The organism is Betaproteobacteria bacterium, from assembly GCA_016194905.1.
Lineage (GTDB): Bacteria > Pseudomonadota > Gammaproteobacteria > Burkholderiales > JACQAP01 > JACQAP01.
Map to the genome: position 1 here is coordinate 115,344 of JACQAP010000034.1, position 56,207 is coordinate 171,550.

Annotated in this window: 60 protein-coding genes and 2 pseudogenes (2 of these 62 cut by a window edge); 14 read left to right on the plus strand and 48 right to left on the minus strand. The window is 60.4% G+C overall.

The window, feature by feature from the left end:
- The 5 genes from HY067_22205 to HY067_22225 form a co-directional block, all read right to left on the minus strand.
- A protein-coding gene (locus HY067_22205; GenBank protein MBI3530669.1) for an urea carboxylase-associated family protein crosses the window boundary here: on the minus strand, positions 1-583 show its 5' portion. Its footprint begins 68 nt before the window's first position; only the first 583 of its 651 coding nucleotides appear in the window; the start codon lies at positions 581-583; its stop codon lies off the left edge, out of view.
- Positions 584-597: 14 nt separating this feature from the next.
- Positions 598-1,335 (minus strand): urea carboxylase-associated family protein, encoded by a 738-nt coding sequence (locus tag HY067_22210; protein ID MBI3530670.1) that lies wholly within the window; start codon positions 1,333-1,335, stop codon positions 598-600.
- A 228-nt stretch (positions 1,336-1,563) separates the two neighbouring features.
- Positions 1,564-2,439, minus strand: a complete 876-nt coding sequence (locus HY067_22215) for an ABC transporter ATP-binding protein (protein MBI3530671.1) — start codon at positions 2,437-2,439, stop codon at positions 1,564-1,566.
- Complete coding sequence (locus HY067_22220) at positions 2,418-3,230, minus strand: ABC transporter permease (GenBank protein MBI3530672.1); 813 nt, start codon at positions 3,228-3,230, stop codon at positions 2,418-2,420. The genes HY067_22215 and HY067_22220 overlap by 22 nt, the downstream gene beginning before the upstream one ends.
- 447 nt (positions 3,231-3,677) lie before the next feature.
- Complete coding sequence (locus HY067_22225) at positions 3,678-4,691, minus strand: hypothetical protein (protein ID MBI3530673.1); 1,014 nt, start codon at positions 4,689-4,691, stop codon at positions 3,678-3,680.
- On the opposite strand from HY067_22225, the gene HY067_22230 reads away from it, so the two are divergent.
- Together HY067_22230 and HY067_22235 are read left to right on the plus strand one after the other, a co-directional pair.
- Positions 4,685-4,849 carry a hypothetical protein gene (locus HY067_22230; GenBank protein ID MBI3530674.1) on the plus strand — a complete coding sequence of 55 codons (165 nt, stop codon included), beginning with the start codon at positions 4,685-4,687 and terminating at the stop codon, positions 4,847-4,849. The two genes, HY067_22225 and HY067_22230, sit on opposite strands and share 7 nt — an antisense overlap.
- 560 nt (positions 4,850-5,409) lie before the next feature.
- Positions 5,410-6,591 (plus strand): metallophosphoesterase, encoded by a 1,182-nt coding sequence (locus tag HY067_22235; protein ID MBI3530675.1) that lies wholly within the window; start codon positions 5,410-5,412, stop codon positions 6,589-6,591.
- Positions 6,592-6,857: 266 nt separating this feature from the next.
- Here HY067_22235 and HY067_22240 read toward each other — a convergent pair whose 3' ends face one another.
- The 5 genes from HY067_22240 to HY067_22260 all read right to left on the minus strand — a co-directional run bounded on the left by HY067_22240 (position 6,858) and on the right by HY067_22260 (position 9,776).
- Positions 6,858-7,646 carry a transferase gene (locus HY067_22240; GenBank protein MBI3530676.1) on the minus strand — a complete coding sequence of 263 codons (789 nt, stop codon included), beginning with the start codon at positions 7,644-7,646 and terminating at the stop codon, positions 6,858-6,860.
- A gap of 249 nt (positions 7,647-7,895) precedes the next feature.
- Positions 7,896-8,729, minus strand: a complete 834-nt coding sequence (locus HY067_22245; GenBank protein MBI3530677.1) for a phospholipase A — start codon at positions 8,727-8,729, stop codon at positions 7,896-7,898.
- A gap of 282 nt (positions 8,730-9,011) precedes the next feature.
- Positions 9,012-9,209, minus strand: a complete 198-nt coding sequence (locus tag HY067_22250) for a hypothetical protein (protein MBI3530678.1) — start codon at positions 9,207-9,209, stop codon at positions 9,012-9,014.
- A 58-nt stretch (positions 9,210-9,267) separates the two neighbouring features.
- Entirely contained in the window at positions 9,268-9,468 is a 201-nt protein-coding gene (locus HY067_22255) for a hypothetical protein (GenBank protein MBI3530679.1), read from the minus strand.
- Between the two features lie 101 nt (positions 9,469-9,569).
- Positions 9,570-9,776, minus strand: a complete 207-nt coding sequence (locus HY067_22260; protein MBI3530680.1) for a VOC family protein — start codon at positions 9,774-9,776, stop codon at positions 9,570-9,572.
- Between the two features lie 55 nt (positions 9,777-9,831).
- Here HY067_22260 and HY067_22265 point away from each other — a divergent pair, with 55 nt between their 5' ends.
- Positions 9,832-10,755 (plus strand): FecR domain-containing protein, encoded by a 924-nt coding sequence (locus tag HY067_22265; GenBank protein ID MBI3530681.1) that lies wholly within the window; start codon positions 9,832-9,834, stop codon positions 10,753-10,755.
- A 42-nt stretch (positions 10,756-10,797) separates the two neighbouring features.
- Here HY067_22265 and HY067_22270 read toward each other — a convergent pair whose 3' ends face one another.
- A complete protein-coding gene (locus HY067_22270; protein MBI3530682.1) occupies positions 10,798-10,989 on the minus strand; it encodes a hypothetical protein in 192 nt (63 codons plus the stop codon).
- 465 nt (positions 10,990-11,454) lie between these two features.
- Here HY067_22270 and HY067_22275 point away from each other — a divergent pair, with 465 nt between their 5' ends.
- A complete protein-coding gene (locus HY067_22275; GenBank protein ID MBI3530683.1) occupies positions 11,455-12,327 on the plus strand; it encodes a hypothetical protein in 873 nt (290 codons plus the stop codon).
- A gap of 12 nt (positions 12,328-12,339) precedes the next feature.
- Here the strand turns inward: HY067_22275 and HY067_22280 are convergent, their stop codons facing one another.
- The 4 genes from HY067_22280 to HY067_22295 form a co-directional block, all read right to left on the minus strand.
- Complete coding sequence (locus HY067_22280; GenBank protein MBI3530684.1) at positions 12,340-13,224, minus strand: alpha/beta hydrolase; 885 nt, start codon at positions 13,222-13,224, stop codon at positions 12,340-12,342.
- An 84-nt stretch (positions 13,225-13,308) separates the two neighbouring features.
- A complete protein-coding gene (locus tag HY067_22285; protein ID MBI3530685.1) occupies positions 13,309-13,719 on the minus strand; it encodes a hypothetical protein in 411 nt (136 codons plus the stop codon).
- Positions 13,720-14,025: 306 nt separating this feature from the next.
- Entirely contained in the window at positions 14,026-14,388 is a 363-nt protein-coding gene (locus HY067_22290) for a VOC family protein (protein ID MBI3530686.1), read from the minus strand.
- A gap of 30 nt (positions 14,389-14,418) precedes the next feature.
- Positions 14,419-15,264: a helix-turn-helix transcriptional regulator gene (locus tag HY067_22295; GenBank protein MBI3530687.1), complete on the minus strand. Its 846-nt coding sequence runs from the start codon at positions 15,262-15,264 to the stop codon at positions 14,419-14,421.
- A gap of 211 nt (positions 15,265-15,475) precedes the next feature.
- On the opposite strand from HY067_22295, the gene HY067_22300 reads away from it, so the two are divergent.
- A complete protein-coding gene (locus HY067_22300) occupies positions 15,476-15,994 on the plus strand; it encodes a hypothetical protein (GenBank protein ID MBI3530688.1) in 519 nt (172 codons plus the stop codon).
- A 207-nt stretch (positions 15,995-16,201) separates the two neighbouring features.
- Here the strand turns inward: HY067_22300 and HY067_22305 are convergent, their stop codons facing one another.
- Positions 16,202-17,389 carry a methylated-DNA--[protein]-cysteine S-methyltransferase gene (locus tag HY067_22305; protein MBI3530689.1) on the minus strand — a complete coding sequence of 396 codons (1,188 nt, stop codon included), beginning with the start codon at positions 17,387-17,389 and terminating at the stop codon, positions 16,202-16,204.
- 147 nt (positions 17,390-17,536) lie between these two features.
- On the opposite strand from HY067_22305, the gene HY067_22310 reads away from it, so the two are divergent.
- Entirely contained in the window at positions 17,537-18,694 is a 1,158-nt protein-coding gene (locus HY067_22310; protein ID MBI3530690.1) for an alpha/beta hydrolase, read from the plus strand.
- On the opposite strand, the gene HY067_22315 is transcribed toward HY067_22310, so the two are convergent.
- From HY067_22315 to HY067_22350, 8 genes are all read right to left on the minus strand, one after another.
- The gene (locus HY067_22315) at positions 18,687-19,163 is read right to left on the minus strand and encodes an NUDIX domain-containing protein (protein MBI3530691.1); all 477 of its coding nucleotides are present in this window, start codon (positions 19,161-19,163) and stop codon (positions 18,687-18,689) included. The two genes, HY067_22310 and HY067_22315, sit on opposite strands and share 8 nt — an antisense overlap.
- Positions 19,164-19,376: 213 nt before the next feature.
- Positions 19,377-21,269 carry a potassium transporter Kup gene (locus HY067_22320; GenBank protein MBI3530692.1) on the minus strand — a complete coding sequence of 631 codons (1,893 nt, stop codon included), beginning with the start codon at positions 21,267-21,269 and terminating at the stop codon, positions 19,377-19,379.
- A 328-nt stretch (positions 21,270-21,597) separates the two neighbouring features.
- Positions 21,598-21,810 (minus strand): DUF433 domain-containing protein, encoded by a 213-nt coding sequence (locus HY067_22325; protein ID MBI3530693.1) that lies wholly within the window; start codon positions 21,808-21,810, stop codon positions 21,598-21,600.
- Positions 21,811-22,068: 258 nt separating this feature from the next.
- Positions 22,069-22,392: a hypothetical protein gene (locus HY067_22330; protein MBI3530694.1), complete on the minus strand. Its 324-nt coding sequence runs from the start codon at positions 22,390-22,392 to the stop codon at positions 22,069-22,071.
- Between the two features lie 15 nt (positions 22,393-22,407).
- Entirely contained in the window at positions 22,408-22,758 is a 351-nt protein-coding gene (locus HY067_22335; GenBank protein MBI3530695.1) for a hypothetical protein, read from the minus strand.
- Between the two features lie 206 nt (positions 22,759-22,964).
- A complete protein-coding gene (locus HY067_22340; GenBank protein MBI3530696.1) occupies positions 22,965-23,891 on the minus strand; it encodes a Tim44 domain-containing protein in 927 nt (308 codons plus the stop codon).
- A 194-nt stretch (positions 23,892-24,085) separates the two neighbouring features.
- Positions 24,086-24,469 (minus strand): VOC family protein, encoded by a 384-nt coding sequence (locus tag HY067_22345; GenBank protein ID MBI3530697.1) that lies wholly within the window; start codon positions 24,467-24,469, stop codon positions 24,086-24,088.
- 107 nt (positions 24,470-24,576) lie between these two features.
- Entirely contained in the window at positions 24,577-25,614 is a 1,038-nt protein-coding gene (locus HY067_22350) for a nitronate monooxygenase (protein MBI3530698.1), read from the minus strand.
- A gap of 112 nt (positions 25,615-25,726) precedes the next feature.
- Between HY067_22350 and HY067_22355 the strand changes: the two genes are divergently transcribed.
- The 3 genes from HY067_22355 to HY067_22365 are packed head-to-tail and all read left to right on the plus strand — an operon-like array spanning position 25,727 to position 28,504.
- On the plus strand, positions 25,727-26,287 hold the full coding sequence (locus tag HY067_22355; GenBank protein ID MBI3530699.1) for a helix-turn-helix transcriptional regulator: 561 nt from the start codon (positions 25,727-25,729) through the stop codon (positions 26,285-26,287).
- Positions 26,206-27,717, plus strand: coding sequence for an MATE family efflux transporter (locus tag HY067_22360; protein MBI3530700.1), 1,512 nt, complete (start codon positions 26,206-26,208; stop codon positions 27,715-27,717). Before HY067_22355 ends, HY067_22360 begins: the two co-directional genes overlap by 82 nt.
- Positions 27,718-27,763: 46 nt before the next feature.
- Entirely contained in the window at positions 27,764-28,504 is a 741-nt protein-coding gene (locus HY067_22365) for an SDR family NAD(P)-dependent oxidoreductase (protein ID MBI3530701.1), read from the plus strand.
- 25 nt (positions 28,505-28,529) lie between these two features.
- On the opposite strand, the gene HY067_22370 is transcribed toward HY067_22365, so the two are convergent.
- A complete protein-coding gene (locus HY067_22370; protein ID MBI3530702.1) occupies positions 28,530-29,564 on the minus strand; it encodes an LLM class flavin-dependent oxidoreductase in 1,035 nt (344 codons plus the stop codon).
- Positions 29,565-29,868: 304 nt separating this feature from the next.
- On the opposite strand from HY067_22370, the pseudogene HY067_22375 reads away from it, so the two are divergent.
- Positions 29,869-31,077, plus strand: a pseudogene (locus tag HY067_22375) (mandelate racemase/muconate lactonizing enzyme family protein).
- Positions 31,078-31,703: 626 nt separating this feature from the next.
- Here HY067_22375 and HY067_22380 read toward each other — a convergent pair.
- From HY067_22380 to HY067_22405, 6 genes and pseudogenes are all read right to left on the minus strand, one after another.
- Positions 31,704-32,126 (minus strand): annotated as a pseudogene (locus tag HY067_22380) (VOC family protein).
- A gap of 108 nt (positions 32,127-32,234) precedes the next feature.
- A complete protein-coding gene (locus tag HY067_22385) occupies positions 32,235-32,615 on the minus strand; it encodes a nuclear transport factor 2 family protein (protein ID MBI3530703.1) in 381 nt (126 codons plus the stop codon).
- 303 nt (positions 32,616-32,918) lie between these two features.
- A complete protein-coding gene (locus HY067_22390) occupies positions 32,919-33,134 on the minus strand; it encodes a hypothetical protein (GenBank protein MBI3530704.1) in 216 nt (71 codons plus the stop codon).
- Between the two features lie 105 nt (positions 33,135-33,239).
- On the minus strand, positions 33,240-33,515 hold the full coding sequence (locus tag HY067_22395) for a DUF2277 domain-containing protein (GenBank protein MBI3530705.1): 276 nt from the start codon (positions 33,513-33,515) through the stop codon (positions 33,240-33,242).
- A 111-nt stretch (positions 33,516-33,626) separates the two neighbouring features.
- On the minus strand, positions 33,627-34,019 hold the full coding sequence (locus tag HY067_22400) for a DUF1801 domain-containing protein (protein ID MBI3530706.1): 393 nt from the start codon (positions 34,017-34,019) through the stop codon (positions 33,627-33,629).
- 113 nt (positions 34,020-34,132) lie between these two features.
- Complete coding sequence (locus tag HY067_22405) at positions 34,133-34,717, minus strand: hypothetical protein (protein ID MBI3530707.1); 585 nt, start codon at positions 34,715-34,717, stop codon at positions 34,133-34,135.
- Between the two features lie 471 nt (positions 34,718-35,188).
- On the opposite strand from HY067_22405, the gene HY067_22410 reads away from it, so the two are divergent.
- Positions 35,189-35,734, plus strand: a complete 546-nt coding sequence (locus tag HY067_22410; protein ID MBI3530708.1) for a thioredoxin domain-containing protein — start codon at positions 35,189-35,191, stop codon at positions 35,732-35,734.
- A gap of 68 nt (positions 35,735-35,802) precedes the next feature.
- On the opposite strand, the gene HY067_22415 is transcribed toward HY067_22410, so the two are convergent.
- Positions 35,803-36,189 (minus strand): cupin domain-containing protein, encoded by a 387-nt coding sequence (locus tag HY067_22415; GenBank protein ID MBI3530709.1) that lies wholly within the window; start codon positions 36,187-36,189, stop codon positions 35,803-35,805.
- Between the two features lie 233 nt (positions 36,190-36,422).
- On the opposite strand from HY067_22415, the gene HY067_22420 reads away from it, so the two are divergent.
- Entirely contained in the window at positions 36,423-37,874 is a 1,452-nt protein-coding gene (locus HY067_22420) for an amidase (protein ID MBI3530710.1), read from the plus strand.
- A 39-nt stretch (positions 37,875-37,913) separates the two neighbouring features.
- Here the strand turns inward: HY067_22420 and HY067_22425 are convergent, their stop codons facing one another.
- The 15 genes from HY067_22425 to urtA form a co-directional block, all read right to left on the minus strand.
- Positions 37,914-38,408, minus strand: a complete 495-nt coding sequence (locus tag HY067_22425; GenBank protein ID MBI3530711.1) for a LapA family protein — start codon at positions 38,406-38,408, stop codon at positions 37,914-37,916.
- 220 nt (positions 38,409-38,628) lie between these two features.
- A complete protein-coding gene (locus HY067_22430) occupies positions 38,629-40,932 on the minus strand; it encodes a VWA domain-containing protein (GenBank protein ID MBI3530712.1) in 2,304 nt (767 codons plus the stop codon).
- A gap of 239 nt (positions 40,933-41,171) precedes the next feature.
- Entirely contained in the window at positions 41,172-42,008 is an 837-nt protein-coding gene (locus HY067_22435; GenBank protein ID MBI3530713.1) for a CbbQ/NirQ/NorQ/GpvN family protein, read from the minus strand.
- Between the two features lie 4 nt (positions 42,009-42,012).
- A complete protein-coding gene (locus HY067_22440) occupies positions 42,013-42,882 on the minus strand; it encodes an urease accessory protein UreD (protein ID MBI3530714.1) in 870 nt (289 codons plus the stop codon).
- A complete protein-coding gene (gene ureG / locus HY067_22445; GenBank protein ID MBI3530715.1) occupies positions 42,879-43,538 on the minus strand; it encodes an urease accessory protein UreG in 660 nt (219 codons plus the stop codon). Before ureG ends, HY067_22440 begins: the two co-directional genes overlap by 4 nt.
- A gap of 79 nt (positions 43,539-43,617) precedes the next feature.
- Positions 43,618-45,330, minus strand: coding sequence for an urease subunit alpha (gene ureC / locus HY067_22450; protein ID MBI3530716.1), 1,713 nt, complete (start codon positions 45,328-45,330; stop codon positions 43,618-43,620).
- 316 nt (positions 45,331-45,646) lie between these two features.
- Positions 45,647-46,345: an urease subunit beta gene (gene ureB / locus HY067_22455; GenBank protein ID MBI3530717.1), complete on the minus strand. Its 699-nt coding sequence runs from the start codon at positions 46,343-46,345 to the stop codon at positions 45,647-45,649.
- A gap of 32 nt (positions 46,346-46,377) precedes the next feature.
- Entirely contained in the window at positions 46,378-47,058 is a 681-nt protein-coding gene (locus tag HY067_22460) for an urease accessory protein UreF (protein MBI3530718.1), read from the minus strand.
- A complete protein-coding gene (ureE, locus tag HY067_22465) occupies positions 47,051-47,500 on the minus strand; it encodes an urease accessory protein UreE (protein ID MBI3530719.1) in 450 nt (149 codons plus the stop codon). The genes HY067_22460 and ureE overlap by 8 nt, the downstream gene beginning before the upstream one ends.
- Before the next feature lie 61 nt (positions 47,501-47,561).
- Positions 47,562-48,602 carry an aliphatic amidase gene (locus tag HY067_22470; protein ID MBI3530720.1) on the minus strand — a complete coding sequence of 347 codons (1,041 nt, stop codon included), beginning with the start codon at positions 48,600-48,602 and terminating at the stop codon, positions 47,562-47,564.
- Between the two features lie 122 nt (positions 48,603-48,724).
- Entirely contained in the window at positions 48,725-49,414 is a 690-nt protein-coding gene (gene urtE, locus HY067_22475) for an urea ABC transporter ATP-binding subunit UrtE (GenBank protein MBI3530721.1), read from the minus strand.
- Between the two features lie 39 nt (positions 49,415-49,453).
- A complete protein-coding gene (gene urtD, locus HY067_22480) occupies positions 49,454-50,191 on the minus strand; it encodes an urea ABC transporter ATP-binding protein UrtD (protein MBI3530722.1) in 738 nt (245 codons plus the stop codon).
- The gene (urtC, locus tag HY067_22485; protein ID MBI3530723.1) at positions 50,188-51,210 is read right to left on the minus strand and encodes an urea ABC transporter permease subunit UrtC; all 1,023 of its coding nucleotides are present in this window, start codon (positions 51,208-51,210) and stop codon (positions 50,188-50,190) included. Before urtC ends, urtD begins: the two co-directional genes overlap by 4 nt.
- Positions 51,211-51,329: 119 nt before the next feature.
- Positions 51,330-52,238: an urea ABC transporter permease subunit UrtB gene (gene urtB / locus HY067_22490; GenBank protein MBI3530724.1), complete on the minus strand. Its 909-nt coding sequence runs from the start codon at positions 52,236-52,238 to the stop codon at positions 51,330-51,332.
- A 125-nt stretch (positions 52,239-52,363) separates the two neighbouring features.
- Positions 52,364-53,548, minus strand: coding sequence for an urea ABC transporter substrate-binding protein (gene urtA, locus HY067_22495; GenBank protein MBI3530725.1), 1,185 nt, complete (start codon positions 53,546-53,548; stop codon positions 52,364-52,366).
- 833 nt (positions 53,549-54,381) lie between these two features.
- Between urtA and HY067_22500 the strand changes: the two genes are divergently transcribed.
- Together HY067_22500 and HY067_22505 are read left to right on the plus strand one after the other, a co-directional pair.
- The gene (locus HY067_22500) at positions 54,382-55,539 is read left to right on the plus strand and encodes a transporter substrate-binding domain-containing protein (GenBank protein MBI3530726.1); all 1,158 of its coding nucleotides are present in this window, start codon (positions 54,382-54,384) and stop codon (positions 55,537-55,539) included.
- A gap of 9 nt (positions 55,540-55,548) precedes the next feature.
- On the plus strand, positions 55,549-56,160 hold the full coding sequence (locus HY067_22505; protein MBI3530727.1) for an ANTAR domain-containing protein: 612 nt from the start codon (positions 55,549-55,551) through the stop codon (positions 56,158-56,160).
- A gap of 30 nt (positions 56,161-56,190) precedes the next feature.
- Here the strand turns inward: HY067_22505 and HY067_22510 are convergent, their stop codons facing one another.
- Positions 56,191-56,207, minus strand: partial view of a patatin-like phospholipase family protein gene (locus tag HY067_22510; GenBank protein ID MBI3530728.1) — the 3' end only. Its footprint extends 1,168 nt past the window's final position; 17 of the gene's 1,185 nt are visible here — the last part of the coding sequence; its start codon lies beyond the right edge, outside the window — the gene reads right to left on this strand; it ends in the stop codon at positions 56,191-56,193.

Consider the following 56,207-nt stretch of genomic DNA (forward strand, 5'->3'; position numbering starts at 1 on the left):
TCAACTGCGGACAGTTGGAGATCAGGCAGATCACGTCCATTTCCGCGCGCATTTCGACATACTTGCCCGGGGCCGAGATGCCGTCTTCGAACGTGAGTCCGCCTTCCGGCGTAACCGGCGCATTCATGAAGAAGTTGATGTTGTGCGTGATGTCGCGCTTGCTCATGCCGTGCGTGTGGTCGTGCTGGATCGCGGAGATGAAGTTGTCGCGGCAGGCGTGCATGAAGCGCTTGTCATGCGCGTAACGTATGGTGTTGCTCTCCTGCGCGCAGGCGCCGCCGAGCGTGTCGTGCCGGCCGCAGTTGTCGGCGACGATAGTCAGCATCGCGTTGCCTTCGGTGGAAATCAGTTTGGTGCCGACGCCGAGGTAGAGGTTGCGCTGACGCTGGATGGTGTCGATCGCGCTGTAACGCTCTTCGGGGTCGTGCGCGTTGTAGAACAGCGTATCCACGGCCTGGTTGCCTTCGAGATCGAGGATGCGGAAGACCTGGCCTTTACGGATCTCCCTCATCCAGGGCTCCCCCGCCGCGCAGATTTCGCTGACGACGGCGGTTTTTGGATCCAGCCTGCTTTCGACCAGCATCGGTGCGTTTTCCTTCAATCGGCAAAATAGCGGGCGGTGTTCTCGAACGCCCTCTGGTTTTCGCCACGGAAATTTCGGCAGTAGTCGTCGGCTGGCGCAATGCCCGCGCGCCACGCGGACAGACGCACCGGCTTCGGCTCGTAGGCGGAGTTCGGATCGAGTGGATGCGGACAGGTGGAAATGGCAAGCAGTACGTCCATGTCGAAGCGCAGGTCCGTAAAAGTGCCGGCCGGCTTGCCCGCAACAAAAACCAGATTGCCCTCGATGTCGGCGATCACTTTGCTGAAGAGATTGACGTTGGCGTGCAGGTCGCGTTTTTCCAGACCCCAGCGTCCCATTTCCTTGAGCAGCCCTTCCTTGCCGCTGCGCTGCATGGCGTTGCGATGCTCCTGGAAGCGCTTCGTGCCGAAATGCTGGTTCATGAGGACATCGTCCATGACGCCGCACACCGTGTCGTGCCAGCCCGCCGTATCCTCGACGATGGAAAACAGGACGCGGCCCATATCGGAAAAACCGCAATGCCCGCGCGTGAGGAACGCCGTGCGCTGCGCCTTGAGCGTATCGGGCATGTTGTAGCGCTCGTTCTTTTCTTCGAAGTTCCAGAACAGCGCCGCGACATTCGCTCCGCCTTCCAGGTCGGTGAAGCGCAATGCGGTGCCACGGCGCATGACGCCGGACCAGTGCGCCCCTCCTGGCACAATCTCCTCCCACAGCACCGGTCCCGCTGGCGCACTATTCGAAACTTTCTGCATCAAGTCCCTCTGAAGGAAAACCTTAGATCCTGAACCACGGAGAGCACGGAGGACACGGAGAACACAGAGGAAAACAGGAAAGAGGGAGAAATGAGTTTGTTCCCCGGTAGGTGGCAGTAGCAATCGAAAGGTCCGGTATCGAGAGGCAACCAGATGCATAGACATTTATCGTTCATCGACATGGTCTTCTCCGTGTCCTCCGTGCTCTCCGTGATTCAGGACTTAAATTCAGGTTTTCAGTTGCCCGCAGAGTTTTTCCAGCAGATCCAGGTCGGTCTTCATGCCGGATGTTTCGCGAATGCGCTCGACGATTTCCCGCTTCAGGCGGATGAACTCGGGCGAAAGCTTCATGTCCTGGAAGCGTTGCGCCGGGAGCGGCACGTCGTAGATGCTGTCGATGCGGCCTGGGCGCGGCGCCATGACGACGACGCGCTGACCGAGGTAGATCGCCTCCTCGACGTCATGCGTGACGAAAACGATCGTGGTCTTTTCCAGGTGGAAGACATACTGGATCAGGTCGTGCATGACTTCGCGCGTCTGCGCGTCGAGCGCACCGAACGGCTCGTCCATCAGCAGGATCGGCGGCCGCGGCATCAGTGCGCGCGCGATGGCGACGCGCTGCTGCATGCCGCCGGACAGTTGGTTTGGAAACGAATCCACCGCCGCTTGCAGGCCCATCAGATTCAGCAACGTGTCGGCTCTCCCGGAGGCAGCCTCGACTTCCGCCGAGGTGAAGTCGCCGCGGTTCGCGGCGAGCTTGCGGCTGAAGCGGATGTTTTCCGTCACCGTGAGCCAGGGAAACAGCGAGTACTGCTGGAACACCATGGCGCGGTCCGCGCCCGGCCCGGTCACCGGTCTGTCGTTGGCGATGACCTCGCCTGCGGTGTGAAACTCGAGACCGGCGACGATGCGCAACAACGTGGACTTGCCGCAGCCCGACGCGCCGACCAGCGTGACGAAACTGTGTTCCCCGATGTCGAGATCGATGTTCTGCAGCGCGACCGTGGCACCGGGGCCTTCGCCGAAGATTTTCGACAACCCCCGAATCGAGACTTTGGGAGCGAGGCTGCCGACTTCTGCGCTCAGGACTTCCGAACCATCCATGGGAATGCCTTGCGGTGTGCCAGTCGGAAGAACTGGTCGGTGATGAGGCCGATCAACCCGATGATGATGATTCCGCCGAAGATCTTGTCGGTCTGCAGGAAGCGTTGCGCCTTGAGGATCGAATAGCCGAGGCCCGAGTTCGCCGCCACGAGTTCGGCCACTACCAGATAGGTCCAGGCCCAGCCCATGGTGATGCGCATGGTGTCGAGCAATGCCGGCTTGGCCGATTGCAGCAACACCAGTTCCATCAGTTCCCGGCGGTTCGCGCCCATGGTCTGCGCCGCTTCGACCTGGGCGACGGGCACGCGGCGCACATCCTCCGCCACCATCAGGATCATCTGGAAAAACGTGCCGATGAAAATGATGGCGATCTTCGACGACTCGTCGAGGCCGATCCACAACATCACCAGCGGGATGAATGCAACCGCCGGCATGTAGCGGATGAAATCGGTCAGCGGTTCCAGCAATGCCTGCACCGGACGGAAAGTGCCGATCATCAGCCCGATCGGCAATGCAAAGACTGCGGACAATGCCCAGCCGGCGGTGACGCGATAGACGCTGATCTGCGTGTCGCCTGCCAGGTTGTCGCGGTTGAACCAGACCAGCGCGCGCGACAATACCTGGCCAGGTCCGGGCATGAACACCTTCGAGACCAATCCGCTCGATGCAACCGCCCACCAGGCGATGAGCGGCGCGAGCAGTCCGACAGCGGCGAACACCCAATAGGTGCGCTGACTCATCGGACCGCGCACCGACCAAAGGCTCGGGCGGGCGCTGTTACGCGTGGCCATTTGGTTTTGCGGCCGCGATGCGGCTACGAATGAACGACGGAGACTTCACGGTCGGGAGTTGTCCACGGTTAATAATCACCAGCCAATGAGAGGACGAACGTTGCGCTCGGCCTCCCGGGCTTTTATCCCTCCGTGGAGCCCCGCGTGATCAGGCGGGGCCGTCGGCTCTCGGACCAGTCGGCCCTCGCGAGCCCGGAACCCTAGCCGACAACGACAAGAAGCGCTGCGCAGATCGCTCCTCTCGCTTTACTGCTTTGCAATCCGTGTGCCACCCAGGGAAAGGGGCGTCGTTCGGGGATGAATCAGAAAATTCGGGAGAAGAATGCCTCGGAGTGAAGCATCAAGATGGGGCAATGCACCGGGGCGGTGCGAAAGATCAAGGATAGTACATAGGAAAAACGCTCATAGCAGTTGCACTCTGAGCCTCTTCTCTGAGTTGTTGGCTTTTCAGCCTGCCCTTTTGCTGCTCAAGTAATTCCTTAGAGACAGATACTGATTTTCAATTGGTACTCGAATCTTGAATGATTGTTCGAATCGCTTCGCCAATTCAGCCGCATTGGGATCGACAATATCAACCTCTGGAAACCGACCAGTCGACACCTTCATTCTCGAAATCGCGCGCCGCAACATATTGTTGACTGCGAAGTCTGCTGGTGGAAATGAATAGCCAACAAACACTAAGCGACGACAGTTCGCTATTTTTCCTTCTGCCTCTGACCAAAGCCGTGGGTAAAAATCTTCCGAAACGTTATCGTTGCCACTCGATGCCTCACCCATATTGCCGTTCGCTCGCGCTCCCCAGATTTCAGGCTTTATCATCTTTGGAGGCATCATAACCACATCCCCAAGCTCGCCCGTCGGTTTCCAACCACTATGTACCACTCGTTTCGTAACGCCGTTCTCCGCGAAAGCCACCCAATTTATTGATCCATGCAACTTAAGAAGCCGAGGATACTTCTTTGGTATTTGTGGAGGTCTTCGAGTAGATGACGTGAATTCCTCTCGAACCGTCTTCCCATAACCCCATCCCGGGTGCCACTCGTACTTCCTTTGATTCGCCAAGGCTCTGTCAAGAATAGTATCCCAATTGAAAGTGACGACTAAATCTGTCTGCGCAAGTCGCTGCGCAAACATTCTCAATAGTTGATTCTGACCAGGGCTTCCATGAGTAGAGAGATAACTAATTAGTTCAACAGTGAGTTCTTGTAGCTCGTCCGCTACCGTTTCCACATTTTCATAGCCTTCCTTTTTGTTAGTAACAATCTCGTCAAAGAAAGTCACTATTTCTTCGACTGAAAGTCCAAAAAGGTCGCTATGACGAGCGCTTCCTTTTCCACGCGTTGCTCGATATGTACTCTGGTTGAAATATTGACGAATTGACTTCGCAATTTGATCCAGCTTCTTAATTTTTCTATAGTGAAACCTACATAGTTCCTCGAATAGAGAGAACTGCAATGGCATTCGTACTCTATGCTTACCAACAGGTGCCGAATGATTGCTCCCAAAAGAAAATCCTGCGCCAAGGACATATGCAATTTTTCTGCTGGACGTCGCCATTCTTGGAACACCTCACGGCTGACTCAGAAGCGATGAATTTGGTGCAGCCCGCCGGACTCTGAGTCCGGGTCGGACCACGCCAAGATGCCACGCCAAGATGCCAAATATTCTGCTTTTTTCCTCCTGGGAAGGGTGATGTCGTGCCTTAGCGGATCGTTTTCGCCGGCCGAATTGCACGCCTAAGCAACGGTGGAGCGTCGCAACCCAAATCAGGACCCACGCGAACGAACTATTTCCCGCTTTGCTTGCCTGCTCTTTTTCGAAGTCGGCGCAGGATCGACATCGCCGTCGGAAGAAAATTGATCCGATGCACGGCGTTGAGCTCGCCAGCCCGCCGGAGCGGGCCCCGCTCAGACGACGGAAATCCCGATCCCTTGCAGACGAACAAGATCCTATTCTCAGGATCCTCGGAAGAGACGGACACCACCTGATCGTCAAAATTGCTCTCCTTTCCAGGAAATATCGCCTGACGCCTTGATTCCGGGCGCGGCCATACGGGCAATCGTCTTTGCAATTCACCCGGTTTAGAATCACTAGATCATCTACAAGTGTTATGACGCTTGCAATTGCTTCAGAGTGACCTATAACAATCAAAGGAAATATACTTGGGGGAGAGACAAGAATGACTACCGCGAAGAGACGGCATCCGCATGTATTCGGTCGCACACGACCCTCCAGCACCGGCGGCCATCCGCTACATCTGACGCCGAAGCGGGATACCCACTACCGCGAACTTCCGAAGCCGACGGGAAGTGCACCTTTCCGCCTCGATCTGAAGGACATCATCCCTGAGGAGAATTACCGCACGATCGTGCGCAAGAAGAAGCTCATCTTTCATCTCAATGGCGACATGGGCGGAATCCAGTACAGCGTTCCACAGGAACTGGTCGCGAAGGGCATGGAATCGGACTTCGCTTCAGGCGCTGATACCAGCGAGAAGGCGGCGTTTCTCTACATCACGGGCGATTGCGTCTACTTCAACGGCGAGGTGAAGGAGTACTACAAGCAGTTTTACCAGCCGTATGAATTCTATAACGGCCCGATCTTTGCCGTGCCTGGGAATCATGACGGGGAAAATCTCGAAGGCGACAATTCCCTATACGGCTTTGTCAGGAACTTCTGTGCTCCGACCGCCGTGAAGATGCCGGAGTCGGGCGACTCGTATCGCACGGCGATGGTGCAGCCCAATGTCTACTGGACACTGCTGACGCCGATGGCAAACATCGTGGGCCTGTACAGCAATGTGCCGGCGGGAGGGGACATCCGCGCACCGCAGACGGATTGGCTCGTCAAGGAACTCAAGACTCTGCCCAAGTCGGTCCCGCTTCTGGTCGCGTTACACCATCCAATCTACTCCGCAGACGACCATCATTCGGGAAGCACCGTCATGAAAAAGGTACTCGAGGATGCCGCCAAGAAGGCCGGCAGGCACCCGGACCTGATCCTGGCCGGGCACGTTCACAACTACCAGAGACTGACGAAGAAGATGAGCAACGGTTCGCTCGTGCCTTATCTCGTGACGGGGGCCGGCGGCTATCACAATCTGCACCAAATCATGAAAGTGGATGGCGAGCACATGATTCCGCCGGTGGAATTCGACGACAAGAAGGGAGACCCGGTGACCCTGGAACGGTACTCCGCCGACCATCACGGCTTCATGCGGATGGAAGTCACGCCAACTCTCATTACGGGGCGCTACTACATGGTTCCGCGACCCCAAGAACCTTATAGCAAGCCCAGTCAACTGATCGATTATTTCGAGTTCGAATGGCGTAAAAAGAAGTATGTGCCGAATTCGCTTTAGCGCCGCAAAACATTAATGCGAGCGTGAAGTGATGGTACTGCTCAAGCGCGGTCCACGCAGCGTCTCGCTTACCGAGCCGTTTCGAAATCGAAGCCGTTGATGTGCCGAGGATTCCGGGCCGGGCCTCGTCAAGATTCAGAATACTTCGAGATTTTCGTTACAGGCAGGGTGCATTCACTCCTTGGACGATCAATTTCACCGCCCGAATTGCATGTCTAAGAAACCCCAAGTGCGTCGCAGCCCGAATGAACGCTCGAGCGAACGATTTAATTCCCGCTCTGCTTGCCGACACGTCTTAGCCGGCGCAGGATCGCCTCGGCGGTCGGCGTGAAATTGATCCGGTGCACGGCGTTGAGCTCGCGAGCGCGCCTGAGAAGCTCTCGCTCCGGCGGCGGGTACTCCGGCCCCTTGCAGGCGAACACGATCCTGTTTTCGGGATCCTCGGAGGAAACGGACACCACCTGATCGTCGAAACTGCGGCGCAAACGCGAGATGCAGGCGCCATACTGCACGTCGCTGCCCCACAAGTTGGTAACTAGGACGCCGGTTTCAGAAAGCCGCGCATTGCACTGGTCGTAGAAATCTTGGCTGCATAGCTGGGGCGGCTGTCCGCTTAGGTCGAAACCATCGACGATCAGCGCATCCGCCCGGTGCGAAGCGTCGCCCACCCAATCAGCGCCGTCGCCGCAAATGATGCGAAACCGCTCGCTGTCGGGAGGAATGGCGAACTCCGATCGGAAGGCGATCACCTCGGGACTGATTTCGATGGCCGTGAAATCCACCGAGGGCAGGGTTCGAAGGCAGTGCTTCGCCATCGAACCGCCGCCCAATCCAATCATTGCGATGCGGGCCGGGGCAGGCTGAAACAGCAGGAATGACATCATCGCCTTGGTGTAGCCGAGCACCAGTTCATCCGGCGCATGACGCTGCATCCGGCTCTGTATGGTCTCGGGTCCGAAATGCAGCGACAACTCTCCCCGATACTCGTGCAGGAACGGCTTGCCGTCAGGCGATCCCGCCTGAAGCCCGGAGAGGTACTCGACGAGGTCGTTCATGGCTCTCTGGCGAGAACGATGAGGTGAGGCCTCAGTGATGGCACAAGACACCATTCCCGAATCCTCACGGCTGAAGAAGGTTCACCCCACATAAAGCGCTATCGCCCGATAGCCCTCGCCCTCCGGACCGCACCGGAGCATCTTCGCGGTGCTCGAACGGCGATCCGCTCCAGCGCCTGGACGCCAAGACAGCCGTTCGTCACACTTTCCCCCGCACCGAGTGTGGCGAACCAGTCAAGCGGATTGGCGTCATCTATCTCTGACCAGCATGTAACCAAACCGGATTTGATCGTTTCGCCGGACGTTGTAGTCGAGCAGTGTCTCTCCGTACCCGGTGAACATCTGGCCGTAGAAGTATCCTGGCACTCCACTGAATATTCTTTCGATTGGATAGGATATATCCAGTTGCGCGCTCCCTTTGTCGAAGTCCTTCCCCACTCTTGCGGTCACACCGAATTCCCACGCCCTGTCGTGACGATAGACTACGGCAAAATCCCCATAACCCCGGTATTTGGCTATATCGGAGTTGTTTTCCTCTTTCGTTATGTATCCATACAGCTTGGGCGCTATACGCCAGTGGTAGTCGTCGTCGGGTCCTACTCTCAATTGGGGTTGCACGAAACCGATCCACATGCTGCGTGAATCGACACCGCCTTTGCCATTGGACTCATGTTCAATACCCGCTGCCAGCCCAACCGTGCCAAATGATGGCGTCACTAGGTCAGGTTTGTAGTAGAAAAACGCCGGTCTGTGGCTGGTGTCATGAAAAGGCGCGGAAGGCTTCCCAAGATCCCACACATTGGTCTGAGAATAACTGACGAAAAAATCACTGAACAGGCGCACTTTCAGGCTCAATTGAAACTTGGCATCGAAGTCCGCTGAATCCCCACCCGCTATAAAGTAGATTTTTTCATGCTCGTAGATTTCGGAGCCCAGACGCTCCTTCTTCAAGTGCTCCGGCTCGTCTATTCTTTTGAAAAGGTCTGCCACTCCATCAGCAGCTCGCGCCGCCATGTCACCCGAAGCGGTAGTCCACGCAAAGACGAGGGCAACGCTTATCACCACCCATTTTCCTATCTGCATGATGTTCCTCTCCGTAATTCGCTCTCATAATCGACTGCCATCTGCACGTGGTTGCTCCACCATTTGCCGATCATCTCGGGCGGCCCGCTCAGTGGCTCGATCACCGCGATTCGCACGGTCTCCGCGAAATGGCCGGGGTCTGCCAGACAGGTATACAGCAGGAAAGCGTGAATAGCGAAACGGAATTGTGGATCATGACGTCCCCCCTCTGCCCCCGCTCCGCAAATAGCATCTTCACCCAACCCTGCAAAGCTTGCATTTACTTGACGGCGCGGTGCGCGCTCAAACAACGATCTTGTCGTACTCCGCGTGAGTACCGATCCAGAACCAATGAATTCCGCCCGGCACCTCGTGCCCGAGGGCGCGATAGCGATCACCGATTCGCACAGACCAGACTTTGCCGATGCGTTTGAAATGGAGCGAGGGATGCCGAGAATCAACCTTGAGGAGTTGGAAGTTCTTGTCCGCCGTTTCGCGCACATCCTGCCCTGCGGCAGCGCACCGTAGAGCGCCCAGAATCGGGAAGATGCGGTGTGTTTCAAAGGGAGCGCGTCTTGCCCGCCTTGTAATCGGCCATCGACTCCTCAATGAGGCGGTCGAGTTTGCCGGCCCCGGAGTCGGCCTCGATCTGACGATCCCATGCTTGGGCATCAAACTCCGCAAACCAGGCCCGAAACCTGGCCAATTCCTCGGCGGAGAGTCTCTTGACCCGGTCTTCGATTTTCTCCACCTCGCTCATTTGAACCCTCGGCTCATTTAAACCCTCGCCCTTCGCGCCGGCAAATTGTACGCCGCCACCCATTTGCAGAACAGATACGGATTGGCCGACGCCAAGTCCGGTTACGCCGAATTCGACTCCCACCGGTCATGCCGTTCCTGCCGTTCCTGCCGACAGCTCGTGATTTCCACACGAATGCCGTCCGGATCGTTGAAGAACGTCGCCCGGTAATCGGGAGCATAGTCGGGACGGGGCTTCGGTTCCGTCACTTCCACCCCCGCGGCACGCATGTCTCTCGCCGCCGCAACAGCGTCTCCAATCGAGTCCACGCGCATATATGATGTGGATGCAGGTTGTCCCGGAAAACCTTGCTGGAGGAGGGCGATGAAGATGATGCGGCTTGCGGCTTATGTCATCGGTGCGGGAATGTCGTGGGCACTGGCGGCACCGGCGATGGCGGCAGTCGCCGGAACAGTCGACTCGTTGTCCGGAGCGGTGAGCATCTCCAGGAATGGCGCGGCCGCGCAGCCGCTCGCCGTCGGCGCCGCCGTCAACCAGGGCGACTTGGTTGCCACGGCGGCGGATGCCTGGGTTTTGCTCGAGATGGCGGACGGCGGTTCCCTCACGCTGAGAGGGAAAACTCGGTTGCGCATCGACGCCTATGTTTATTCGGAGACCGACAAGGCCGGCAGCAAAAGCTGGCTATCGCTGCTGGAAGGCGCGATGCGTTCGGTGACCGGGGCGATAGGCGCGTTCAACCCGCCGAGCTACCGGCTCACCACGCCGGTCGTCACCCTGGGCATACGCGGGACCGACCATGAGACCGCCTATTACCCCCAGGGGTCGACGGAGCCGGGCGTCGAGCCCGGCGTCTACGACAAGGTCAACGAAGGCGAGACTTTCCTGCGCACACCGCGCGGCGAAGTGAGCCTCAAGGCCGGACAAGCCGGATTCACCGATCATAAGGGCGCACAGGCGCCGCGAGTGCTGCCGGCCGTTCCCGCGTTCTACCGGCGCCACGCCGAGATCGACCGACCGCTGGCCAACCGCATGCGAGCGATTCAGTCTCGGCGCGAGAAAAAACTACAATTGCTGAAACAGCGCTTCGAGCATCGCGTGGAAGCCACCCGTGGCGAGCACGCACGGCTCCGGGAACATCATCCGGATGGAAAGGCGGCGAACGAGAGCACCGGGATCCGGCGACAGCGCGCCAGAGCGCAGCACGAAGAGCTACGCCAGCACGGAAGCGGCGAGCAGGCCAGGCGGAATCATGAGCGCAAGCAGCGCCGGCAAGGCGAACCACGTTAGTGGATCATGCATTCGGGTGCCGGCGTGCACGTCTGTCCTTCCTTACTTCTTCGCGTCCTTGACCACGTCCTTGATTTTCTCGCCGGCTTCTTCCATTTTCTCGCCGACTTTCTTCGCCGCGTTGTCTATCGATTCGCCGGCTCGCTCTGCCGGGCCCTTCTTCTCGCACGCCGCCAATCCCGCGACGGTAAAACTCAACATGACCGCTGCCGCAATTGCAGAGTTGAACTTCATGGGTCTTCTCCTCTTGTAAATTAAATAGCCAGGCAGTTTGCTCACGATTGTGCAAACCCGCCGTTTGACCGCGGCGCTTCGGCCGAGTTGCATGCATCATGGGCCTGAATCGGAGATCATGCCAATGGCGTTGACCGGCGACAATCCGATCCCGCCGACGTCAATCATCTAGAATGGAGTGGTCCGTCTCTTCACCGAGTATCCGCCATGCGTCTGCCCGCAATCCTGGTCGCTCTTGCCCTGCTGCCCGCCGCCGTTCACGCATATGAATCCGGTTCGCCGGAGGCGGCCGGGATCAGTCGTTATACCTTTGCCTGGCCCATCGGCGAAGGCATGCTCAAACCGCGCGGCTCCAGCACCAAAGGCGCAGCGGTTACGCTGGACACGGAGCCGGCGGAAGAATGGAAACGTCTGCATGCAGCCGGTCTGAGCGATTTCGAGCGCGATCGTCGCGCGATCCTCGCGATGGCCGGCCCTTATCGCGTGAGTTTCGACTTTCTCGAAGTGGCGAGGTTCGACCCGGCGCTGAAGCCGGACGCGCCTTACCAGAGTTGGGGTACCGAGACTGTCTTCGTCAGCGAGGATCGCGGGGATTTCATCGCCCTGCAGCATGTTCTGGTGATGCGGGTGCTGCAGCAGGACGGCAGCGAGAGCGAGCCCTTCGTCACCCGCCACTGGCGCCAGGAATGGCGATACGAAGCCGACGCCGCGCTGGTCTATCAGGGATCGAATGCCTGGGTTCTCAGAAAAATTTCCGAAGATCAGCGCCGCGGCGCATGGGTGCAGTCGGTGTATCAGGTCGACGACTCGCCGCGTTATGCCGCGCCGGGCCGCTGGCAGCACAGCGACAGTTTCTCGACCTGGATCAGCGATGAAACCTGGCGGCCGCTGCCGCGGCGCGAATGGAGCGTGCGCAGCGACTATCAGGTTCTGGTGGGAACCAACCGCCACACCATCACGCCGACCGGGTGGCTACAGGAGGAAAACAATTTGAAGCTGGTGCTGGATGAAGCCGGAAAACCACGGGACGCCATCCCCTATCTGGCGCGCGAATATGGCGCGGCACGCTACGAGCGCATCAGGAACTACGATTTCACGCCGGGCAGGGACTATTTCGACAAGACCGAACCGTTCTGGGCCGAGGTCCGTGCGGCGTGGAAAGAGCTCATCCGGCGCGACAGTCAGTTCAAACTGAGAAAGCCGGTGGATCAGGGTCAGCTATTCGTCCCGTTCTTCGAATATGCAGAAAGGCTCGCCGACGGCCAACCCTTCGTTGTCGAAGATGCGCGGGTATTCATCGAGCAGACCTTGCGCAGGTCCTATCTCGTTCCTGCGTGAAGCTCGCGCCGTCTAGAGCGGACAGCGCGAGAGGAAGCCCGAGAGCACGCGCGCCGTATCCCGGGGAAACTGGTCGATGAAGAAATGCCCGCCAGGCAGCGACTCGACCTGCACGTTCGCGCAGCGCTTGCGCCACTCGGCCGGGATATCGAAATGCTTCGCCATGCTGCCGTTTGCGCCGAAGAACACCAGCGTCGGGCAAGCCACCTTTTTGTCGATGTCCGCGCCGTCGTGTTCGAGGTCGACGGTGGCTGCAGCCCGGTAGTCGGAGCAGGATCCATGAATCATTTCCCGATTGCGCCAGCAGCGGCGATAGTCGGCAAGCATCTCCTGGTCGAAATCTTCCACCCGAGTCGCACCCCATCCGACCAGGCAGGTTTCGTAGAAGAAATCCGGATCGAGCCCGATCATGTGTTCGGGGAACGGCGACGGCTGCGACAGGAAATACCAGTGCCAGTACGTGCCGGCGATCTTGCGCGTGGTATCCATGAACATTGCCCAGGTCGGCACGATGTCGAGTACCGCGAGCGACGCGACGGCATCCGGTCGGTCGAGCGCCATGCGATGGGCCGCGCGCCCGCCACGGTCGTGGCCCACTACATGGAAGCGATCGAAACCCAACTGCTTCATCAGTTCGACCTGATCCTGCGCCATCGGGCGAAACGCATAGTTATCGTTGTCCGGTGCGCACTTCGGTTTCGATGAGTCGCCATAGCCCCTGAGGTCGGCGCAAACCACGGTGAATCTGTCGGCGAGCATCGGGGCGGTTCTCGCCCACATCGCCAGATTCTGCGGGAAACCGTGGAGCAGGAGCACGGGCGGCCCCTTGCCCCCGGTCACACAGTTGATCGAGACATCCCCGATTGCGATGCGTTGGCGTTCAAAGGTTTCAAACACTTCAGGCTCCCCGTTGGGTCATTGAGCGGCCGCCAAAGCGCGAAAAGCATAAGAGCTTTGACGTACGACCGGATCTAGCCCTGGTCACTTACCTTCGATGGCCTGATCCACGCAGGCCTTGACCTTCGCGGGACCCTGCTTGCCGGTCTTTGCGCGGCATTCCTCGATCAGCGGCGCGTATTTCCCGTCGTAGGCAGTCAGCGCAGCCTCGGCGGCGATTTCCATGTCCGCGCAGACCTTCACCATTGCCCATGCGTGATTCTGCCTTCGTTGGGAGCAGTTGTTCACAATTTCCGCAAAGTTCGCAGGATATTGCGCAAGCGCGTTGGCCGCAGCCAGGTCTTCGTCGATGCAGATCCTGACCAACTCCTCGCCAAACTCGGCAACTTCGTACATGCAACGCGTGATCACCGCGGATTTCAGGTCCTCTTCTTCGTTGCCGTGCCCGGCTAAAGGCATGAGCAGGACTGCCGCAATGAGCCAGCGAAAGGGCATGCCGGCCTTACGTAGTTTTGAAGAGTTCACTCAGGAGCCGCCGCTGCGTTTTACGGTTGCCAGGAGCACGCTGGGCCCCGGGGTTACCGTGAGGACGAACACGGCCGCAATATAAAGCAGCCACGTTTGCAGCGACATGAAGACTCCTGACGATTTCGTTATGCCTGATCGTTGGTGATCGGCTCGGACCCATTGTAATGAAAAGAGGTGACCGACTGATCGCCTCTTTCATATCTCTCTCCGCCCCGCGATGCAGAAGGTTCTATTCAATGCTCTTGATGGGCGCCGGATGAGATTGGGATGGCGCTAGCCGGTGCAGACCGCCTCCACGTTGTTGCCATCCGGATCGAGCAGAAACGCGGCGTAGTAGTTGGGGCTGTAGTCGGTGCGGATTCCAGGGCCGCCGTTGTCGCGTCCGCCGGCCTTGAGGCCTTCCTTGTGGAAGCGGTCGACGGCAGTTCGATCGCGGGCACGCAGCGCCACATGCACGCCGGGTCCTTTCGCATCCTTCGCCGCGTAAAGCCACAGCCCCGGTTCGCCCTTCGGCCCGAGACCCGCATACGAATCCTCCTTCGTGCAAAGCACATGGCCCATCGCCGCAAGTGCCGCCGAATAAAAACGCACGGCGGCGTCCAGGTCTTTCACTTTCAATCCGATATGGTCGACCATGACGATCTCCTCTGTTGCGAGGAGATCATGTTAGGACAGCGCGGCCAGCCGATCTTGGAAAAACTTGCGATCGCCTTTCGCCGCCTTGCGGAAGTTGCGAGGCGAAACGCCGGCGGCGCGATGGAAGGTGCGCACGAAGTTGGAGAGGTCGGCGAAGCCGACGTCGAAGGCGATGTCGGTGATCGACCGGGCATCGTCGGCCAGCAGGCGCGCCGCGTGGCGCAAGCGCGATCGCACCAGGTACTGGTGCGGCGTCACGCCGATGACCTTCGCGAACAGGCGCAGGAAGTGGAACGGACTCAACCCGGCCTGCTTGGCTGCGCCGTCGAGATCGATCGGCTGGTGCGAATGCGCATCCAGCCAGAGCGCCGCTTCCACCGCGCGGCGACGATCGCGCGAACCGGCTTCCGGCGGCGGCTGTTTTCGTCCCGATACGACCTGGGCAAAACGGGCCGGGAACAACCAGCCAAGTTCGTCGAGTCCGACATCGCATCTGCCTTCAGCCGCGGCCTGGGCGAGTTCGCCGATCACCATCAGCTCCGCCAGCGGCGGCAGGCCGCCGCTGCGCCAGATGCCGGTCCGGAGTCCGATGGTTTCCACCGCTTCCGGCTCCAGGTGAAAAGCCAGGCACTCGTCGCCACAGATATGGTGGTCGTGGGTGCACATGAACTCGTCGCCGGCATTGCCGATGAGCACGGAGCCTGCCACCAGTTCGAAGCTTTGCCCGCGCGTGCGATAACCGAAGCTGCCCTTGCGCACATAGGACACCGAGTAGCTGCGATGCACCTCGGTAAAAGGCTTTTCGGCCGGCCCGGCCGTGCAGCGGTAGTCGACGACCGAAACCGGCCCGCTGCGCAATTCAGTCCTTTTCAACATGTGCCGAGTCTACGACCGTCGACGCGAGCCCGCAATCGGCTAGGCTTCTACGCACGCTACTGGGGAGAGCGGCTCGATGCTCTCGAAGCCCTGTTGCGTCATCCCGACAAGTGGCGATCGCAAGATTTTCCAAGATCGAACGGTCGCCCGCGATCCAGAATGATCGCTGGATGGTTACGTAGCGGCGAACATGATTTCCGGGGAACTGCCGATGCTGCAGGTATTGCACGCGGACGGGCCGGCGCCGGACCGTGCGGCGCAGATGATGCTGTACGGACAATTCGTCGGCTCGTGGGACGGGACGCTGAAATATCTGGACGCCGAAGGCATCCGCCGCGAGACGACGGCGGAAGTGCATTTCGGCTGGGTGCTGGAGGGACGAGCCATACAGGACGTTTGGATCGCGCCGTCGCGTCATGGCCGCAAGGACGACGAGCGACTGTTGATGCACGGCTCCACGTTTCGCGTCTACGATCCGCAGAACGATCTCTGGCACGTCACCTGGATCGACCCGGTCAAACAGGCTTTCAATCGCATGACCGGACGCAAGGTCGGCGACGAGATCGTTCAGGAGTACCGCACCGAAGAAGGCAAACGTTGCCAGTGGCTCTTTACCGGGATCACACGGGATTCGTTCCATTGGATCAACCGGGAGTCCGCCGGCAACGGAGAAAGCTGGAAAGTGCGCGGGGAGTTCTTCCTGCGCCGCCTCGCGGCGCCGACAATCTGAGAATCTCACTCGAACCGCAGATCCTGAACCACGGAGGGCACGGAGAACACGGAGGAAAGGCCAAGAAAGAATGGGAATGAACAGCTATTCAGCGTGCCATCCGATGGTGCATGGGCTGGCAAATTTCGGATCGGGTAGTCAACAGCCTCCATTGTTCATTCGTGTTTTTGTCTTGCTGTTCTCCGTGCTCTCCGTGTCCTCCGTGGTTCAGGATTTACCCTGTTTCGCGAGATCCGCAGCCCGCCACAAATACCAGCTCGCCACCGTGCGGTAGGGCTTCCACTTCGCGCCGGGTTTTACCAAGTCCTTCGGCGCCGGGAATTTGCGTTTCCTGAAGGCAGCGGCGAAACCGGCACGGATGCCATAGTCGTCCACGGGCAATACGTCGGGGCGGCCCAGCCGGGAGATGAGCAACATTTCCACGGTCCAGCGGCCGATGCCGCGCACCTGCGTGAGGCGCTCGATGAGCGTCTCGTCGTCCATGCGATGCGCCTCGGCCAACGTCGGAATTTCGCCGTCCGCGGCCTTGCGCGCGAGGTCCCTGATCGACAGCAGTTTGGAATTCGAGAGGCCGGCACCACGGAGCTTCTGGTCCGAGATACGCAGAACCTGCTCGGCTGTCAGGCCCTGCGCAACAGGGAACAACGCACAGACCCGCGCAAAAATGGACGCTGCAGCCCTGCCGTTGAGTTGCTGGTAGACGATCGCTTCGGCGAGCGCCACGAAAATGCTCCGCGCCTTTCTAAGCTGCATGCGGAAAGGGCCGACCTCGTCGATAAGTTTCGCCAGAACGGGATCGGCTTCGCGCAGGTGCGCGACCGCGATGGCCGGATCGAACCCGAACGTGCCATCGCCTTCGAACAGCGCGTCCCGCCCGCTCGTCCGTGCGGCTTCGATCGACAACATGCGCAGCTTCGTCGCGATGCCGCCGTTGGCGGAGAATCCGCCGATCTTTCCGTCTGCCGCGAGAACCCGGTGACAGGGGACGACGACGGCAAACGGATTGCGTCCGAGCGCCTGTCCCACGGCGCGCGCGGAACCGCCCGCGCTCATTTGCTTCGCAATCTCGCCGTACGAAAGCGTCGCGCCCGGCGGGATGGTGCGCGCAACCTCATAGACGCGGCGGTGAAAAGGTGGAACATGATGCATGTCGAGCACGGCAATGGAAAGATCCGCCGCCTCGCCGGCCAGCAGGGCGACGATACTATCGAGCGCCCGCTGAATCTCGGGCGGCGGGGATGCCTCTATTGCGTCGGGATGACGCCGGAGCAGCCGGGCCCGGGTTTCGGGCTCGCGCGATTCGGGGAGCTGCACGCCGACGATGCCGCGCTCGCTCCATGCGATGCCGCAGCGGCCGATGGACGTATCGAAGAGAGTGAAGCCGCGCGCCGTCATGATGACGTAATCCTAGCACCACCCGCGGATGCCAGAATTGGAGGAAGTTGCTGTAGGCCTCGTCAAAAACACTCACTGGAACCTAAACCGGCGGCTTTTTGCTATGGTTGGCTTCTTTCACATCGACGCGTGTCAACCTAGGCAAATATGGCTCAGATTGCTCCTCTCCCCCAATCCGTCCTGCCGCCCGGCATCCGTTCCCGTTTCGTGGAAGGCGTCAACGGCCTCAGGATGCATATCCTGGAAGCGGGCTTCGAGACGCGCAACCGCCCTCTCGTCGTCCTGCTTCACGGCTTCCCCGAACTCGCCTATAGCTGGAGAAAGGTGATGCCGCTGCTCGCGGCGGCAGGCTATCACGTCGTCGCGCCCGATCAGCGCGGATACGGGCGCACCACCGGATGGGACGGCAACTACGACGGCGATGTCGCCTCTTTCCGCATACTCAACCTGGCGCGGGACGTAATGGGATTGACCTCGGCGCTGGGCTATCGATCCGTGGCAGCGGTATTCGGCCACGACGCCGGCTCCTACGTCGCGGCCTGGTGTTCGCTGATACGACCGGATGTATTCCGTTCCGCCGCCATGATGAGCGCGCCGTTTGCCGGCCCGCCACCGCTGCCGTTCAACACGGACAGCGGAGGCCCGTCGAAGGCACGCGACAGTATCCACGACGACCTGGCCGCCTTGAAGCGCCCGCGCAAACACTATCATTGGTACTACTCCACGCGCGAAGCCAACGACAACATGTGGAAATGCCACCAGGGCGTTCACGCCTTCATGCGTGCGTACTATCACCACAAGAGCGCGGACTGGAAGCAGAACCAACCTTTCCCGCTCAAGTCCTGGACAGCAGGCGAGCTGGAGAAAATGCCGACCTACTACATCATGGATCTGAACGAGGGCATGGCCGAGACGGTGGCGAAGGAGATGCCGTCGGCGTCCGAAATAGCGGCGAACAAATGGCTGCCCGACAACGAGTTGGCGGTCTACGCGGAAGAGTATGGACGCAACGGATTTCAAGGCGGCCTGCAGTGGTACCGCTGTAACACCAGCGGCGCCAATACCGCCGAGCTGCAGCTTTTCTCCGGCCGCACGATCGATGTACCGTCATGCTTCATCGCGGGGAAGAGCGACTGGGGAATCTACCAGCGACCCGGCGGCGACATGATCAAGATGCGCAACGACGTGCTGACGAACATGCTGGGCTGCCATCTGGTCGACGGCGCGGGACATTGGGTGCAGCAGGAACAGCCGGAGAAGGTGAGCGCGTTGCTGGTGGAGTTTCTGAAGCGGCTGGCTAATTAGCGGAGGGGAGTCGAAGCTTTTTCTCCAACTCGTCCAGGAACCCGCGCTGGCCTGCCAGCAGTTTTTCCCGGGCGGCTGGAATTGTGAACCATTCACCTTTGTCGACTTCAGGAAATTCCTGCTGCTTGCTTGAGCGAGGCGGCCATTCCATTGAAAATTTATTGCTCCTGACGGAAGAGGCATCGATATCCCCCTCTACCGTCCAGGCGTGAACCAGTTTTCCACTACGCTGCTTCTGCGGCGTCAGGGCAACAAATCGTCCGTCAATCGGCGACCCGGTTTCTTCGAAAAATTCCCGCTTTGCCGCTTCCAGGGTATCGGCGCCCTCTTCGTACTCGCCTTTCGGGACCGACCAGGCGCCGGCATCCTTCTTTGCCCAGAATGGGCCGCCGGGATGCACCAGAAAAACCTCCAGCACTCCGGAGCGGATTCGATATAGAAGAACTCCGGCACTGTTCTTTTTCGCCATAAGTCTTCGCAGCTAGCCCGTTTCTTTCCGCAAACCTGGCCAAATAAGTCATCGATCTGGAGCCACATTCAAGCGCGCGGCGTGAACATGAGCTTTCCGACATAACCAATTGGCAAAATTACGGGATCGGGGTTAGTACAGTTCGGTCTCACTCGCCCTCCGAAAAGTTCCGATATGCAATTAGCCAAGCCTTACCCTCATGGCACATGGCATCTATATCTCTATGCGAGTACCGAGTTCGACGGTTCGGTTCGCTGGAATATTGAAGTAGTCGCTGATGCTTCCGGCGTTACGCGCCATGGCGGCGAATAGCCGCTCCCGCCAAAGCGCCATTCCTCCTGCGCCGGCGATGGGAACGATCTTCTCCCGGGAAATGAAGAATGATGTATCAGCCAGCTCGCAAGTGAGCCCCTTAATTCGCGCCGCATCCAGCGCGCGAATCGCGTCGGGTAGTTCCATGAATCCATACTTTGCCCGCACACGAAAGCAATCCTTGTGCATTTCCTCGACGTTGACGCGCTCCTGGTCCGACACCCAGGGTACATCCAGGAACTCCACCGTCATGAACACTACACGTTCGTGCAGTACTTTATAGTGCTTCAGGCTGTGCAGGAGCGCGTTCGGCGCCACATCCGCTATTGCAGTGAGAAACACCGCCGTGCCCTGCACCCGCTGCGGCGGAGCGCGAAACAGGCTCTCGAGCAGGTCGGACAATGGAACGGATGCTGCGCTTAGTTTTTGAAACAGGATTTCCCGGCCTCGTCTCCACGTCATCATGACCGTGAACACCGCCGAGCCGAACAGAAGCGGGAACCAGCCACCCTCGAACACCTTATGCATGGCGGCGGCGAAAAAGGTCAGGTCGATCACCATGAAGAACCCCGTCGCGAGCAGACAGAGCCAGAGCGGATAGCCCCAGCGATAACGAACGACGAAGAAGGTCAGAAACGTGGTCGCCACCATCGTTCCCATGACGGCGACCCCGTAAGCCGATGCCAGACGGGACGAGGAGCCGAAGCCCACCACGGCGGCAAGAACGAAGGCGAGCAATATCCAGTTCACGGCCGGAATGTAGATTTGCCCGAACGTTTTTTCAGAAGTGTGCTGGACATTCATCCGCGGCAGATAGCCCAGTTGGATTGCCTGCTGCGTCATGGAGTACGCGCCTGAGATGGTGGCCTGCGAGGCGATGATGGTGGCCGCAGTGGCCAAACCGACCATCGGAAACAGCGCCCAAGAAGGATAGGCGAGGTAGAACGGATTGCTGATCGCTTCAGGATTGCCAATCAGAAGCGCACCCTGGCCGAAGTAATTCAAGACCAACGCAGGGGCCACCAGACCAAACCATGCGATGCGGATGGCTCGCTTGCCGAAGTGGCCCATGTCGGCGTACATCGCCTCGGCCCCCGTGAGCGCGAGCAATACCGCACCCAGGACGACAAAGGACGCAAAGCCGTGGCCGGTTGCGAAATGCAAGGCATGACGGGGGTCCAAAGCCTTGAGGATCACCGGTTGTTGGATGATTTCCCAAATGCCGCTCGCTGCAAGCGCGATAAACCAGACTACGCATACGGGACCGAACAAGCTGCCCACTATCTGCGTGCCGTGTTTCTGGATGACAAACAGTAAGATCAGCAAAGCCACTGCAATGGGCACGATATAAGGCTGGAACGCCGAAGTGCCCACCTCCAGACCCTCGACGGCGGACAAGACCGAAATTGCGGGTGTCAGGATTGCATCGCCGTAAAACAGCGACGCACCGAACACCCCCACGAGCAGCAATGCAGTGGTCCATCGCGGGCGATTGCGAATCGAAGACGTGGCAAGCGCGAGCAACGCCATGATCCCACCTTCGCCGCGGTTGTTGGCACGAAGAACCAGTGTCACGTACTTCAATGACACCACGATCATCAATGCCCAGAAGATGGCCGATGCGCCGCCAATTATGTTTTCCGGCACCAGGGCAATGCCATGGCTCGGTGAAAACGTTTCCTTGACGGCATACAGCGGACTGGTGCCGATATCGCCGTAGACGACGCCGAGAGCGAGTAAGGTCAGAGTGGAAGTGGGGGCTGCAGATTGGCGTGGATTATTCGTTTGCACTATCGCAGCCTATGTGAAAAAAGAGGTGGCCGGGACCTTACCCCTGCCCTGATACAAAAGCAATATAGCCCAGATAGCGCAGCGGCAGCCAACCGTAAATCTTCTCCGGCCGCACGATCGATGTGCCGTCATGCTTCATCGCGAGGAAGAGCGACTGGGGAATCTACCAGCGACCCGGCGGCGACATGATCAAGATACGCAACGACGTGCTGACCAACATGCTGGGCATGCCATCCGATCGATGGCGCGGGACATTGGGTGCAGCAGAAACAGCCGGAGAAGGTGAGCGCGTTGCTGGTGGAGTTTCTGAAGCGGCAGACCTAAAGGACCTTCACGAGGCAGAGGCAACTAGACGGTCTTTCGCTTGCTCGAGGAACTCGATGACTTGGTCTCGGCTGACCGAAGGGAAACCCGCGAGAAAGTCGTCGATGGACTCTCCTGCTTCAAGGTAGTCAAGTAGCGTCTGGACCGGCACCCTAGTGCCGGCAAAAACCGGGGTGCCGCCCATTACATCAGGGCCACAGAAGATAACTGGCGTTTCCATGCGGTCAGGTTACTCCGGACCCCGCAGGCCGTGCAACCAGGGGGCGGTAACTGAAGCACCACCCTCTTTGCTTGGAACGATCTTTTCATCGATGAAAAGAGCCCGCTAAGCATCTAAATCTCTCCTAAATTTCGATTCTCTCTCCGGAGATTAAAGACTTACGCTGGTCCGACCCGGTTTTTGTTTTTGTCGGTCGTCAACAGGCGGCGAAGCCGACTGTTGACGATCCGGTGCATTGCGTTGTTGGACGTCTGCACTTCAGGCCTCGTACTTTTCAAGTTTGTCAGCGAAAGCCTCCTTTAGACGATTTACGCTCTGCTTGACCGCGGATCGCTCTTTGAACTTTTGAATAGTTGAGAGCGTAAAGCGACCCTTCTCCAACTCGTTTGTAATAGCTTGTACTTCAGCGAGGAGAACATGGTATCGGTTAGCTGTCGCCAATCGTTGCTCACACTCCGCGACGTAACCTTTGATCATGTCCTCTTTAGTGCCCTTCAATGCTCCGCCAGAAGCCGCGTGCTTTATCGCGCCGCCCAGGTCGTCCCGGAAGAAGGTATTAGCACTTCCAACGAAGGCGAACAAAAGCTGCTGAATATTCTAGAAGACCTTATCGCCCACTAGCGCTCCTACCCGATAGTTGGGACGAACCCGGAATTGAGACATCTCGATATCCATGAACCCAGTATCAAGAAGCTCTTTTCTGATCGCCGCATCCATCTCTCGATAGAATTTCAGGATCGTCAAGCCATGCTGCGAATTGTTTTTGAACACTGCGAGGGCGTGTTCAACGTCAGCAGCGAAAGCGTCGAGACCTTCGTCAAGGTAGCGTCTGCGAACGAGCTCATACTCCCGCTGCAGTTGATAGGCTCGCAAGCCCAGCAGGTATGCGACAAGGGCAGCGAGTAGTGGGGAAGCTCCCGCCCCTATCTCTTTTAGAAACTCACACATGTTCTAAAGTGAGACGTCCAACAGTGATTAAACGGTCACCAATGTCCGCATATGAATTAATAATACTGGCGGCATTTATCATATCCTACTGGCATCAAACGCAATAACTCTGCCGTCCCTGCATCCGTATAACAACTCCGATAACGCGGGCAGAAATTGCGGGACATTAGATACCAAACGGGGCCGGCTTTCGCCGGCCCCGTTTTTCACTGCAGTTGCTGGATGCCGGCGAGCAGCCATCCGCCCCGGCCCTCCACCGGTTTGCTGAGGTTCCAGACTTCCTCGAAAGGCGTGGCTTCGGCCTGGTTGTTCTCGCGCATCGCACCGGAGAAACGCACGCTGGCGAGATAGTCGGTCGGTCCGGTCTCGATGCCGAGCAGGACCGCTTCGAGGTTGACGACATCGGTCTTGTTGACCGCACCCTTTTCCTCGTCGAGTTGCATCTTGATCTCGGCGAACGCTTCGGGCGTGGTGAATTCACGGATATCGGCCAGGTTCTTCTCGTCCCACGCCGCCTGCATGCGGATGAAGTGCACCTTGCCGTTGCGGAGGAATCCGGCCACGTCGAAATCCGCGGGCACGCCCCAGGGCGCGGCCGCAAGTGCGGGTGCGGGAGTCGATGCGGGGAGCGGCGTACCGAGCACGCTCACTTCCCCGTTGGAATTCGCGGCTTGGGGCGCCGGGGTCGCATAGGCAGGTTCCATGGGCCGCACGGGAACAGGCGAGGCCGTGCCGCGGCGAAGCATCCGCCAGATGAATACACCCGCCATCACCAGCAGCCCGATGAGAAGTATGCTGCCCAGCCCCTCGGCGAATGCGCCGCCGAGACCGAAGTGCGACAGCAGCGCGGCGATGCCCAGGCCGGCGGCCAGCCCGGCGAGCGGACCCAGCCAGCGATTGCCGGCGGGTTGCGGTGCGGGTGCGGGCGCGGTGGCGGGCGGCGCGGAAGCCTGCTTCGATGGGGAAGCGGCCTGCTGCTGGGTGACGGTGGAGGATTGCTTGCCGAAAGTCTTGCCGCCGCCGAGGCGCCGGGCGTCGGCATCATGTGCTACCAGTGTCAAGGCGAAAAAGACTGCTGCGAGAGAGGCTGCCAGCGTGAAGCCCGGGAGCCGCGCAATGCGAGAATTTGTCATCTGAGGTTACCGTGGAGGATCGTGACGGGATGGTCGGGAAATGGGGGCGCCGGTGCGGTTGCGCAAGTCCCGGACGACGCAGAATCGGAAATATGTCTGCGTTACTTGCGTTGATTGGTGCCATAAGGTGCTGGCGCATGCACACATGAAGCCATGCGCGCTCTTCGCCTGGCCTGGGTCACCCTAAACCATTCTCAGTGCGGCCCTTCGTGCACGCACAGATAGTTGCCCTCGCTGTCCTTGAACCAGGCCGCCTTTTCCGAGCCGAGGACGCAGACGTGATCGACGGTCCTGAGGTTGGGAAAGTCATAGTCTTCGAACACGATCCCCTCTGCCTTCAGTTCCGAGATTACGCGTTCAATGCCCCGGACCTCGAAGCTCAGCGCCGTGTGCTCGGCTTTGGTGCCTTCGGGTTTGGTGATGAGCGCAATGTGAGCATCGCCGCCGCAAGCGAAAAGATAGTTCCCGTCGGCCGCAAAGCCTTTGGGTTCGAGCCCGAGCTTGTTCTCGTAAAAGTCGCGGGCCCGGGCCATGTCCTTGACCGGCAAGATAGTGGTTACCACAGCCTTGGTGAGCATACTCATCGGTTTCTCCCGTTTGTGCCACGGTTTATCGGCCGGCCCGCGGATGCGCAATCAGCCAAGCATGATCCCTTCTTCTCCTGCTTTCTGCTTTCCCCTGCCGGCTAAAGACCGGCCGCCAGCTCCCGCGTGAGCTGCGCGGCCGGGATTTCCTTGCATCCGGTCGCGTTCTGACCCGACCACAGCGGGGAAAAATCGCCGGAGTCTTCGGCCTCCGCCTTTGCGCGCAAGGGAACGATGGCCGAGGTAGCCAGCGGGAATGCGGGCGGTAAGTTGCTGATGGGGCCGAGCTCTCTCATCACCTTGTTCATGATGCCGCGCGCCGGCCTGCCGGTGAAAAGATTCGTCAGCGCCGTGTGGCGCGCGGCTTCGCTCTTCAGCGCTGCGCGATGGATCGTAGTGATGGTGGCTTCCGGGCACAACAGATAAGCGGTGCCGATCTGCGCGCCAGCCGCGCCCAGTGCCAGCGCGGCGGCAACGCCTTTGGCATCCGCGATGCCGCCGGCGGCGATCACCGGGACTTTCACCGCACGCACGATCTGCGGCAACAGCGCAAACGTACCGATCTGCGTGCTCAGGACATCCGACAGGAAGATGCCGCGATGTCCGCCCGCCTCCAGGCCTTGCGCAATGACTGCATCGACGCCGTGCGCTTCGAGCCAAAGCGCTTCTTCGACGGTGGTCGCGGAGCAGAATATTTTCGAGCGCCAGGATTTCACCCGCGCCAGCAGATCCGCGGGCGGCAGGCCGAAATGAAAACTCACCACCGCTGGCTCAACCTGCTCCAGCACGTCGGCGAACTCGGCGCTGAACGGCGCGCGCCCCGGGCCGGTCGGGATACCCGCGGGATCGATCCCGTACTGCTTGTAATAAGGCGTGAGTGCCGCGCGCCAGGCGGATTCGCGTCCGGCATCGGCAACGGGCGCCGCGTGGCAGAAGAAGTTGACGTTGAAAGGCTTGCTCGTCTGCGCCTTGATCGACTCCAGCTCCTTGCGCAAGCCTTCCGCGGTGAGCATGGCGCAAGGCAGGGAACCCAGGCCGCCCGCGTTCGAAACCGCGATCGCCATGGCACTCGCCTGCGCGCCCGCCATCGGCGCCTGAATGATCGGCAGTTCGATGCCGAGAAGATCGGTCAGTCTCATCGTTCCTGATTCGCGCGCTTGTCCATGCGCCCAGTTTAACCCATGGCTCCGGGACAACTTTTTCCAGGCCTAGTTACTTGCATAATGAAAGTTATTGGGCTAGCATGTCGCCATGAAACACAAGAGCTTCGGCAAGATGCAATGCCCCGTAGCGCGCGGCCTGGAGCGGGTCGGAGAATGGTGGAGCATGCTGATCATTCGCGACGCCCTGCACGGGCTGACGCACTTCGACCAGTTCGAGGAAAGTCTGGGCATCGCCCCCAACATGCTGACCCGGCGCCTGAGCGCGCTCGTCAAGGCGGGCGTCCTGGAAAAGCGCCGCTACAGCGAACGCCCACCCCGCTATGAATATGTGCTGACCGAGCGTGGCCGTGATTTCCAGCCGGTCATCGTGGCCATACAGACGTGGGGCAACAAGCATTTCGCGCCCGAGGGGGCGAGCGTGTTGCTCGTGCATGCAAAGACAGGCGCCACAGCGGATCCCGTGATGGTCGATCGCAAGACCGGACGCCCGCTGACCGGACCCGAGTATGTCGTTGCGCCCGGACCCGCTGCCGGCGAAAGCACCCGGCGCAAACTCGCAGCGAGCACATGGGGCCGCGCCCACGCCGCAGATCCTCCCCTCCCGCCCTTCGAACGTCACGCCATCCGCAAACCCAGAACCCGTCCGTGAACGCCCCCGTTCCGTTGGCGGCGGCCCTTGCTGCCCAGCGCGCCGCACTCAGCCCGCGCACCCGCCTTCTGCTGGAAGGACGCATCGTGCCGACGTTGCTGCGCATGGCCTGGCCGAACATCCTCGTGATGGTGGCGCAAGCAGCGACCGGCTTGATCGAAACCTGGTTCGTATCGCGGCTGGGCATCGATGCGCTGGCAGGCATGGCGCTGGTTTTTCCCGGCTTCATGATGATGCAGATGCTTTCGGCGGGCGCGGTCGGCGGCGGCATCTCGTCGGCCATCGCGCGTGCGCTCGGTTCCGGGCGAAGCGACGATGCCGATGCACTCGTGATACACGCCATCCTCATCAACGTCGCGCTCGGATTCCTCTTCAGCGCTCTGTTTATCGTCTTCGGCCCACAACTCTATCGTGCGATGGGCGGCGAGGGTGGATCGCTGGAAGCGGCACTCAACTATTCGAACGTGGTATTCGCCGGTGCCGTGCTGGTGTGGCTGTTGAATGCGCTGGCGAGCGTGCTGCGCGGAACGGGCAACATGCTGGTGCCGTCCGTCGCGATCTGCGTCGGCGTGGTGTTGCTGATCCCCCTGTCGCCTTTGCTGATCTTCGGCCTGGGCCCGGTTCCCGCACTGGGCATCGCCGGCGGCGGCATCGCGGTCGTGCTCACCACCGCACTCACCGCAGCGGGCATGGCCTGGTACATCTGGGCCGGCCGCTCCGTGGTACGGCCGATCCTGGCGCGCCTGCGCAAAGTATTTTTCATGGACATCCTGCACGTGGGCGCGGTCGGTTCCGTCAACACTTTGCAGACCACGCTCATCTTTGCGCTGGCGACTGCGCTGGTTGGTGCAGCCAGCGGACCGGACGCAGTCGCGGGATACGGAACGGCGGCGCGCCTGGAGTATCTGCTCATCCCCCTCGTGTTCGGTCTGGGCGCGCCGCTCGTCGCGCTGGTCGGCACGAATATCGGCGCGGGCCAGCAGGCGCGGGCGCTGCGCATTGCCCTGACCGGCGGCGCGATCGCTTTTGCGCTGACCGAGGCGATCGGCCTGGCTGCCGCGATGTGGCCACACGCCTGGCTGGGTCTGTTCGGCCACGATCCGCGCATGCTGGAGACCGGAGAAGCCTATCTGCGCATCGTCGGTCCGACTTTCGGTTTCTTCGGACTCGGCCTGTCGCTTTATTTCGCCTCGCAGGGTGCGGGCCGTTTGCTCTGGCCGTTGATCGGCAGCTTTGTCCGGCTGATCATTGCGATCGGCGGCGGATGGCTCGTGCTGCGTTTCACGGGTTCCCTGAACTGGCTCTTCGCCGCGCTGACATTGGCCCTTGTCATCTACGGCATCGTTATCACGGCGGCCATCGCGTCCGGCGCATGGTTCGGCGGGGACAAGGTTGCGGGCTTGCCTGGCGTCTTGCGTTCGCCACGGTAAACAGAGTCGATCGCAACAACGCCGCTTTCGGATACAGGGAGGCGCAATGGGTAAACCAGTCGCAATCGTAGTCGGCGTCGGCGCCGAGTTGGGTCTTGGTGCCGCGCTGTGCCGCCGTTTTGCCGAGGGAGGCCATCACGTGTTCGTCGTGGGACGAAGCGCCGACAAGATCGAACAGGTCGTGCAAACCATCGAGTCGAAAGGCGGTAGCGCGGAACCGGTGTTGACGGACACGACGCGCGAAGAGGACGTCATTCGCATGTTCGATCGCGCGATGTCCCCCGGCCCCGGGCGGGACCCGCTCGACCTCGTGGCCTACAACGCGGGCAACAACCGCAAGCTGGATTTTCGGGAACTCTCGGCGCAGATGTTCGAGGACTTCTGGCGGATCGGCTGCTTCGGCGGCTTCCTGGTGGGACGCGAAGCGGCGCGCCGGCTCGTTCCGTTGGGGCGCGGCACGGTATTGTTCACCGGCGCATCAGGCAGCTTGCGCGGCAAACCCGGATTCGCTCATTTCGCGGCGGCCAAAGCGGGTCTGCGCATGCTGGCGCAGAGCATGGCGCGCGAATTCGGTCCCCAGGGAATCCACGTCGCCCACGTCGTGATCGACGGCGGGATCAACGGCGATCGGCTGCGTCGCAATCGTCCGGAAGTGATCAAGGAGCGCGGCGAGGATGGCCTGCTCGGCGTCGACGCCATCGCCGAGACCTACTGGCAGATCCATCTACAGGCCCGGTCGGCGTGGGCACAGGAAATAGACCTGCGGCCCTTCAAGGAGAGCTTCTAAGGGATCGACACTCGCGCGCCGCGGACTATCCTGCCTTCACAACAACCCCGACAGATGCCTTGCCTGCCGACCCCAGCCTGTCGCGCACTTGGGCGATGAGTTCGATCGAGCGCAGCCGCGCGGCCTGATCGTAGATGTGTGCCGTGATCATCAGTTCATCCGGCCGCAGGGAATCGATGAAAGCCGCGAGCCCGCTTTTAATCGTATCCACAGAGCCCACGAATGAAACGGCGAGAGAGCGTTCCACCATCGCCTTCTCGGCGGGAGACCAGAACGCATCGATGTCGTCGATCGGCGGCGGCACCTGGCCCGGCGTTCCGCGTCTGAGATTGATGAAGGATTGTTGTTGCGAGGTGAACTGGCGACGCGCTTGCGCATCCGTATCGGCGGCCAGCACATTCGCGCCGAGCATGGCGTAAGGCCGATCCAGTTGTTTGGAAGGCTCGAACCGGCTGCGGTAGATGTCGAGTGCCTGCTTCATCAGATCGGGCGCGAAATGCGAGGCGAATGCGAACGGCAACCCGAGCATGGCCGCGAGCTGGGCGCTGAAGAGGCTCGAACCCAGCAACCAGATCGGAACATCGAGTCCCGAACCAGGCACCGCACGAATGCGCTGTCCCGGTTCCGCATCCGCAAAATAATTCTGCAGTTCCTGCACATCCTGCGGAAACTGCTCGGCACTGTCTTCCATGTCGCGCCGCAGGGCGCGCGCCGTCATCATGTCGGTACCGGGCGCCCGGCCCAGGCCGAGATCGATGCGGCCCGGATACAACGAGGCCAGCGTCCCGAACTGTTCGGCGATGACCAGCGGTGAATGATTCGGCAGCATGATGCCGCCGGAGCCCACGCGGATGGTTTTGGTGCCGCCGGCGACGTGGCCGATGACGATCGCGGTGGCGGCGCTGGCGATGCCCGGCATGTTGTGATGCTCGGCAATCCAGTAGCGCTTGTAGTCCAGGCCTTCCGCGTGCTGCGCGAGTTCGAGCGTGTTGCGCAATGCCACGGCCGCGCTGGCGCCTTTGGGAATCGGGGAAAGGTCGAGAATGGAGAATGGGATCATGGAAAATTGCTCTGTAAACTAGAATGGCAAAGGCGGTATTGTGCGCGACATCGAACAACTATAGATCAAAAGCGTTGACACAGAGGTCACAGAGAGAAAAAAGAGAACACAGAGGAAGAGAAAAATAGACGCGAACTGCATAATCTTGGGTCTTCTGCCAAGATCACGATCGCAAGATTTGCTGCACGCATCCGTGGAACACCGATATAACAATGGCAATTCTCGTTTTCCTCTGTGTCCTCTCTTGCTTTCCTCTGTGACCTCCGTGTCAACGCCCTTGATCTAGAATCGGGTGGGAGGAAAAATGAAAGTCAAAAACATCGAGACGCTGTCCTGCGACGCAGGCTGGCGCAATTATCACTTCGTCAAGCTCACCACCGATGCCGGCATCGTCGGCTGGAGCGAGTTCGACGAGGGGTTCGGCGCGCCCGGCGTGGGCACCGTCATCGAACGGCTTTCCGCCCGCGTCGTCGGTCAGGAAGTCGGCGCGCATGAGCGCATCTACGCTGATCTCTACAGCATCACCCGCCCGGCTTCCGGCGGCATCGTCGCGCTCGCCATGGGCGCGATCGAGAACGCACTGCTCGATGCCAAGGCCAGGGGGCTCGGCGTGCCGGTCTACGAACTCCTCGGCGGAAAGATCCGCGACCGCATCCGCGTGTACTGGTCGCATTGCGCCACCTGGCGGATCAATCACCCGACCCACTACAAGCCGGCGATCACCGATCTCGATGGCGTCAAGGCGCTAGGCCGCGAAGTGCGCGAGAAAGGATTTACCGCGCTGAAGACCAACATCTTCACCTACGACGCGGACAAAAAGAACGCACGCGGCTGGCGACCCGGCTTCGGCGTGCCGTTCGCACCCGAACTCAATGTCGAACGCGACGTGCTGCGCAACCTGGTCATGCACCTCGAAACGCTGCGCGACGGCGCCGGCCCGGATGTCGATATCCTGCTCGATCTGAATTTCAACGCCAAGACCGAAGGCTATCTGAAGATCCTGCGCGCCATCGCGGACCTCGACATCTTCTGGGTCGAGATCGACTCCTTTGTTCCCGAGGCGCTGGGCACCATCCGCCGCTAGAGCCCGCATCCGATCAGCTCGTGCGAGACGCTGCTCGGCCTGCGCGAGTTCATGCCCTACTTCCGCGAACAGGCGATGGACGTCGCCATCGTCGACACGCCCTGGAACGGCGTGTGGCAGTCGATGAAAATCGCCGCGGCCGCCGAGGCGCACGAAGTCAACGTCGCCCCGCACAATTTCTACGGCCACCTGTGCACGATGATGAACGCGCACTTCTCGGCGGCGGTGCCGAATCTGCGCATCATGGAGACCGACATCGACCGCATCGCCTGGGATCATGAACTGTTCGATCACGTTCCGGAATTCGTCGACGGTCATCTGGTCATGCCGGATCGGCCAGGCTGGGGCATCGTGCCGAACGAAGAAGCGATCCGGTCGCACCCGCCCAAAGGTCCGCAAGGATTGTTGAACTACGGTCGTAAGGTCTGACCTGCGGGAAAACAGCTAACCGCAAAGGCGCGAAGGCGCAAAGAGAACCACGCAAAGGAAATCGAAAGAATATTCTTGTGGAAAATTCCGGCGCCGCGCTCTGATAAATCACATCGAAGCAAAATTTGATCGGAATGTTGTTGCTTTTCTTGGCGTTCCCTTTGCGCCTTCGCGCCTTTGCGGTTCAGGGGTCAATGAACTGGCAGGAGCGGCCTGACGCCGCTCCCGGATGGCGGCCAACCGGGTTTCGATTCCGTGCCCGATGACCCGGCGGTTCACATCATCATCAGTACTTTCTTTCGGCCTTCTTGAGTCGCTTGGCTTCTTTCTTTTCCTTCGGTGTCTTGGTCGGCGCCTTCTTGGTGTTTTTCTTTGCGTCCTGGCTCTTGCTCATGACATGTTCTCCTTCGTTGATAGTGATCGTTCCGCATCGTCGATCCGACGCCCGGGCGGCGCTTGACGCCGCCGGAGCCCACCGCAGGGTTAAGGGGGGGTAATCGCCTTGATCTGCCTCCTGCAATCCCCATAAAAAGGGTCGACCAGCGCATGGTAATCCAAGCCGCTGTTCGATGTGAAGTCCGCCGTTGCCCCCGGAAAGCATGCGTATTCGCTCGAGATGTGGTGCCTCAATCCTGGACTAACCACTGGGGATTCCAGGCGACCTCCCACAGGTGCCGATCAGGATCTTGAAAGTAGCCTGCGTATCCGCCCCAGAAAGTGTCGTGGGCAGGCTTCACGACAACGGCGCCGGCATTCTGCGCTTGCACCATGACCGCATCGACTTCCGCTTTTGACGAGACGTTATGCCCAAGGGTGAATTCGGTAGGATTCGGGCTGCCGAGAGGAAGGCCTGAATCATGGGCAATGCTCTTGCGTGGCTAGATCGCGAGCTTCAGTCCGGCCTGCAAGTCAAAGAAGGCCACCGCTCCGTGTTCGAATTCCTTGCCGAAAATGCCTTCGGTCTTCATGCCGAGGCCATCGCGATAGAACCGAAGTGCTCGCTCCAAGTCGTCAACGCCGACGGTAATGACCGTAATTCGAGGCTTCATACGTGATCCCTGAATGAGGCATGCCGCGTTCGACCCTTGCTGCAAACACCGGATTGCCGGTGGCCCTCCGCTCGATGGAACGGTTGGGTCCCGTGCTGATTCCCGCTGCTACGTCTGCAGCTTCCTGGGTACGCGCTGCGCCGGGTCATAGAAGAACGTTTCCTCCGCGATGCGTTCGCCCTCCCAGTATTGGTAGGCGAGTTCCTCCATGTGGGTTACCGTTCCATCCAGCCATTCAAACCGGAAGATCCAGCGCAGTACCACTCTGTCGCCGCTCACGAATACCGGCCGGACGCATGTCGACGTCAGTGTCTTCGCTTTTGATAAAACGCGGCGTTCGTTCGCTACGTGAGCGGCGCGCCCAACGCGTGGCGCGGACTGATTCTCCTGCATTGAAGCATCCGCGGTGTAGAACTCTTCGACGGCCTCGGCATGCGCGTTCTGTTCGACGCGCGCTATGAATCTTTCGAGCGTTTCGGTTGTGGGCATGGTTTTCTCCGGTCGAGGACGACTTGTTTTTGGGGCCCAATTGTCGATTTCAGCAGCGCCCATGATGTTCATCGAGTGCGGTGGTTCGAGCGAGGCTCGCTCCCGGGCGACGGGCGCGCACAGAACCGATATGGGAGAGCAGTTCCTCCGCTCCGTTGGCGACGACCGTTGGGTCCGTGTACGTTGCGCTCGCAGACCACACGGAGTTGAGTAACTCTCGCCTGCGTGATTCTTCGGGTTCGTTCCACACTGCGCAGTAAGTGTCAATCAACCGAAGGAGCGCGTGGTTTTCGGTCGTCGTTGTCATGAGCGAAACTCCTTGCGAACGACGAGCTTGAGGCCGGACCATACTTCACTGACCGCGCAAACCTTGACGTCGACGAAGCCAAGCGGAAGCGCGAGTTCGCGATGTGCATAACCTTCGGGCGCGCCCAGCAGAAGCATGCGGCTGGCTTCCTTGATGCCGAGCTTCTTCGCCAATGGCATGCCCGAGTAACCTGCGGCATTCCGAGCTTCCATGCAGCTCTTAACGCTTGAGCAAACCCAGACTGCCTACGGTAGCCGGGCTAAGCGAAGGGGTAGGCGTCATGCGGAAACGCCGGGCGGCCCGAGCGATGGAAGAGTTCACCCTCGCACTCCAAATCGGGCCGAAGACCTTGCGCGAGCTCGGGCAGCCTCGATTTCGCGGTCGCGCGGTTCGGCAGTCGTCACCAACGACTTGATCAATGCGCGCGCCGCGGACGCAACGTCTTCGACTGCACGATCGAACGCTATCTGGTTGGCCTTGGAGGGCGCGTTGAAACCACTCAGCTTTCTGACGAATTGCAACGACGCATCGCGAATCTCAACCTCCGTAGCGGGTGGCTCGAAGTTGAACAGCGTTTTGATGTTCCTGCACATGATGCCCCCTTCGGACGCCTGTCTGGTTTAACGTGGCCCCCAGCCGACGCAGTGCCCGTCCCGGCGGAAGGCGCAAGCAGGTGTGTTCATTCTGGCACTTAACACTCTGGTTCAGCGGCGGCGCGTAGAGCCATCCGCTGCAACCGGTTGTCGGGCGGCGTACTCCGCGATCCGAGTCTTTACCAGCTTCCGCACCAGTGTGACGGGTAAGGGACTGTTCGCCTGAAAACGGATGGTGCCCTTGCTGGTGTCGTAGGCCTTCAGTTCCTCCTTGTGGGCTTTCACGGGGAAAGCACCGGGGTAGAAGGCGCAGTGGTTCGCGGCCGCGCCAAAGGCCACAAGCATCCTGCCGCCAAGGCGAAAGGCTGGGACCTGGTAGCTGATGCACTCTTCAGCCTTCGGCGCCGCGGACTTGATGGCCCTTCGAAGCTTCTCAAGCGCAACCCGTTTCTCGTCACTCAAGGGTGCGAGGTACTCGTCGATGGTCTGAGGTTTAGCTGACATGGCTGATGCTTCTTAAGAGATAAACGACTGGTTCTCGGTCGAAGTGTCCGCCCATCGCCGCGCTTCAGGCGCGCACGAGCGCGCAGCGCGAGTGCGTCGCTAGGAAGCGCTGGTTAGGCCTGCGCTTCATAGTTCTCTCGCGGATTTCCAATCATCCATAACAGCTTGTCGATGATGCGAACGTCGTAAGGATAAGACTCGTTATAGCGCTTGCGAAGATCGCGCAACAGTTGCCAATGTCGTGTCTGCAGTCGCCGAACCATGGCTTGGTAGTTCATGTAGTGCGTCGTCGCCGCGACGATATCAGCTTCGCCATCGATGCTTCGGGGTGCACCAACCCTGGGGAAAGCGGATAGATCGTCATCGATGGATTGCATTACGATGAGTGTTCGATGAACAAAGGTGTCATAGATCACGATGGTATCGGGGTAGAGACACCAAAGGAGTTTCGATGTGGCGGACATCCAGCTTCGCGGGACCTCCCTGTGCAGCGCTGTGAACAAAGCAGCGTAGAGGGTTGCTATTTCTTCTTCGTTGGGGTTGTGTGCAGTAGCCTTGTGCGCGTGAGCAAACCTCAAAAACCGAGCGACTATTGCCGCTCTGTTGCGCGCTGTGATTCCTTGAAAAAGGCCGTAGTCCCTCATCCAGGACGTTACTAAGGCAGCATCATGGGGGCCGTCTCGGAGCATGGTGACCATCTGAGGATCAAGTTCAATCCCGCGCTGTAGATTGCAGGCGACAACGTAGCGGCTCTCAAGGTACGCCCGAAAACTCATGATCGCAGGCCCAACTTCCAATTAATCGACATGCATGTCGTATAGCGCAGGCATCGTAACCATCCCGTGGTCATCTCATTGTAAATTCTTGCCCGTCTTTCGCAAGCTTATGGGTGCCGCGAATCGTCGAGACGCCCTGCCCTCGGCAGCAGCCCAAGTCTAATTCGCCCTGGTCCCGAATACAGCGCCGCTTTGCCGGACCCTTCGCTCTCTCTCCGGCACCTCCTCGAAGCGGCCTGGATCAAGAAGTACGTCCGGAATGGAGACTGGCATTGGAAGTGGCGAGAAGCGGAACTTCGTACGACAGACGCTGGACCAATATTTTGCCAGAGCGTATGTTTACTGACGATCACCCACCCCGACTGCCATTTCTTCTTTGACTCCTGAGGACGCATGAACCGAAACAGTGAAGCCCTGAAGCTCGCCGTACCCGTCAACAAGACCGACCACATCGTGGGTCCCGAGACGGCGAAAGTCGTCCTCGTGCAATACGGCGACTTCGAATGTCCGACCTGCGGCCAGGCCTACCCGGCGGTAAAGATGCTGCTGAAGAAGTTCGAGCACCGCTTGCGCTTCGTCTTCCGTCATTTCCCCCTGACCGCGGCGCATCCCAACGCCGAACTGGCGGCCGAGGCCGCCGAGGCGGCCGGCGTCCAGCACAAGTTCTGGCCGATGCACGACTTGCTGTTCCAGAACCAGTCCCATCTGAAGCCCAAGGACTTACACCATTACGCCGAGCAGCTCGAGCTGGACCTCGTGCGCTTCGACTTCGAACTGTCAGACCAGGTTTACCGGCAGCGGGTGAACGAACACGTGGAGTCCGGCAAACACAGCGGCGTGCGCAGCATGCCGGCCTTCTTCGTCAATGGCTCGCTCGTGGATGTCTCGTTCGGACTCGATCGCTTGCACGATGCGGTCCATGCGAAGCTGAAGGCATAGTCCGTACTGCGATCATCCGCCGGCCTTTAGCGCAACGTCGGGCTCGCCGCTGTCCGGTTTGTTTCTTCTCAGCCTGCCAGCTTCCGCTGCAGCATTTTCCGGTCCACATAATTGATCTCGAACGGCTTGTTCGTGATGAACACCGCCGTTACGTCGCCGTCCGCCCTCGCGCCATGTTCCATGACTTCACCTTCCGGGAACCAGACGAAGCTGCCGGGTCCGAACGTCCCCTTGTGGGTCACGAGCGTTCCTTCAAGCACGTACATGCCGTGGCCACAAGGATGGGTGTGCGCCGGATTGATGACGCCCGCCGGATACCGAACCAGGCGCACCATCATTCCGGTATCAGGGTCGGAGAAGAAATCCTTCCTGTAGATGGCATGGCCGATCGCTTCGCTGTAACGCTCCTCCCATGGGAGCTTCGTGGTATCGACGGCGAGAAACTGGCTGTTCATTGCATCCTCCGCATAATTTTTCATGATGGTGGCGACCGAAACAGAAGATACCTCAACGGCAACGTGCTGACTGGAGATACTAACCTCAACGGTTAGCCGAAAAAGCGTTCGTGTCAGCGCGGAACATCGCTCGCCAGGGTTTTATTCATAAAGACCCGATTTGCTCTCTTGCCCGCACCTTGAGTCCTGCGGGGGGTGCGTGGTACGTTGCAGTCCCACAATTGAGGAAGAACATGGCGGACGCTGCTCTTGCATTCGAATCAATCACCAGCTTGTCCGATCGCATCGGCAGCGGCCGCCTCAACCCCGTGACGGTTGCCGAGGATCTCCTCGGCCGGATCGATGCGCTCGACGAACGGCTGCACGCGTTTATCAGGGTCATGCCGGAGCAGGCCCTGGCGCAAGCACAGGCCGCCGAGATCGCATTGAAGAATGGCGCGGATGTGGGAATCCTGTGCGGCATCCCCTACGCTGCGAAGGACCTCTTCGACGTGAAGGGCGTGCCCACGACCGCCGGTACGCACCTCCTGGCGAACAACGTCGCCGAACGGGACGCCACGGTGATCCGCAAACTCGCCGCCGCCGGGATGGTTCTGCTCGGCAAGACGCACACCGTGCAGTTCGCCTATGGCGCCGGAGGGATCAATCACGATCACGGCACGCCGCATAACCCCTGGCATCCGGTGCCGCACGCACCCGGCGGTTCGTCGAGCGGCAGCGCCGTGGCGGTGGCAGCCGGCCTGGTGCCGATGGCACTGGGCACCGACACGGGTGGATCGGTGCGCGTGCCCGCGGCGCTGTGCGGAATCGTGGGGTTGAAGACAACGATCGGACGTGTGAGCCGCGCCGGAGTCTACCCGCTGTGCTGGACGCTCGACAGCGTCGGACCCATCACCCGGTCCGTCGAGGACGCGGCGTTCGTCTATCAGGCGATGCAAGGGACAGACACGCGAGACGAGTCCACCGCGGGAGCGGCCTCGCACGATACGTTGCGGGGCCTGAAGGATGGCGTGAAGGGCTTGCGGATCGCGTTCGGCGAGACAACCTTCTTCGACGACGTGGATCGCGAGGTGGAGAAAGCCGTCCGCGAAACCGGTCAGGTCTTCCGGTCGCTGGGCGCGCAGCTCGCGAGCGTCGCCGTGCCCGAGGCAGCGGCGGCGTGGGCGGAGAAGAAACGGCCCCTCCTGATACCCGCCGAGGCGTGTGCGGTGAACCGCGAGTTGCTCGACAAGCACCTCGAAGAGCTCGATCCCGTGATCGGGCCACGCATGCTCACCGGACGGACGCTTTCCGCCCCCGACTACTTTGCCCTGCTACGCCGATACGCGGAACTGCGGGAACAGCTCCAGTGGACTCTGCGCGACGTGGACGCCTTGATCGTCCCGACCACGATGGCGCCCGCCCGGCCGCTGGCGGCGATCGACGCCAGCTCCGAAACCTATCTCGACTACAACATGAGGGTCCACCGCAACACCGGGATCGGAAACATACTCAACCTCTGCGCCGTCTCTGTGCCTTGCGGGTTCACGTCCAATGGCTTGCCGATCGGCCTCATGATTTATGCAAAGCCCTTCCAGGAGGACATGGCGCTGCGGGTCGCCTATGCCTACGAGCAGGCGACGGAATGGCACACACGCCATCCCGACCTCGCGTGGATCGGATTGGAAGCTGCCCCCTCTTCCTGACCCTTTGCCCGTCAAGATGGTAGACGGGGGGAGAGGGGTTTAGTTATGTCGGCTCTTGCTTTCTTCTCCCCGCTCCAGCCGGTCTTCGAGTTCTCCGATATGGGCAGCGAGAGAATTTCCTGACTCTTCGATCGTGGTACGCAGGTCCTGTTGTGCCAGATCGATTCGCGCGGTCACGCCCACCCGCGATTCAGCCATCTGCTCTCCCAGTTTGCGTAACTCCGTATCGAGATAAATACGGAGGTCAGTAAAACGTGAAGCTTCTGCCTTGTCGGCAAGCTCCCGCTGCGCCTGCAGCTCGCGGGAATGGCGCCTTGCATCGAGCAGAACGGTGGTTTGCAAATACGCCGCGAAAATGAGGAACAGGACGGTGACCAGTACTGTAAGCCCGAACATGATCAATCCAAGTGGCGCCTGGATATCGGTGACCAGCAATGAGACGGTTGTCGGTGCCGTGATGACGCCCCAGTTGACTCCCGCGAATACCACGATGCCTGTCAGAACAACCAGCAACAGCAGTGTGGGCGCCTTCATGTGAACCTCCTTCTAAAGGAAATTGGATGGAGGAACAGAAGATAGGTTCGCCCCCCTCTCCCCACCCTCTCCCGCTAGGGGAGAGGGAGTCCTAAAGCAAAAGAATTTGAAGTATGGCTTTGTCGAAGGCATGCGCTAATGCCTTTGACTCTATTCCCTCTCCCCCGCGGGACAAGGGAACACTTGAAGCAGAGCAGAGGGTTAGGGAGAGGGGGGGGCCTTAGTTCGTCACCCTCATGTACAGCATCGGCAATTTCTCCGGCAGGCGCCGGATATGGTCGAGGACCATGTAGTTGCGCATGCCGAAGATGCGGGAGACGTAGCGGTCGGCTTTGGGGTCGAGGCTCATGCAGTAGGTGAAGATGCCGTGGCGGTTGTTCTCCTCCACGGCTTTTTTTGCGTCGAACACCAGGTATTGCGCGTCGTGCACGTCGATGTCAGACGGTTCGCCGTCGGTGACGAGCAGGATCAGTTTCTTGTGCGCGCGACGATCCTGCAGGAAGGAACCCGCATGGCGCAACGCCGTGCCCATTCGGGTCGAGAGTTGTCCGGTCATGCCCGCAAGGCGCGCTTTCGAAAGCTCCCCATAAGGCCGGTCGAAATCCTTGAAGCGGTAGTAGCCGACATCGTGGCGGCCGTTGGACGAAAAGCCGTGGATCGCGAAGCTGTCGCCGATGCGCGCCATCGCGTCGGCTAGCAGCACCGTGGCTTCGCGCGCCAGGTTCAGTACCGTCGTGGAGTCATTGCTGATCCTGTCGTTGGTCGACTGCGATAGATCCAGCAGGACCAGCACCGACAGATCGCGCTGCTGCCGGCCGAGTATCGCATGCACGCGCGGATCAGGCGGAATGCCGGTGCGCAGATCGATGGTGGCGTTGATGCAGGCATCGAGGTCGAGCCGGTCGCCTTCCAGCCGTTTCTTCAACCGAAGCGGGCGCTGCACCTGTACGGCCTTGACCAGGTATTTCACGCGGTTGACCAGGTCCTGGTTGCGCTCGAGGATTTCTTCGATCGAATGCGGATCGCCTTCGGGCGCCGGCTTTTCCAGCAGCGTGCACCACGACGGCCGTTCGCGGCCGATCACGTAATCCCATTCGTCGTAGCGGATCGGCGGCGACAACGGTTCTTCCTTGATCGTTTCATCCTGCTTCGAAGGGGCGGTCAGCTTGACCTGCTCTGCCTCGCGCGGCGGTGGTTCCGCTCCTTCGTCGCCCTCGTCCTCTCCTGTGTTCGTGTCGTCATCGGCAAGCCGCGCGCCTTGCATCACGACATCATCGTCGTCCGGCGACGGCTCTCCCATGTCGCCGAAATCCCAGATGCCCTGGTTGTCGTCGCGGTAAGCCGGTTCGACCACGTAGGTCTTGAAGTTGAACTGCACCCGCATCTGGCCCATGTCGTTGCCCAGCAGTCCGCCGAGCGCGCGGCTGATGGACTGCTCCTGCCAGTAATCCTTCTGTTCGAAGAACTGGCGGCGGCCTTTGACCACCCACGGGTTGTCGTCTTCGAAGTCTTCGTCGATCAGCGCACGTGCCAGGCGCGCCATCAACGAACCGGAGGTCACGACGCCGCCGGCCTGGGCGACATAGAAGGTTTTCCACAGATTCCGCAGCCCGGGAAATTCGCGCATGACCAGTTGCTCGACGCGAGCGTCCTCGATGAGCGAAACCAGCGCCACCTGCAGCGGCTTGAGGCTCCCTACCGGAAATCGCTGCGTGGTGAACACGATGTGAGCCGCTGCATGGGCGGCAGCGGCGCGATACTGTGCGAGCCCCGATTGCCCGCCGAAACCACGGTAGGACTGCGGCATCCGGATCGTCCATCCGTCGATGGTGGAGCGCCGTCCCGCGCTCGCGCCTTTGGTATGGATGACCGGCCGCAGCTTGATGTTACGTCCCCACAAGGCACGCAGGTAAAGCGATAGCCTGCGCTCGACGTCGGGAAACACGGTCTGATCGCCTTCCGCCTGCAACAACTGTCGGCCTTCTTCGCTGTCGAGCGTGAAGTAGCGGGCCTGAGCGTTCGGGTCGCACATGTGCGACTGCACGCCAAGCATGGCCCAGCGCTGCAATCCGTCGAATGTCAGGTGTTCGAGTAGGCGATCGAGGCGCTGCAGAATCGGCGCGACGCCCACGGGCGCCAGGCTCGCAAGCTCGGCGAGGAAAGTCAGATAAGCGCCATAGAGCGCGGCATCGCCCAGCCGGCGCGCCGCGATGTTGCCGGTGGAGAAAACCTGCTCGGCAGTGCGTGCGTCGGTGTGGGCATAGACGGCGAGCGCCGCGTCGATGGCGCCGAACGCCGCTTCTTCGCCGACCTCCCGCGCGACGGCGGGCGTTTCCCGCAGGTAGGCGAGCACGACGCTCCAACCCAATCCCGCTGTCGCTATTTCGCGTGCGCCTTCGAGATAGCGGGTCAGGCCTTTTTCGGTGAACGAGCGGCTGGCTTCGAGCCAGCTCGACTGCAGCAGCTCCCTCGCGTGCGGCCCGAGGGAAGTCAGTAAATCGCCGTACTCGTCTAGCTTCGCCAAAATTTACTCCAAGAGCGTTGACACAGAGGGCACAGAGGAAAAGCAAAGAGAGAACACAGAGAATGTCGAAATACTGGAGATGAAAAACATATTACCTGGCATGACAAGTGAGCTCATGCTGACGAGTCTGGTCAAATTCGTACTCAGTGCCAATACACAGCTTTCCCATATTCGATCCCGCCCTTCCTCTGTGCCCTCTCCTGCCTTTCCTCTGTGACCTCTGTGTCAACGCTCTTGATCTAGAAACAAGCGCGGATGGTGGCGCCGAGGGCGTCGCGGATATCGGCGTCGTCGGTGATCGGCCTGATCAGCGAAACATGGCAGGCCGCGACCGGCTCCACGCCCTGGCCGATCAGCGAACCGGCGTAGATCAGCATGCGCGTGGAGATGCCCTCTTCCAGTCCGTGCCCTTTCAGGTTGCGCGCACGCTCGGCGATGGTCACCAGTTTGCCGGCGGTTTCCGGACCGACCCCGGATTCGTGGCTGACGATTTCGATTTCGATGTCGCGCACCGGATAACCGAAGTCGAGCGCGCCGAAGCGCTGCTTGGTCGATTGCTTGAGATCCTTGAGGATGCTCTGGTAGCCGGGGTTGTAGGAAATCACCAGTTGGAAATCCGGATGCGCGTGCACCAGTTCGTTCTTCTTTTCCAGCGGCAGCACGCGGCGCGCATCGGTCAGCGGATGGATCACGACCGTGGTGTCCTGGCGCGCTTCGACGACTTCATCGAGGTAGCAGATCGCACCGTAGCGCACGGCCAGCGTGAGCGGCCCATCCTGCCAGCGCGTGCCGTCGGCATCGAGCAGATAACGCCCGACCAGATCGGAGGCGGTCATGTCCTCGTTGCAGGCCAGGGTGATCAGCGGCTTGCCGAGCTTCCAGGCCATGTATTCGACAAAGCGGGTCTTGCCGCAGCCGGTCGGCCCCTTGAGCATCATCGGCATGCGCACGGCGTACGCCGCTTCGAACAACGCCACTTCATCGGCGACGGCGCGGTAATACGGCTCCGCGTCGATGGTGTACTGGCGGACGATGCCGTCGGCGGGCGTCAGGTTGTCGGTGTCCTGAGGATTCATGGTTTCATTTCCTTCGCGGCATCGGCACCGCACCGGTCAGTGTCTGGCGAACGGCCGTCCATGCGGAAAACAGGGCAGCCTTCAGCGCGGCGGCATCGGTTGCAAGGATACGCGCCCACGCGCCGCTTTGGTTTGGGAGGATCGTCGCCCCGGCATAGACGCCGGCCGATGCCAGCGCGGCCCGCATCGCGGCGACGAGTTCGGCCGGCGGTTTGGCGGTGGTCACGACAAACAGGTTGCCCTGCGCCTTCCAGTGTCCGGTGATGCCGGCCAGTCCGCGCGCCAGTTGAACGCCTTCAATCCGGAAGCGATCGCGAACCAGCAGCTTTCCCGCCGCATCTTCGATCCCGGTTTCGGATTGCAGCCAGTCGAACCGGCCGTCGCCGCCCTTCGGATCGTGCAACAGGACAGAATCGCCGAGGATGACGGTTGCACCCGGATGCACGCTCACGCGCACGCCGCTCGTCAGCTTCGCGCGCGGAAACAGGATGACGGGATCGGGCAGATATTCGAGATACGATCCGGCCTGTGCATGGAGTTCGACCTGCTGACTCGCGGCCTGCGACGCCATGCTGTGTACGACGGTGGAGGCCGCGGTGGCAACGTGCGCAGCGGCGCCTTCGCCTGCGGCGATGCGCAGCCGCAGAGTATCGCCTTCGAAGATGCCACCCGAACAGGATTGCAGATATACCGTCGGCATGCCGGGCGGATCGCCGGGCATCTTCAGGCTCCTGCCGACGTGGAAGGGATAGCCTACGCGCTGGCGATGCACATAGGTCGCCCCGTTCGCGTCGCACGCAAACTCCAGCTCCGCCTGCGCCGTCTGCGGCCGCGGAGGCGCCAGCGCGGTCGGACCCGCGTCGAGTGGATTCACCGGTCGAACAACACCTGGCGGGAAATGGTTTCGACGACCGCACCGACGCCCTCTCCCTTCGCGCAGTTGGTCAGCAGTACCGGCCGGCCGCCGCGAACCTGATCGGCTTCGCGCACCATGCGGTCGAGGTCGACATTCACATATTGCGCCAGGTCGGTCTTGTTGATGACCAGCAGATCGCACTGGATCACGCCGAGGCCGCGCTTGCGCGGGATGTCGTCCCCGCCGGCGACATCGATCACGAAGATCCAGTAGTCCACCAAGTCGAGCGAAAACGTCGAGGCGAGATTGTCGCCACCTGACTCGATCAGGATCAGATCCAGATTGCCGTACTTCTCGTCCAACTCGTCGGCGGCCTGCATGTTCATCGTCGGATCTTCACGAATGGCGGTATGTGGACAGGCGCCGGTCTCGACCGCCAGCACGCGCGCCGGGTCGATCAGCCCGCTGCGGCGCACGCGCTCCGCGTCTTCCCTGGTGGCAAGATCGTTGGTGATGACCGCGAGATTGGTTCCGCGCTGGATGAAACGCGGAATGAGTTGCTCCAGCAGACGCGTCTTGCCCGACCCGACCGGCCCGCCGATGCCGACACGCGCGGCGCCCGGGTGCTGCGCAGCAGCAGCCGTGCCTTCGAATCCGGGAGTAACTGTGTTCACTTTCGTAGCTCCTTACGTCAGGGCCGAGGAGCGAGTGAGGGGCTTCTCGGCCCTCGTACCTCGGCCCTCGAACCTGTTCTTATCTGAACATATATCGTTGAGCGAGCGGCACCACCTTCGCCGGTTCGCAGGTAATCACCTTGCCGTCGATCATGACGTCGAAGGTCTGCGGATTCACGGTGATGTTCGGGCAAACGTCGTTGTACAGCATGTGCGACTTGCTGAGCTTGCGGGTGCCCCGCGCCGGCAGCAACGCCTTGGTCATGCCGAGCTTTGCCTGGGTGCCGGCTTCCACCGCCAGATGATTGGTGAAGTTCACCGACAACGCCTTCTTCGCTTCGCCGAATGCGCCCCACTGCGGGCGCATGATCAGCGGCTCGCAGGTCATCAGCGATGCGGCGGAATCGCCCATCGCGCCCCAGGCGATGAAGCCGCCTTTGACCACCAGTTCCGGCTTGATGCCGAAGAAGCCGGGGCGCCAGAGCACGATGTCGGCGATCTTGCCGTCTTCCAGGGACCCGATGTACTGGTCGATGCCAAAGGTCTTCGCGGCGTTGATGGTGTATTTGGCGATATAGCGCTTGATGCGTTCGTTGTCGCCGAGCCTGGTCTTTTCTTCCGGCAGCCGGCCGCGCTGATCCTTCATCTTGGAAGCGAGCTGCCAGGTACGGGCGATGACTTCGTTGATGCGCCCCATGCCCTGGCTGTCGGACCCGAGCATCGAGATCGCGCCGATGTCGTGCAGCACATCCTCGGCGGCGATGGTCTGCGCGCGAATGCGCGACTCCGCAAAGGCAACGTCCTCCGGCACCGACGGGTTCAGGTGATGGCACACCATGATCATGTCGAGGTGTTCGTCGAAGGTGTTCACGGTGTAGGGATTGGTCGGATTGGTCGACGACGGCAGGCAGTTCATCTTTCCCGCCACCGCGATGATGTCCGGCGCATGGCCGCCGCCCGCACCCTCGGTATGGTACATGTGGATGGTGCGGCCTTTGATCGCGGCGAGCGTATCTTCCAGGAAACCGGATTCGTTCAGCGTGTCCGTATGGAGTTGCACCTGGAAGTCGAGTTCGTCGGCTACCGAGAGGCAGGTGTCGATCACCGCCGGCATGGCGCCCCAGTCTTCGTGGATCTTCAGTCCGAGGCAACCGCCGCGCAGCTGCTCCTCGAGCGATTCCGGCTTGGACGTATTGCCACGTCCGAGGAAACCGAAGTTGATCGGCCAGGCCTCGGAAGCCTGCAGCATCTTGCCGACATTCCATTCGCCGCCGCAGTCGATGCCGACGGTGATCGGCCCGAGCGAACCGCCGATCATGGTGGTGAGTCCCGAGGCAATCGCATGCTCGCAGAGCTGCGCCGAATCGAAGTGCACGTGCACGTCGATGCCACCCGGTGTCGCAATCAGGCCTTCGGCGTCCCGCACAGTCGTCGACACCCCGCACACCAGCTTCGGATGCACGCCGTCCATCACCTCCGGATTGCCGGCCTTGCCGATGGCGACGATCTTGCCGTCCTTGATGCCGATGTCGCCTTTGACGATGCCGAGCACGGGATCGATGATCGTGGCGTTGCAGATCAGCATGTCGAGCGAGCCTTGCGCGGCGCTGTAACCCGCTTTCAGTCCCATGCCGTCGCGCAGCGTCTTGCCGCCGCCGTGCAGGCACTCGTCGCCCGGCACGGCGTAGTCGTGCTCGATTTCGGCGAGCAGCGAAGTATCGCCGAGGCGCACGGCGTCGCCTTTGGTGGGACCGTACATTGCCGCGTAGTCGCGGCGCGTCATCTTTGCCATGTGAAGCCTTTCTGCGGTTACCTAATTCGCTTTCGCTGCTACATAGATTTCTAAATCTGGCCGGAGGCAGCCCGGCGGCTGGTCACTTTTCTTGCGCGGCCAAGAAAAGTAACCAAAAGAAGGCCGCCCCTGGTGTCACGCCCCTTGTCAGGGGTGTCCCTGTGCTGCCTGCCTCGATGAGGCGACTGCGGAACTCGACCTGGCGAGGCGCACACAACGCGCCTCACTGCGGGACTCGAACAGTCCTCGTCGACACCCCCTCATCGAGTCGAGCTGCTCGGCGCGCCACAAGGGGAAAGAAAAAGCTATCGCGTCGTCACGCTCCTTTAAAGCCCTGAGCCTTTGCTTTTTTCAAGGCGCCTATTTTGCTCTTCTCTCCCTTCGTCGTTCCGTCCGTCAGATTGTTCAACCCGAATATCTCTCCGCTGCCGCCGAACGCGGCGAGCGTGATTTGCTTTGCCTCGCCGGGCTCGAATCGCACTGCCGTACCGGCGGGAATGTCGAGGTGCATGCCGAACGACGCGGCGCGATCGAAGTCGAGCGCCTTGTTCGCTTCGAAGAAGTGATAGTGGCTGCCGATCTGGATCGGGCGGTCGCCGGTGTTCACCGCCTTGATGGTGACTTTCGTCCGACCGGCGTTGAGTTCGATGTCGCCTTCCGGCGTGAAGATCTCGCCGGGCACGACCGCCCTGGCGTCCTTCTTCTGCTTGCCGGAACGGATCGGATCGTGGACGGTCACGAGCTTGGTGCCATCCGGAAAGGTGGCCTCGACCTGCAATACCGGCATCAGGTCCGCCACGCCGGGCATGACGTCGTCCGCATTCAGGATCGTCGAGCCGTAGCCGATGAGATCCGCAACGGAGCGACCTTCACGCGCGCCCTCCAGGATCTCGTCGGCGATGATCGCGGTGGCTTCCGGATAATTGAGCTTGAGTCCCTTGGCCCGCCGCTTCCTGGCCAGCTCCGCGGCGGTGTAGATCGTCAGCCGTTCCAGTTCTGTCGGTGTCAGCAACATACTCTTACCCTATAGATAATTTCTCAACGCCTTTAGTTTGCAAACAGCCGTGAGTCCTGGACTTCGTGCCGCATGGCCGCGATCTCGGCGTGCGGCGCGTAGGCGGTCAACTCCTCGGCCTGCCCCGCAGGCAACCGCAGCAGTTCCACCAGAACCGGCCTCACCTGCAGCAATATTTTCTGGGCATCGAGATGGCCGATCATTCCCAGGCGCAACGCGGCGCCGACGATGCCGGTAGACAACGTGTGCGCGGACACCGCGCGGCAGGCTTCCTCGGAAAGTCCGGTCGCGTTCCACAACATGCCCTGCACCACCGGCAAATGCCCGCGCGCCTTGCGCTCCGCGATTCTCTGGCGATATTCGGCGGCGCCCGGCGTACCCAGACCAACGTGGACTTTCAGCAGGGATGCGCCGGCGCGACGCGAGCCTTCGCGCAACTCGGTGGCCAACGTCATCGCTTCGACGAGATCGTCGAGATCCGCCAGGCGATCGAACTTGCCGTCCGCGCGCATCGCCGCGACGAGCACGGGCGCATCGAAGCGGGCCCAGCGATGGACAAGCTGTCCTTCCAGGAATTGCGCGACCTGCTCCGCCGAAACGATTTCGCCGTCGGCGCGCAACGTCTCCAGTCCCCAGGAAAACGCGATGCTGCCGCTGGGGAAAAAACTGTCGGAGTATTGCAATGCGCCCAGCAGGCTGTGCGGTTCAGGCATTGCCGATCTGCCTCGCTCTGCCGTCCGCAATAAACGGCTGGAGCCGCTCAAGATAGCGGTCGACCGGGCCCTGCAACGCAATGCGCAGCCAGGCGCCTTCGAAGCGCACGGCCCAGTGCATGTTGCCGGCGAAATAGCCCAGCTCGAGCGCGGAAGCCGTATCGCGCGGCGCCAGCGTCAGCCACTCGGTTTCGCGCATGCGCACCACCACCGCCCGCTCGTCGGTGAGCATCAGGACCGCGCCGTTGAACAACTGCTGGGCACGATCGAGGACGACGGCGCATTCGGTGCCGGTATCGGTGGAAGCCCGCATCCGGTGACGTTGCGTGTCCTCGCTGGACAGCGACAGGTATTCGACCTTGCCGTGATGTCCGAGATGGTGAAGCCGTTCGGCGATGGATGGATCCGTGGCCGCGCCGATGATGTTTTCGAGTTTCAGCATGATACTGAGTCGAGGAAAAACCGAACTGCGCGAGTGCAGTCCGGCATGACGGCTATGGTCCTCAGCGGTGCGCCGGTTCCTTCTTGTTGGGAATGCCGGGGATCGGCGCCTCGTCGGTTCCGACGGTGGAACGCGTGATCGCCTCCACCATCTCGCGGGTTGCATCCGGATCCGTGATCCACTTCTTGTAGAAGTCGTAGGGGCAGGCCGCCACACCCTTGTCGCCTTCGTGGGAATTGATCAGGCCGGTGTAACCGCGGTGCAGCAGCTTGAACAGATGGTTTTCCGACTGCATGTTCTTGCGCGCATCGCGGATCAGCGACTTGGACAGCGCCGCGTACTGGATGCCGTAATCCTCTTCGCCGCATTCGCCGAGCGTGCGCCCGTCGAAGCCGATGATCGCCGAGTGGCCGAAGTAGGAATACACGCCGTCGAAGCCGGCCGCATTCGCCACCGCGACGTAGACGTTGTTGGCCCAGGCCATCGCCTTGGCCATGATGACCTGCTGGTCCTTGGCCGGATACATGTAGCCCTGGCAGCGCACGATCAATTCCGCGCCTTTCATCGCACAGTCGCGCCAGATTTCCGGATAGTTGCCGTCATCGCAGATGATCAGCGACACTTTCAGGCCTTTCGGGCCTTCGGAGACGTAGGTGCAGTTGCCGGGATACCAGCCTTCGATCGGCACCCAGGGCATGATCTTGCGATACTTCTGCACGATCTCGCCCTTGTCGTTCATGAGGATCAGCGTGTTGTACGGGGCCTTGTTCGGATGTTCCTCGTGCCTTTCGCCGGTCAGCGAGAACACTCCCCATACCTTGGCTTCGCGGCACGCGGCGGCAAATATGTCGGTTTCCTCGCCCGGGCAGCTGGAAGCGGTGTCGTACATTTCCTTGCTGTCGTACATGATCCCGTGCGTGCTGTACTCCGGGAAAATCACCAGGTCCATGCCGGGCAGGCCGACCTTCATGCCCTTGATCATCTCGCCGATCTTCTTAGCGTTTTCCAGCACCTCTTTTTTGGTGTGCATCCGCGGCATTTTGTAATTGACGACCGCGACGCCCACCGTGTCCTTGCTGCTCGAAATATCACCGTGCATCATGATTCTGATCTCCTTTTCATCATTGATCGTTTGAAGCTAACTCCCATTTGCGCACGGCCTCAGGCTGCGCGATCTTTTGCGGGCTGATGCCCGTCTTCGTTTTTCTGTTTCCGTCCGGCGCTTTAGACCGTCAGGAATGCATGAATCTTTGCGGTATCCACCCGCTCCCTGGTGTCCTCATAGACGAACTCGCCCTTTTCGATGATCAGAAAGCGATCGGCGATTTCCTGCGTGAACCACAGCACCTGCTCCGACACCACCATCGAGAAGTTGCGTTCGGCCTTCAGGCGATTGAGCGTCTTGGCGATGTCCTTGATGATCGACGGCTGGATGCCTTCGGTCGGCTCGTCCAGGATCAGCACTTTCGGATTCGAGACCAGCGCGCGGGAAATCGCGAGCTGCTGCTGTTGCCCTCCGGACAGGTTGCCGCCCTTGCGATTGCGCATCTCGTGCAAAACCGGAAAGGTGTCGTAGACGAACTGGGGCACGCTCTTGTCCGGCATGTTCTCCATTCCGGACAGGATGTTTTCCTCGACGGTGAGGTAGGGAAAAATCATCCGGCCCTGCGGTACGTAAGCAAGCCCCGCAGCCACCCGCTCGTAGCTTTTCCTGCCGAGCAGCGGCTTGCCGTCCAGCGCCACGTTGCCGCTGCGTGCCGGCAGCACGCCGATCAGAGACTTCAGCAGCGTGGTCTTGCCCATGCCGTTGCGGCCCATGATCGCCAGGGTTTCGCGCTCGCCGAGCGCGAAACCGACATTGCGGATCACATGGCTGTCGCCGTAGTAGACGTTCAGATTCTGTACTTCAAACATTGCTTTGGATCCCCAGCCCCTATCCCCTAGTCCCTGGGCCTAATGGCCCAGATACACGTCGATTACGCGTTCGTCGTTCTGCACCTGTTCCATCGTGCCCTCGGCGAGCTTCCTGCCCTGATGCAGCACGGTGACTTTCTGCGCGATCAACTTGACGAAGGCCATGTCATGCTCGATGACGACCATCGAGCGGCCTTTGGCAATGCGCTTGAGCAGTTCCGCGGTCCGCTCGCGTTCGCGCGCGCTCATGCCGGCGACCGGCTCGTCGAGCAGCATCAACTCCGGGTCCTGCATCAGCAGCATGCCGATCTCGAGCCACTGCTTCTGGCCGTGCGAAAGCAGGCCGGCCTTGGTGCCGAGCTGCTCGTCCAGGTAGATCTGACGCGCAACGCTTTCGATCTTTTCCACGATCTCGGGTGCGCGCCGGAAGAACAGCGAGCCGAACACGTTGCGCTTTTTTGGGTACGAGATCTCCAGGTTCTCGAGCACCGTGAGGTCTTCGTAGACGGAAGGATTCTGGAATTTGCGTCCCACACCGGCGCGGGTGATCTGATATTCGATCATGCTGGTGAGCTGGCGATTCTTGAAGCGGATGGAACCGCCGCTCGGTTTGGTCTTGCCGCAGATCATGTCCAGCAGCGTGGTCTTGCCCGCTCCGTTGGGGCCGATGACGACACGCAACTCCTCTTCCTCGACATAGAAGTTCAGGCCGTCGACGGCTTTGAAGCCATCGAAAGAAACGGTGAGGTCCTCGACGGAGAGGATGAGCACGCTCACTCCGGCGCTCCGGCGCGTGCGTTCTTATTGCCCGTCAACTTGTCCAGCAGACTCGCCAGGCCTTCGGGCAGGAAGATGACGACGAGCATGAACAATCCGCCGATGAAATACAGCCAGTACTCGACGAAATTCTCCGAGAAGAAGGTCTTGCCCGCACCCACCAGGATCGCGCCGTAGACCGCACCGATCAGCGACAGGCGTCCACCGACCGCGGCATAGATCACCATTTCGATCGAAGGCACGATGCCGACCAGCGAAGGCGACGCCAGTCCGATCTGGAGGGTGAACAGCGCGCCGCCGACGGAAGACAGCACCGCGGCGACGGCAAAGATGAATCCCTTGAACATCGCCGGGTCGTACCCGGAAAACCGCACGCGGTCTTCGCGGTCGCGGATCGCAACCAGGATCTTGCCAAGCCGGCTGCCGATGATGAAGCGTCCGACGACCAGCGCAACCAGCAGCAGCGCGACCGTGACGAAGTACAAGCCGGTACGCACGCCTTGAGCTTCGAAGCTGATGCCGAAGAAGGTCTTGAAGTCGGTAATGCCGTTGACGCCGCCGGTCACGCCCTGCCGGCCGATGATGACGATGGACATGATCGCCGCGAGCGCAAGGGTGATGATCGAGAAATAGACACCGCCGACGCGCTTGCGGAAATTGAGATAGGCCAGTACGAAGGCGATGAACGCCGGCAGGATGATCATGGCCGGCAACGTGAACCAGAAATAATGGAACGGCTCCCACCACCATGGCAGCGCATCGACGCTGTTCCAGACCATGAAGTCCGGCAGGCTGGAGCCGAAAAATTCGGACAGTGCCTGAGCCGAACTGTCGCTGGTGGTCGACTCCAGCTTCAGGTACATCGCCATCATGTAACTGCCCAGACCGAAGAAGATGCCCTGGCCGAGGCTCAGAATGCCCCCGTAACCCCAGATCAGCACGATGCCGATCGCGGGGAAAGCGAAGCACAGGTATTTCGCCAGCAGGTTCAGGCGGAATTCGGATAACACGAGCGGCATCAGGACCAGCAGCAAGCCGAGAATCGGCAGGCCCAGCAGCCGCAGCCATTGCACCGGCGTGCGACGAGCAACTCCGCTCCGCGCACCCGCACCGTTCACTGCGCCGACTCCGTTACCCACTATCTCCTCACTTTCGACGCAAACAGCCCGTTCGGACGGAAATACAGCGCGACGATCACCAGCAGCAGGATCGAGGCCTTGGCCATCGAGCCGGTCATCAGGAATTCAAAAGTGGATTGCAGCTCGCCGATGATCGTCGCGGACAACAGCGTGCCGAGCAGGCTCTCGACGCCGCCGAACACGACGACGATGAACGTGTCGACGACATACTGCTGCCCCGTCACCGGTCCTGTCGAAGCGAGCATGGTGAACGAACTGCCCGCGATGCCAGCCAGGCCGCAGCCGAGCGCGAACGTCAGTGCGTCGACCCGTTCGGTATTGATGCCGGCGGCGCCGGCCATGGCGCGATTCTGGGTTACCGCACGGATACGCAGGCCCCAGCGTGTGCGGAACAGCAACAGGTACACGCCGAACGAAACCAGCAGCGCCAGCGCGATGATGAAAATGCGGCTCAGGGGAAACGACGCGCCGGGAATCGCGGCTGGCGCCCACCCGCCCTGCAGCCAGCTCACCGTCGGGACGCCGACTTCCTTGGGACCGAACACGTGGCGAAACACCTGCTGCAGAATGAGGCTCAGGCCCCAGGTCGCCAGCATGGTGTCCAGCGGCCTCTTGTACAGAAAGCGGATCACGCCTCGCTCGAGCGCGAAGCCGAATACGAAGGTCACGGCGAACGCAGCCACGATGCCGATCAGAAAGTAGATGTCCTTCAGGCCCGGCATGAATTTCTCGAACAGCAGCGCGGTCGCGTACGTCGTGTACGCGCCCATCGCCATGAGCTCGCCGTGGGCCATGTTGATCACGCCCATCAGGCCGAACACGATGGCCAGGCCGAGCGCCATCAACACCAGGATGGTGGACAGGCTCAGACCATTGAAAGCCTGCATCAGAAAAATATCGAAGGTCATCCGGGACCCGACTCCCTTTCGAAAGTAACCGAGAATCCGTCCTCTGCTCCGCGCCCGGCGTTTCGCCGCCGGGTGCGGAAGGAAGATGGCGCAGACCGTCTTACGCGATCAGATCCTGGCTCTGATCAGATCTTGGCGAACGGGTTCGGCTCGATCAACGGCGACTCGTAAATCATGTCGATCTGACCATCCTTCCTGAACGTGCCGATGCGGGCATGCTTCCACAGGTGGTGATTGGCCTTGTGGAATTTGATCTTGCCTTCCGGAGCATCCAGCGCCAGGTCGGACGAGGCCGCGACCACCTTCGGCACATCGATGCTGCCCGCCTTCTCGACCGCGAGCTTCCACAAATATACCGAAATGTAGCCACATTCCATGGTGTCGCCGACGACGCGGTTGGCGCCGTACTTGGCCTTGAACGCCTTGACGAACTTGTCGTTCGCCGCATTCTTCACGCTCTGGAAATAGCCCATGCACGACATGAAGCCTTCGAGGTTTTCGGCGCCGACGCCGGACGCTTCTTCCTCCGATACCGCCATGGCACACAGAGCCTGGGTCTTGCCGGTGATGCCGGCGGCGTTCAGTTGCTTGTAGAACGCGACGTTGGATCCCCCCACCACCGTGCTCCAGATCACATCCGGTTTTGCCGCCTTGATCTTGTTGATTTCGGAAGCAAACTCGATGGAACCGAGCGGGTAGTAGCTTTCGCCGGCCACCGTCGCACCGATCTTCTTCAGGTGCAGATTGGCGAGCTTGTTCATGGTGCGCGGCCAGATATAGTCGGAGCCGATCAGATAGAAGCTCTTGCCTTTGTTCTTGTACAGCCAGTCAAGCGAGGCGATGGCGGACTGCGTGCCTTCCTGCGCGGTGTACATGATGTTCGGAGACATCTCGAGACCTTCGTAATAAGTCGGGTAGTAGAGCAGGCCCTTGTAGCGCTCCATCACCGGCAACACGGCTTTGCGCGAAGCCGAGGTGTAGCAACCGAAGATTGCCGCCACCTGGTCTTTCTCCAGGAGCTTGCGCGCCTTCTCCGCAAAAGTCGGCCAGTCGCTGGCGCCGTCTTCGACGACGACCTCCAGTTTCTTGCCCATCACGCCGCCGGCTGCATTGATCTCCTCGATCGCGAGCTTTTCCGCATCCACCACCGAGGCCTCGGCGATGGCGATGGTGCCGGTCAGCGAATGCAGGATGCCGACCTTGATCGTGTCTGCCGCGGCCGCTGAACGGATGAACGGCGCACCGGGCAATGCCGCGACGGTCGTCACTGCTGCTGCGCTCTTGATGAACTGTCTTCTGCTGAACTTCATGTCTTCCCTTTCCCCTTGAGGTGTGCAGCCGTTCGGCGACGGCGAAAAAAAACCCACAGGGCGGATGCAATCCGTCCTGTGGGCTTCTATGCCTGGCCCGACCGCGACGTCCTTGTCGCGGTCGGGCTATGTTGTCTTTATGAATTTCTCAGTGATCGGGAAAACCCGGTCGAGAAACCCGATGACCATATTGCAAAATCAGGGCCAATCCTGCAACCAAAATTATTCCGACCTCAACAACCCTGCGAAAAATCGGCGGAACAAGTCTGAATCGAAAGGCATTCACGGCAGGCCCCGCGGTTCCGTCCGAGGCATCGCGCGCGTCGTTGCTGCGCCGCAGGCCTATCAGATCCACCCAGGACTTCGCACGTATCCGGTGCATATTGCGGCGCAATGGCACCAACTTGGAATAACTCGGGCCATGATACAGTGACTGCGCTATATTTAGCCTGCTGAGGCAGAATCGATGCAGAATCACTGTGCGCGCTGATTGGCGGTGGAGCGCGCGCATCACCTGTCGAGCGGGTCCGGGATTTGCTCGATATTAAAGCCGGCAAACAAAGCGATCGTACGCAAGATCGTCCGCCAGGATATGGAGTTCTACGAATACCGGACCGATGCAAGGAGGCATCGGCGTGTCGCGTCCGACACGGCGTCCCGTTCCGGACATTTGGCTTTCATCGTGCACGGTGCATTGCCGTCCGTGCCCCCCAGCGCAAAGATGCGCCGCTAGTCCGCATTCAGCCGGGCCGCACCGGCGTGCTCATCGTTCCGACAACCCGAACAACGCGCGCGGGTCGCAAGACCCCGCTGGAAAATTCACGACACAGATGATGAAAGCCAAATCCAACGAGCCGATTCGCATTGGCGTTCTGTTCTCGGAGACCGGGGTCACCTCGGTGATCGAAAAATCCGAGCGCATGGGCACGCTACTGGCAATCCAGGAGATAAACGACGCCGGCGGCATCAACGGACGCGAATTGCAGGCGGTCAGTTACGATCCGGAGTCACGGCCGGCAAGGTTCGCCGCGCTTGCCGAGAAGCTGATTCTCGAGGATCGCGTCCATGTCATCCTCGGCTGCTACATGTCGAGCACGCGCAAGGCCGTGATCCCGGTGGTGGAGCGATGGAATGCACTGCTGATGTACCCAACCCTCTACGAAGGGTTCGAATATTCGCGCAACGTCATCTACACCGGCGCGGCACCGAATCAGAACAGCGTGCAGCTCGCGGAATTCATGCTGCGCGAATTCGGTTCGCGCGTATTCATGGTCGGTTCCGACTATATCTACCCGTACGAATCCAATCGCATCATGAGCGACCTGATCCTGGAGCGCGGCGGGGAGAAAGTCGGAGAAACCTATCTGCCGCTGGATGCGCCGTGGGAGGACTACCTGGCGCTCGCGAAGAAGATCAAGCAGGCGGGACCGGATTTCATTTTCTCCACCGTCGTCGGCGACGGCACTGCGCTGCTGCATCGCGCTTACGCCCAGCTCAAGCTCGATCCGGCGGACATGCCGATCGCGAGCCTGACGACCTGCGAAGCGGAAATCAAGCAGATGGGCGCGGACATCGCCGAGGGCCACATCACTTCCGCCCCTTACTTCCAGTCGATCACCACCGACGAGAACCGCCAGTGCGTGGCCCGTTGCAAGGCCCGCTTCGGGGACGACATCGTTACCAACCAGTGCTGGGAGGCGGCTTACTTCCAGACGCATCTGCTGGCAAGCGCAATGCGACGCATGAACTGCGACAGCGTACCGGATTTGTTGCGCGTGCTGCCCGGATCGGAATTCGCCGCGCCGCAGGGCAAGGTTCGCATCGACGAACACAACCATCACACCTACCTGCGTCCGCGCATCGGCAGGATCAACGCGAACGGCCAGTTCGACATCATCGAAGAAGGCCGCCATTGGGTGCGCCCCGATCCCTATCTCGTGTCCCACACCCTGCAGGACTGGTCGGCGCGGGTGCAGGTCAACTCGCGCTAGGTCCATGCGATGAAAAGCGGCGGGACCTCACGGCTGTTGCGCGAGTTGCGATCGCTCCGCGTCGTGGTCTTCCATCCGGAAGATCAGGACGGCCAGGAGCTGATCGGTCAGCTCGGCCGCATCGGCTGTCAGGTCAAGGCATTCTGGCCGCCGCTCGAGAAGCTGCCGGAGGAAGCAGATCTGGTGTTCTTCGCGATGCGCCCGGAAGTGCTGTCGATGGGCCTGCCATGGCTGCGGCGCGATGGCTCCCTGCCGGTGATCCCGGTCGTGACTTACGAGAATCCGGTCATCGTCGAGGCGGTGCTGCAACTGAATGCGTTCAGCGTGATCGGCTCACCGGTGAAATCATCAGGACTGCTGACTGCAATTGCCGTTGCGGTCAGCCAGGCGGAGAAGTCTCGCACCCGGGAGAAATACGTGGTGCGTCTGGAGCAAAGATTGACCGCGCAGCGCAAGATCGCCAAGGCCAAGGCGATCCTGATGACATCGCGGCATATCTCGGAGGAGGAAGCCTACGATCTTATCCGCAATCGCGCGATGACCAAACGCGTGACGACAGAGGAAATCGCGGACGCGGTGATCAAGGCGAACGAAATACTGGGAATGGATGTAAAGACCTGAGTCCCCCTCTCCCTAGCCCTCTGCTCGGCTTCAAGTGTTCCCTTGTC

Excerpts from the sequence above, each read along its gene's own strand:
- HY067_22210 (MBI3530670.1), bottom strand. The coding sequence starts at position 1,335 with ATGCAGAAAGTTTCGAATAGTGCGCCAGCGGGACCGGTGCTGTGGGAG.
- HY067_22215 (MBI3530671.1), bottom strand. The coding sequence starts at position 2,439 with ATGGATGGTTCGGAAGTCCTGAGCGCAGAAGTCGGCAGCCTCGCTCCC.
- HY067_22220 (MBI3530672.1), bottom strand. The coding sequence starts at position 3,230 with ATGGCCACGCGTAACAGCGCCCGCCCGAGCCTTTGGTCGGTGCGCGGT.
- HY067_22230 (MBI3530674.1), top strand. The coding sequence starts at position 4,685 with ATGGCATTCGTACTCTATGCTTACCAACAGGTGCCGAATGATTGCTCC.
- HY067_22225 (MBI3530673.1), bottom strand. The coding sequence starts at position 4,691 with ATGCCATTGCAGTTCTCTCTATTCGAGGAACTATGTAGGTTTCACTAT.
- HY067_22235 (MBI3530675.1), top strand. The coding sequence starts at position 5,410 with ATGACTACCGCGAAGAGACGGCATCCGCATGTATTCGGTCGCACACGA.
- HY067_22240 (MBI3530676.1), bottom strand. The coding sequence starts at position 7,646 with ATGAACGACCTCGTCGAGTACCTCTCCGGGCTTCAGGCGGGATCGCCT.
- HY067_22245 (MBI3530677.1), bottom strand. The coding sequence starts at position 8,729 with ATGCAGATAGGAAAATGGGTGGTGATAAGCGTTGCCCTCGTCTTTGCG.
- HY067_22255 (MBI3530679.1), bottom strand. The coding sequence starts at position 9,468 with ATGAGCGAGGTGGAGAAAATCGAAGACCGGGTCAAGAGACTCTCCGCC.
- HY067_22265 (MBI3530681.1), top strand. The coding sequence starts at position 9,832 with ATGAAGATGATGCGGCTTGCGGCTTATGTCATCGGTGCGGGAATGTCG.
- HY067_22270 (MBI3530682.1), bottom strand. The coding sequence starts at position 10,989 with ATGAAGTTCAACTCTGCAATTGCGGCAGCGGTCATGTTGAGTTTTACC.
- HY067_22275 (MBI3530683.1), top strand. The coding sequence starts at position 11,455 with ATGGCCGGCCCTTATCGCGTGAGTTTCGACTTTCTCGAAGTGGCGAGG.
- HY067_22285 (MBI3530685.1), bottom strand. The coding sequence starts at position 13,719 with ATGCCCTTTCGCTGGCTCATTGCGGCAGTCCTGCTCATGCCTTTAGCC.
- HY067_22290 (MBI3530686.1), bottom strand. The coding sequence starts at position 14,388 with ATGGTCGACCATATCGGATTGAAAGTGAAAGACCTGGACGCCGCCGTG.
- HY067_22295 (MBI3530687.1), bottom strand. The coding sequence starts at position 15,264 with ATGTTGAAAAGGACTGAATTGCGCAGCGGGCCGGTTTCGGTCGTCGAC.
- HY067_22300 (MBI3530688.1), top strand. The coding sequence starts at position 15,476 with ATGCTGCAGGTATTGCACGCGGACGGGCCGGCGCCGGACCGTGCGGCG.
- HY067_22305 (MBI3530689.1), bottom strand. The coding sequence starts at position 17,389 with ATGACGGCGCGCGGCTTCACTCTCTTCGATACGTCCATCGGCCGCTGC.
- HY067_22310 (MBI3530690.1), top strand. The coding sequence starts at position 17,537 with ATGGCTCAGATTGCTCCTCTCCCCCAATCCGTCCTGCCGCCCGGCATC.
- HY067_22315 (MBI3530691.1), bottom strand. The coding sequence starts at position 19,163 with ATGGCGAAAAAGAACAGTGCCGGAGTTCTTCTATATCGAATCCGCTCC.
- HY067_22325 (MBI3530693.1), bottom strand. The coding sequence starts at position 21,810 with ATGGAAACGCCAGTTATCTTCTGTGGCCCTGATGTAATGGGCGGCACC.
- HY067_22335 (MBI3530695.1), bottom strand. The coding sequence starts at position 22,758 with ATGTGTGAGTTTCTAAAAGAGATAGGGGCGGGAGCTTCCCCACTACTC.
- HY067_22340 (MBI3530696.1), bottom strand. The coding sequence starts at position 23,891 with ATGACAAATTCTCGCATTGCGCGGCTCCCGGGCTTCACGCTGGCAGCC.
- HY067_22345 (MBI3530697.1), bottom strand. The coding sequence starts at position 24,469 with ATGCTCACCAAGGCTGTGGTAACCACTATCTTGCCGGTCAAGGACATG.
- HY067_22350 (MBI3530698.1), bottom strand. The coding sequence starts at position 25,614 with ATGAGACTGACCGATCTTCTCGGCATCGAACTGCCGATCATTCAGGCG.
- HY067_22355 (MBI3530699.1), top strand. The coding sequence starts at position 25,727 with ATGAAACACAAGAGCTTCGGCAAGATGCAATGCCCCGTAGCGCGCGGC.
- HY067_22360 (MBI3530700.1), top strand. The coding sequence starts at position 26,206 with ATGGGGCCGCGCCCACGCCGCAGATCCTCCCCTCCCGCCCTTCGAACG.
- HY067_22365 (MBI3530701.1), top strand. The coding sequence starts at position 27,764 with ATGGGTAAACCAGTCGCAATCGTAGTCGGCGTCGGCGCCGAGTTGGGT.
- HY067_22370 (MBI3530702.1), bottom strand. The coding sequence starts at position 29,564 with ATGATCCCATTCTCCATTCTCGACCTTTCCCCGATTCCCAAAGGCGCC.
- HY067_22385 (MBI3530703.1), bottom strand. The coding sequence starts at position 32,615 with ATGCCCACAACCGAAACGCTCGAAAGATTCATAGCGCGCGTCGAACAG.
- HY067_22390 (MBI3530704.1), bottom strand. The coding sequence starts at position 33,134 with ATGGAAGCTCGGAATGCCGCAGGTTACTCGGGCATGCCATTGGCGAAG.
- HY067_22395 (MBI3530705.1), bottom strand. The coding sequence starts at position 33,515 with ATGTGCAGGAACATCAAAACGCTGTTCAACTTCGAGCCACCCGCTACG.
- HY067_22400 (MBI3530706.1), bottom strand. The coding sequence starts at position 34,019 with ATGTCAGCTAAACCTCAGACCATCGACGAGTACCTCGCACCCTTGAGT.
- HY067_22405 (MBI3530707.1), bottom strand. The coding sequence starts at position 34,717 with ATGGTCACCATGCTCCGAGACGGCCCCCATGATGCTGCCTTAGTAACG.
- HY067_22410 (MBI3530708.1), top strand. The coding sequence starts at position 35,189 with ATGAACCGAAACAGTGAAGCCCTGAAGCTCGCCGTACCCGTCAACAAG.
- HY067_22415 (MBI3530709.1), bottom strand. The coding sequence starts at position 36,189 with ATGAACAGCCAGTTTCTCGCCGTCGATACCACGAAGCTCCCATGGGAG.
- HY067_22420 (MBI3530710.1), top strand. The coding sequence starts at position 36,423 with ATGGCGGACGCTGCTCTTGCATTCGAATCAATCACCAGCTTGTCCGAT.
- HY067_22425 (MBI3530711.1), bottom strand. The coding sequence starts at position 38,408 with ATGAAGGCGCCCACACTGCTGTTGCTGGTTGTTCTGACAGGCATCGTG.
- HY067_22435 (MBI3530713.1), bottom strand. The coding sequence starts at position 42,008 with ATGAATCCTCAGGACACCGACAACCTGACGCCCGCCGACGGCATCGTC.
- ureC (MBI3530716.1), bottom strand. The coding sequence starts at position 45,330 with ATGGCAAAGATGACGCGCCGCGACTACGCGGCAATGTACGGTCCCACC.
- ureB (MBI3530717.1), bottom strand. The coding sequence starts at position 46,345 with ATGTTGCTGACACCGACAGAACTGGAACGGCTGACGATCTACACCGCC.
- HY067_22460 (MBI3530718.1), bottom strand. The coding sequence starts at position 47,058 with ATGCCTGAACCGCACAGCCTGCTGGGCGCATTGCAATACTCCGACAGT.
- ureE (MBI3530719.1), bottom strand. The coding sequence starts at position 47,500 with ATGCTGAAACTCGAAAACATCATCGGCGCGGCCACGGATCCATCCATC.
- HY067_22470 (MBI3530720.1), bottom strand. The coding sequence starts at position 48,602 with ATGATGCACGGTGATATTTCGAGCAGCAAGGACACGGTGGGCGTCGCG.
- urtE (MBI3530721.1), bottom strand. The coding sequence starts at position 49,414 with ATGTTTGAAGTACAGAATCTGAACGTCTACTACGGCGACAGCCATGTG.
- urtC (MBI3530723.1), bottom strand. The coding sequence starts at position 51,210 with ATGCCGCTCGTGTTATCCGAATTCCGCCTGAACCTGCTGGCGAAATAC.
- urtB (MBI3530724.1), bottom strand. The coding sequence starts at position 52,238 with ATGACCTTCGATATTTTTCTGATGCAGGCTTTCAATGGTCTGAGCCTG.
- urtA (MBI3530725.1), bottom strand. The coding sequence starts at position 53,548 with ATGAAGTTCAGCAGAAGACAGTTCATCAAGAGCGCAGCAGCAGTGACG.
- HY067_22500 (MBI3530726.1), top strand. The coding sequence starts at position 54,382 with ATGAAAGCCAAATCCAACGAGCCGATTCGCATTGGCGTTCTGTTCTCG.
- HY067_22505 (MBI3530727.1), top strand. The coding sequence starts at position 55,549 with ATGAAAAGCGGCGGGACCTCACGGCTGTTGCGCGAGTTGCGATCGCTC.